General features: G+C 71.2%; 51 protein-coding genes and 1 pseudogene. 33 read left to right on the top strand and 19 right to left on the bottom strand.

Features of this window, described 5'->3' with window-relative positions:
- Positions 1-311: 311 nt before the first annotated feature.
- The 3 genes from ACIO9K_RS08425 to ACIO9K_RS08415 are packed head-to-tail and all read left to right on the top strand — an operon-like array spanning position 312 to position 3,112.
- On the top strand, positions 312-521 hold the full coding sequence (locus tag ACIO9K_RS08425) for a ferredoxin (protein WP_363586205.1): 210 nt from the start codon (positions 312-314) through the stop codon (positions 519-521).
- Entirely contained in the window at positions 511-1,884 is a 1,374-nt protein-coding gene (locus tag ACIO9K_RS08420) for an NAD(P)/FAD-dependent oxidoreductase (RefSeq protein ID WP_400327951.1), read from the top strand. The genes ACIO9K_RS08425 and ACIO9K_RS08420 overlap by 11 nt, the downstream gene beginning before the upstream one ends.
- A gap of 31 nt (positions 1,885-1,915) precedes the next feature.
- Positions 1,916-3,112, top strand: coding sequence for a cytochrome P450 (locus ACIO9K_RS08415; protein WP_400327949.1), 1,197 nt, complete (start codon positions 1,916-1,918; stop codon positions 3,110-3,112).
- 195 nt (positions 3,113-3,307) lie between these two features.
- Here ACIO9K_RS08415 and ACIO9K_RS08410 read toward each other — a convergent pair whose 3' ends face one another.
- Positions 3,308-3,790, bottom strand: coding sequence for a universal stress protein (locus ACIO9K_RS08410; protein WP_400327947.1), 483 nt, complete (start codon positions 3,788-3,790; stop codon positions 3,308-3,310).
- 417 nt (positions 3,791-4,207) lie between these two features.
- On the opposite strand from ACIO9K_RS08410, the gene ACIO9K_RS08405 reads away from it, so the two are divergent.
- Positions 4,208-4,702, top strand: a complete 495-nt coding sequence (locus ACIO9K_RS08405; protein ID WP_400327945.1) for a discoidin domain-containing protein — start codon at positions 4,208-4,210, stop codon at positions 4,700-4,702.
- A gap of 7 nt (positions 4,703-4,709) precedes the next feature.
- Positions 4,710-4,913: a hypothetical protein gene (locus ACIO9K_RS08400; RefSeq protein WP_400327943.1), complete on the top strand. Its 204-nt coding sequence runs from the start codon at positions 4,710-4,712 to the stop codon at positions 4,911-4,913.
- 165 nt (positions 4,914-5,078) lie between these two features.
- On the opposite strand, the gene ACIO9K_RS08395 is transcribed toward ACIO9K_RS08400, so the two are convergent.
- On the bottom strand, positions 5,079-5,444 hold the full coding sequence (locus ACIO9K_RS08395; protein WP_400327941.1) for a hypothetical protein: 366 nt from the start codon (positions 5,442-5,444) through the stop codon (positions 5,079-5,081).
- On the opposite strand from ACIO9K_RS08395, the gene ACIO9K_RS08390 reads away from it, so the two are divergent.
- Positions 5,434-5,634 carry a hypothetical protein gene (locus ACIO9K_RS08390; protein WP_400327939.1) on the top strand — a complete coding sequence of 67 codons (201 nt, stop codon included), beginning with the start codon at positions 5,434-5,436 and terminating at the stop codon, positions 5,632-5,634. The genes ACIO9K_RS08395 and ACIO9K_RS08390 overlap by 11 nt on opposite strands.
- 7 nt (positions 5,635-5,641) lie before the next feature.
- Here the strand turns inward: ACIO9K_RS08390 and ACIO9K_RS08385 are convergent, their stop codons facing one another.
- Both ACIO9K_RS08385 and ACIO9K_RS08380 read right to left on the bottom strand, forming a co-directional pair.
- Positions 5,642-5,845: a hypothetical protein gene (locus tag ACIO9K_RS08385; protein ID WP_400327938.1), complete on the bottom strand. Its 204-nt coding sequence runs from the start codon at positions 5,843-5,845 to the stop codon at positions 5,642-5,644.
- Between the two features lie 418 nt (positions 5,846-6,263).
- Positions 6,264-7,247, bottom strand: coding sequence for a LysR family transcriptional regulator (locus tag ACIO9K_RS08380; protein WP_400327936.1), 984 nt, complete (start codon positions 7,245-7,247; stop codon positions 6,264-6,266).
- Positions 7,248-7,351: 104 nt separating this feature from the next.
- On the opposite strand from ACIO9K_RS08380, the gene ACIO9K_RS08375 reads away from it, so the two are divergent.
- Positions 7,352-8,245, top strand: a complete 894-nt coding sequence (locus ACIO9K_RS08375) for an NAD(P)H-binding protein (RefSeq protein ID WP_400327934.1) — start codon at positions 7,352-7,354, stop codon at positions 8,243-8,245.
- Between the two features lie 80 nt (positions 8,246-8,325).
- Positions 8,326-8,691, top strand: a complete 366-nt coding sequence (locus ACIO9K_RS08370) for a darcynin family protein (protein WP_400327932.1) — start codon at positions 8,326-8,328, stop codon at positions 8,689-8,691.
- Positions 8,692-9,152: 461 nt separating this feature from the next.
- On the opposite strand, the gene ACIO9K_RS08365 is transcribed toward ACIO9K_RS08370, so the two are convergent.
- The gene (locus ACIO9K_RS08365) at positions 9,153-9,329 is read right to left on the bottom strand and encodes a hypothetical protein (RefSeq protein ID WP_400327930.1); all 177 of its coding nucleotides are present in this window, start codon (positions 9,327-9,329) and stop codon (positions 9,153-9,155) included.
- Between the two features lie 464 nt (positions 9,330-9,793).
- Complete coding sequence (locus tag ACIO9K_RS08360) at positions 9,794-10,351, bottom strand: hypothetical protein (RefSeq protein ID WP_363586218.1); 558 nt, start codon at positions 10,349-10,351, stop codon at positions 9,794-9,796.
- A gap of 102 nt (positions 10,352-10,453) precedes the next feature.
- Here ACIO9K_RS08360 and ACIO9K_RS08355 point away from each other — a divergent pair, with 102 nt between their 5' ends.
- Positions 10,454-10,762 (top strand): hypothetical protein, encoded by a 309-nt coding sequence (locus tag ACIO9K_RS08355; RefSeq protein WP_400327928.1) that lies wholly within the window; start codon positions 10,454-10,456, stop codon positions 10,760-10,762.
- A gap of 136 nt (positions 10,763-10,898) precedes the next feature.
- Here ACIO9K_RS08355 and ACIO9K_RS08350 read toward each other — a convergent pair whose 3' ends face one another.
- From ACIO9K_RS08350 to ACIO9K_RS08330, 5 genes are all read right to left on the bottom strand, one after another.
- Positions 10,899-11,936 (bottom strand): sugar ABC transporter substrate-binding protein, encoded by a 1,038-nt coding sequence (locus tag ACIO9K_RS08350; protein WP_363619829.1) that lies wholly within the window; start codon positions 11,934-11,936, stop codon positions 10,899-10,901.
- A gap of 80 nt (positions 11,937-12,016) precedes the next feature.
- On the bottom strand, positions 12,017-12,730 hold the full coding sequence (locus ACIO9K_RS08345; RefSeq protein ID WP_400327926.1) for a FadR/GntR family transcriptional regulator: 714 nt from the start codon (positions 12,728-12,730) through the stop codon (positions 12,017-12,019).
- Positions 12,731-12,865: 135 nt separating this feature from the next.
- Entirely contained in the window at positions 12,866-13,897 is a 1,032-nt protein-coding gene (locus tag ACIO9K_RS08340) for an ABC transporter permease (RefSeq protein WP_400327924.1), read from the bottom strand.
- Positions 13,881-15,437, bottom strand: a complete 1,557-nt coding sequence (locus ACIO9K_RS08335; RefSeq protein ID WP_400327922.1) for a sugar ABC transporter ATP-binding protein — start codon at positions 15,435-15,437, stop codon at positions 13,881-13,883. Before ACIO9K_RS08335 ends, ACIO9K_RS08340 begins: the two co-directional genes overlap by 17 nt.
- An 83-nt stretch (positions 15,438-15,520) precedes the next feature.
- Positions 15,521-16,567 carry a sugar ABC transporter substrate-binding protein gene (locus ACIO9K_RS08330; protein WP_400327920.1) on the bottom strand — a complete coding sequence of 349 codons (1,047 nt, stop codon included), beginning with the start codon at positions 16,565-16,567 and terminating at the stop codon, positions 15,521-15,523.
- 519 nt (positions 16,568-17,086) lie between these two features.
- Between ACIO9K_RS08330 and ACIO9K_RS08325 the strand changes: the two genes are divergently transcribed.
- The 11 genes and pseudogenes from ACIO9K_RS08325 to ACIO9K_RS08275 form a co-directional block, all read left to right on the top strand.
- Positions 17,087-17,938, top strand: coding sequence for a fumarylacetoacetate hydrolase family protein (locus ACIO9K_RS08325; RefSeq protein ID WP_400327918.1), 852 nt, complete (start codon positions 17,087-17,089; stop codon positions 17,936-17,938).
- Between the two features lie 11 nt (positions 17,939-17,949).
- Positions 17,950-19,290 carry an L-fuconate dehydratase gene (locus ACIO9K_RS08320; protein WP_400327916.1) on the top strand — a complete coding sequence of 447 codons (1,341 nt, stop codon included), beginning with the start codon at positions 17,950-17,952 and terminating at the stop codon, positions 19,288-19,290.
- Positions 19,287-20,048: an SDR family oxidoreductase gene (locus ACIO9K_RS08315; RefSeq protein ID WP_363619843.1), complete on the top strand. Its 762-nt coding sequence runs from the start codon at positions 19,287-19,289 to the stop codon at positions 20,046-20,048. Before ACIO9K_RS08320 ends, ACIO9K_RS08315 begins: the two co-directional genes overlap by 4 nt.
- The gene (locus ACIO9K_RS08310; RefSeq protein WP_400327914.1) at positions 20,045-21,043 is read left to right on the top strand and encodes an aldo/keto reductase; all 999 of its coding nucleotides are present in this window, start codon (positions 20,045-20,047) and stop codon (positions 21,041-21,043) included. Before ACIO9K_RS08315 ends, ACIO9K_RS08310 begins: the two co-directional genes overlap by 4 nt.
- Positions 21,043-21,783 carry a (Fe-S)-binding protein gene (locus ACIO9K_RS08305; RefSeq protein WP_400327912.1) on the top strand — a complete coding sequence of 247 codons (741 nt, stop codon included), beginning with the start codon at positions 21,043-21,045 and terminating at the stop codon, positions 21,781-21,783. The genes ACIO9K_RS08310 and ACIO9K_RS08305 overlap by 1 nt, the downstream gene beginning before the upstream one ends.
- A complete protein-coding gene (locus ACIO9K_RS08300) occupies positions 21,780-23,231 on the top strand; it encodes a LutB/LldF family L-lactate oxidation iron-sulfur protein (protein ID WP_363619849.1) in 1,452 nt (483 codons plus the stop codon). Before ACIO9K_RS08305 ends, ACIO9K_RS08300 begins: the two co-directional genes overlap by 4 nt.
- A complete protein-coding gene (locus ACIO9K_RS08295) occupies positions 23,228-23,881 on the top strand; it encodes an LUD domain-containing protein (RefSeq protein ID WP_363619851.1) in 654 nt (217 codons plus the stop codon). The genes ACIO9K_RS08300 and ACIO9K_RS08295 overlap by 4 nt, the downstream gene beginning before the upstream one ends.
- Positions 23,878-24,189 (top strand): L-rhamnose mutarotase, encoded by a 312-nt coding sequence (locus tag ACIO9K_RS08290; protein WP_363581227.1) that lies wholly within the window; start codon positions 23,878-23,880, stop codon positions 24,187-24,189. The genes ACIO9K_RS08295 and ACIO9K_RS08290 overlap by 4 nt, the downstream gene beginning before the upstream one ends.
- Positions 24,186-25,079, top strand: coding sequence for an amidohydrolase family protein (locus tag ACIO9K_RS08285; protein WP_400327910.1), 894 nt, complete (start codon positions 24,186-24,188; stop codon positions 25,077-25,079). The genes ACIO9K_RS08290 and ACIO9K_RS08285 overlap by 4 nt, the downstream gene beginning before the upstream one ends.
- 78 nt (positions 25,080-25,157) lie before the next feature.
- On the top strand, positions 25,158-25,853 hold the full coding sequence (locus ACIO9K_RS08280) for a FadR/GntR family transcriptional regulator (protein ID WP_363581231.1): 696 nt from the start codon (positions 25,158-25,160) through the stop codon (positions 25,851-25,853).
- 180 nt (positions 25,854-26,033) lie between these two features.
- Positions 26,034-26,726: pseudogene (locus ACIO9K_RS08275) on the top strand (cation:dicarboxylate symporter family transporter); the annotation flags it as partial.
- A gap of 144 nt (positions 26,727-26,870) precedes the next feature.
- On the opposite strand, the gene ACIO9K_RS08270 reads toward ACIO9K_RS08275, so the two are convergent.
- The 3 genes from ACIO9K_RS08270 to ACIO9K_RS08260 form a co-directional block, all read right to left on the bottom strand.
- The gene (locus ACIO9K_RS08270; protein ID WP_363619855.1) at positions 26,871-26,999 is read right to left on the bottom strand and encodes a hypothetical protein; all 129 of its coding nucleotides are present in this window, start codon (positions 26,997-26,999) and stop codon (positions 26,871-26,873) included.
- A gap of 383 nt (positions 27,000-27,382) precedes the next feature.
- Positions 27,383-27,859 carry a DUF1877 family protein gene (locus ACIO9K_RS08265; protein ID WP_363619856.1) on the bottom strand — a complete coding sequence of 159 codons (477 nt, stop codon included), beginning with the start codon at positions 27,857-27,859 and terminating at the stop codon, positions 27,383-27,385.
- 163 nt (positions 27,860-28,022) lie between these two features.
- On the bottom strand, positions 28,023-34,742 hold the full coding sequence (locus ACIO9K_RS08260; protein ID WP_363619858.1) for an RHS repeat-associated core domain-containing protein: 6,720 nt from the start codon (positions 34,740-34,742) through the stop codon (positions 28,023-28,025).
- Between the two features lie 314 nt (positions 34,743-35,056).
- Here ACIO9K_RS08260 and ACIO9K_RS08255 point away from each other — a divergent pair, with 314 nt between their 5' ends.
- The gene (locus tag ACIO9K_RS08255) at positions 35,057-38,866 is read left to right on the top strand and encodes a ricin-type beta-trefoil lectin domain protein (RefSeq protein ID WP_363619860.1); all 3,810 of its coding nucleotides are present in this window, start codon (positions 35,057-35,059) and stop codon (positions 38,864-38,866) included.
- A gap of 168 nt (positions 38,867-39,034) precedes the next feature.
- On the opposite strand, the gene ACIO9K_RS08250 is transcribed toward ACIO9K_RS08255, so the two are convergent.
- The gene (locus tag ACIO9K_RS08250) at positions 39,035-39,445 is read right to left on the bottom strand and encodes a DUF2637 domain-containing protein (protein ID WP_363619862.1); all 411 of its coding nucleotides are present in this window, start codon (positions 39,443-39,445) and stop codon (positions 39,035-39,037) included.
- A gap of 1,291 nt (positions 39,446-40,736) precedes the next feature.
- On the opposite strand from ACIO9K_RS08250, the gene ACIO9K_RS08245 reads away from it, so the two are divergent.
- A complete protein-coding gene (locus ACIO9K_RS08245) occupies positions 40,737-42,035 on the top strand; it encodes a terminase gpP N-terminus-related DNA-binding protein (RefSeq protein WP_363619864.1) in 1,299 nt (432 codons plus the stop codon).
- Positions 42,036-42,390: 355 nt separating this feature from the next.
- Here the strand turns inward: ACIO9K_RS08245 and mdlC are convergent, their stop codons facing one another.
- On the bottom strand, positions 42,391-44,001 hold the full coding sequence (gene mdlC, locus ACIO9K_RS08240) for a benzoylformate decarboxylase (protein WP_363619866.1): 1,611 nt from the start codon (positions 43,999-44,001) through the stop codon (positions 42,391-42,393).
- 265 nt (positions 44,002-44,266) lie between these two features.
- On the opposite strand from mdlC, the gene ACIO9K_RS08235 reads away from it, so the two are divergent.
- The 7 genes from ACIO9K_RS08235 (at position 44,267) to ACIO9K_RS08205 (ending at position 49,165) form a co-directional block, all read left to right on the top strand.
- A complete protein-coding gene (locus tag ACIO9K_RS08235) occupies positions 44,267-45,427 on the top strand; it encodes an anion permease (RefSeq protein WP_400327906.1) in 1,161 nt (386 codons plus the stop codon).
- Complete coding sequence (locus ACIO9K_RS08230; RefSeq protein WP_400327904.1) at positions 45,424-45,669, top strand: hypothetical protein; 246 nt, start codon at positions 45,424-45,426, stop codon at positions 45,667-45,669. Before ACIO9K_RS08235 ends, ACIO9K_RS08230 begins: the two co-directional genes overlap by 4 nt.
- A 187-nt stretch (positions 45,670-45,856) precedes the next feature.
- Positions 45,857-46,507: an RNA polymerase sigma factor gene (locus ACIO9K_RS08225; RefSeq protein ID WP_400327902.1), complete on the top strand. Its 651-nt coding sequence runs from the start codon at positions 45,857-45,859 to the stop codon at positions 46,505-46,507.
- Positions 46,504-47,121, top strand: coding sequence for a methylated-DNA--[protein]-cysteine S-methyltransferase (locus tag ACIO9K_RS08220; RefSeq protein ID WP_400327900.1), 618 nt, complete (start codon positions 46,504-46,506; stop codon positions 47,119-47,121). Before ACIO9K_RS08225 ends, ACIO9K_RS08220 begins: the two co-directional genes overlap by 4 nt.
- Entirely contained in the window at positions 47,118-47,897 is a 780-nt protein-coding gene (locus tag ACIO9K_RS08215; RefSeq protein WP_400327898.1) for a 2OG-Fe(II) oxygenase, read from the top strand. Before ACIO9K_RS08220 ends, ACIO9K_RS08215 begins: the two co-directional genes overlap by 4 nt.
- Positions 47,898-48,012: 115 nt before the next feature.
- The gene (locus tag ACIO9K_RS08210) at positions 48,013-48,537 is read left to right on the top strand and encodes a hypothetical protein (RefSeq protein ID WP_400327896.1); all 525 of its coding nucleotides are present in this window, start codon (positions 48,013-48,015) and stop codon (positions 48,535-48,537) included.
- Positions 48,538-48,652: 115 nt separating this feature from the next.
- On the top strand, positions 48,653-49,165 hold the full coding sequence (locus ACIO9K_RS08205; protein ID WP_400327894.1) for a methylated-DNA--[protein]-cysteine S-methyltransferase: 513 nt from the start codon (positions 48,653-48,655) through the stop codon (positions 49,163-49,165).
- A 647-nt stretch (positions 49,166-49,812) separates the two neighbouring features.
- Here ACIO9K_RS08205 and ACIO9K_RS08200 read toward each other — a convergent pair.
- Positions 49,813-51,192, bottom strand: coding sequence for a hypothetical protein (locus ACIO9K_RS08200; RefSeq protein ID WP_400327892.1), 1,380 nt, complete (start codon positions 51,190-51,192; stop codon positions 49,813-49,815).
- Positions 51,193-52,280: 1,088 nt separating this feature from the next.
- Here ACIO9K_RS08200 and ACIO9K_RS08195 point away from each other — a divergent pair.
- Complete coding sequence (locus tag ACIO9K_RS08195; protein ID WP_400327890.1) at positions 52,281-52,781, top strand: DNA-3-methyladenine glycosylase I; 501 nt, start codon at positions 52,281-52,283, stop codon at positions 52,779-52,781.
- A 279-nt stretch (positions 52,782-53,060) separates the two neighbouring features.
- Complete coding sequence (locus ACIO9K_RS08190; protein WP_400327888.1) at positions 53,061-53,576, top strand: hypothetical protein; 516 nt, start codon at positions 53,061-53,063, stop codon at positions 53,574-53,576.
- A 78-nt stretch (positions 53,577-53,654) separates the two neighbouring features.
- Here the strand turns inward: ACIO9K_RS08190 and ACIO9K_RS08185 are convergent, their stop codons facing one another.
- Positions 53,655-54,029: a hypothetical protein gene (locus ACIO9K_RS08185; protein ID WP_400327886.1), complete on the bottom strand. Its 375-nt coding sequence runs from the start codon at positions 54,027-54,029 to the stop codon at positions 53,655-53,657.
- Positions 54,030-54,125: 96 nt separating this feature from the next.
- On the opposite strand from ACIO9K_RS08185, the gene ACIO9K_RS08180 reads away from it, so the two are divergent.
- On the top strand, positions 54,126-54,317 hold the full coding sequence (locus tag ACIO9K_RS08180; protein WP_363619885.1) for a hypothetical protein: 192 nt from the start codon (positions 54,126-54,128) through the stop codon (positions 54,315-54,317).
- A 196-nt stretch (positions 54,318-54,513) separates the two neighbouring features.
- On the opposite strand, the gene ACIO9K_RS08175 is transcribed toward ACIO9K_RS08180, so the two are convergent.
- Positions 54,514-54,861 (bottom strand): MerR family transcriptional regulator, encoded by a 348-nt coding sequence (locus ACIO9K_RS08175; RefSeq protein WP_400327884.1) that lies wholly within the window; start codon positions 54,859-54,861, stop codon positions 54,514-54,516.
- Between the two features lie 1,595 nt (positions 54,862-56,456).
- Here ACIO9K_RS08175 and ACIO9K_RS08170 point away from each other — a divergent pair.
- The gene (locus ACIO9K_RS08170) at positions 56,457-56,624 is read left to right on the top strand and encodes a hypothetical protein (protein ID WP_363580993.1); all 168 of its coding nucleotides are present in this window, start codon (positions 56,457-56,459) and stop codon (positions 56,622-56,624) included.
- Positions 56,625-56,767: the final 143 nt, after the last annotated feature.

The following is a 56,767-nucleotide window of genomic DNA, read 5'->3' as shown; positions in this document are numbered from 1 at the left end:
CCGGTCCTGCGCTCCCCGCGACAGGTACGCCGGGCTCGACCACGCCCCGCTCTCCCGGAACCCCGGATCACCGCACTCCCCAGGCGGCGCGCCGCGCCCAGGCCGCCCGCCGCCCGCCGCTCGATCGCGGTGCCGCACGCCGGCTGGTCGGAGTGCTGCCGGTGGACAGCTCGACGCGGACCGCGCACCTGCGGGTCCCCGAGCGGTTGCCGCGCCCGCGCCCGCGCCCGGTTCTCGGCCCGTGCTGCGCGCGTCCGGTTCTCGTCCCATGCTGGAAGAGAGGGGGTACGGCGGCAGAGGAAGTGGTGGGGATGCAGACCGTTGTGGACCTCACGCGTTGCCAGGGCTACGCACAGTGCGTGTTCCTCGCGCCGAAGGTGTTCCAGCTGCACGGCGAGGAGGGACTGCTGTACGCCCCGGCTGTCCCTGACGACCAGGTCGAGCGAGTGCGCCAGGCCGCGGCGGCGTGCCCGGTCCAGGCCATCCTCCTCGGTGAGGAGGTGAGCGCTGATGGCCGGTGACCAGAGCGAGGGCCGGATCGTTGTCGTCGGCGCGTCGCTGGCCGGGTTGCGGGCCGCGGAGGCGCTGCGGGAGGAAGGCTTCACCGGCTCACTGACCGTGGTCGGCGACGAGCCTCATCCGCCCTACGACCGGCCGCCGCTGTCCAAGCAGGTGCTGCTGGGCCATGCTGCGGCGGACTCCACCGGGCTGCCGATGCGCCGGGATCCGGACGCCGAGTGGCGGCTGGGCGTACGCGCCACCGGCCTGGACCCCCTGGGGAAGCGGGTGATGCTGGCCGATGGCGAGTCGCTGCCGTACGACCGGTTGCTGATCGCCACCGGGACCCGGGCGCGTCCCTGGCCCGATCCGCAGGAGGCCGCCCTGGACGGGGTGTTCACCCTGCGTACCCGCGAGGACGCCGGCGGTTTGGCCGAGCGGTTGGCCGCCGGGCCACGGCGGGTGCTGGTGATCGGCGGCGGCTTCACCGGTTCGGAGATCGCCTCGGCCTGCCGGGAACGCGGACTGGACGTCACCGTCGCCGAACGCGGTCCCGCACCTCTGGTGGGCGCGCTCGGCGGAACCCTGGCGAAACTCGCGGCCGCCATGCAGCGCAACCACGGTGTGGACCTGCGCACCGGCGTGACGGTCACCGCCCTGCGCGGGGACGACGGCGGGCGCTTCACCGGCGCGGAGCTGTCCGACGGCAGCCGCGTCGATGCGGAGGTGTGCGTCGTCGCGCTGGGGGCGGTCCGCAACGTCGAGTGGTTGGCGGATTCCGGACTGGCGGCGGGCCCGCGCGGAATCGCCTGCGACGCCGGGTGCCGCGCCTTCAACATGTACGGAATCGTCACTGACGACGTCTTCGTCGCCGGCGACGTCTCCCGCTTCCCCCACCCGCTGTTCGGTTACCAGATGCTCTCCCTCGAACACTGGGGGAACGCGGTCGAACAGGCCGGGGTGGCGGCCCACAACATGGTCAGTCCAGGGCCCCTGCGGCGCCCGCACCTCGCCCTGCCGACGTTCTGGTCGACCCAGTTCGGGCTCAACATCAAGTCGGTGGGCGTGCCCACTTTCTCCGACCACGTGGTCATCGCTCAGGGTTCTCTGGAGGCGCGCCGTCTGGCGATGGTCTACGGCTACCAGGGGCGGGTCACCGCGGCGGTCACCGTCGACATGGCCAAGTCGCTCGACTACTACCGGCACCTGATCGAGACGGCTGCGCCGTTCCCGCCCCCGCCCGGCGCGGCGGACCGCGCGCTCGCGGCGGACATCCCGATTCCGTCCGACGTGCCGGATCCGAAGGGGCTGTCCCACGGCCCCACCGTGGCGCTCACCGGATACCTGCCCGACCGTCGACTGACCGTGGTGCAGCCCCGCGGCTGACCCACGTCCCGCCCAACGACGAGGAGCCACCATGGACTCCGACACCTTGCTGGCACGGATCACCGACTACGCGAACCGCCCCAACCCCTACCCGCTGTACGCGGAACTCCGCGAGGCCGGTCCGGTCGTGCGGCAGGCAGACGGCAGCTACCTGATCGGCACCTACCACGAGGTCGCCGCCCTGCTCCACGATCCACGGATGAGCGTCGATCCCCGCACCTGTGGCGAGACGACGCACAAGCCGCCGTTCCTGCGGCTCGACGACCCGGAGCACCACAGACTGCGCACCTTGGCCATGCGGCCGTTCGGCCCCCCGCACAGCCCGTGCCGGGTCGATGCCATGCGCGGCGAGATCGTCCGGCTCACCGGGGAACTGATGGAGCCGTTCCAGGCGGGCGGCCGGATCGACATCGTCGACGACCTCGCCTATCCGCTGCCCGTCACGGTGATCTGCCGCCTGCTCGGCGTGCCGCGCGAGGACGAGCCGCTCTTCAGGGCGTGGTCCGACGCGATCGTCGCGTCCGCCGACGTCCGGCCCGAAGAGGACTCCTCCGAGCGGGACGAGGCGGGCGACCAGGCGGGCGAACAGGCGCGGGGCGAGATGGGCCGGTACCTGGCGGGCCTCGCCGAGAAGCGCCGTGGCAATCCGAGCGACGACATGCTCTCCGCCTTCGTCAACGAACCGGACCCGGCCCTGCGGCTCACCCAGGAAGAACTCGCGGAAACCGCCGTGCTGCTGCTCATCGCCGGACACGAGACCACGGTGAACCTGATCACCAACGGGGTGCTCACCCTGCTGCGTCAGCCCGAGCAGCTGGACCGGCTGCGTCGCGAACCGGACCTGCTGCCGCGAGCGGTGGAGGAACTGCTGCGCTACGAACCCCCGGTCCACATGCGCGAGCGCATCCCCCTCGCCGACATCGACGTCGGCGGCACCACCGTCCCCCAAGGCGCCACCGTCGTGCTCGCGCTGGCCTCGGGCAACCGCGACCCCAAGCGGTTCCACGCGCCGGACCGGTTCGACCCCACCCGCCCGGACAACCAACACCTCGGCTTCGGCAGCGGTATTCACCTGTGCTACGGCGCACCACTCGCCCGCATCGAAGCCGAGGCCGCGCTCGGTGCGCTGATCCCCCGCCTCGGCCCGGCACGCCTGGTCCAGGACCCGCCCCCCTACCGGCAGAACGCCATGCTCCGCGGACCCCGCCACCTGCCCGTCCACCTCTGAAGCCAGCGGGCCCGGACCAGCGGGTCTGGAGCCAGCGGGTCGGGGTGTGGAGGATGCCGTTGATCAGGACCCCTCAACCTGGACAACCTCGTCCAGATCGCCGCCGACCGCGGAGCGACGGTGCGCCTGCTCGGCGACTACCGCCAGCCTGCCGTCCTCACCTGACCCGGCTCAGAGGGCGGCTGAAGTCGACGGTCACGAACGTGCGGTGCCGTGCTCCGCCGGCACGACGACCACGGGAAGGCCGGCGTGGTGGACGACCTCGGTGCTCGTCGACCCGAGGGTGAGTCGGCCCCAGGCACCCGACCCTCGGGAGCCGACCACGAGTAGGCTGGCGTCCTTGCTCGCCTCAAGGAGGACCTGCGCAGGGCGGCCGCGTTCGCAGGCGATCTCCACCTCCACGGATGGCCCACCGAGCTGTTGCTGCAGTTCCTCGACCGAGTCCGCCACGGCCTGCGTGACGAGATCGCGCTGCTGGGGGATCGGGCCGGAGTCGACCGTCCGTTCGAAGCCGGAGTGCTGGGTCGGGGTGTACTCGTACGCGCAGACGGCCCGCAGGCCTGTACCGCGCAGCTGGGCCTCGCGCAGCGCGAAGGTCACAGCCTGCCGGGCTGGGGCCGAGCCGTCCGTGCCGACCACGATCGGGCCGGCCGGGTGGGGGGCAGGAGGATCGGTCACGGGGGACCTCCAAGGAGTCGGCGGGCTCGGAGACGCGTGGGGCCCTCTCCACGTGCCCGGTGGCGGGGCCTGCGCGAGCCGCTTCTCAAGCCTGCTCCTCTCCGCCGGTGGGCACCAGTGCACGGGTGAGCTGTACGCGGTCGGGTCCCACGGCCGCCCCGCCGCGGTGCACGAGGAACGCCACGGTGGTCACGGCGATCTCCGGCAGGGGCCGTGGTCGCTGACCAGGCACGGCAAGGGCCGCAACCCACAACGGCGGCGGTCCTTTCAACCACCCGCTGTTACCGGCGGAGAGTACCTACTTCTCGGTCATGTTCGTCGACGAGGACTGCTGGCTGTCGGACGACGAACTGCGCCGCGACCACCAACCTGGGCTTCACCACCGACCCGGACGGCACCCGACGCCTCCCGTCCGATATGACCGACGGGAACCTGGACACGTACTACTGGAGCGCACGCACCCCCGAGTTCAACGACTGGATCCAGATCGACCTCGGCAGCCAACGCGACATCACCAAGATCGACATCTATCTCGGCAAACCCGACGGCAGCTTCACCCTGCCCGACTGCAACCTGGAATCGTCAACAGACGGCACCAACTGGACCCATTACGCACCCGTCGTGGCATATCAATCGGAGTATCACGGCACCACAGCCCGAACCGCCCGCTACATGCGCCTGAGAATGCTGATCTCACGCAGCACCCGAATCGCCATCCGCTCCTTCCGGATCACCACCAAACCCCGCGGCGCCGCCATCACCCCCGACGGCGCCACCTTCCACACGGGCAAGGTAGAAATCGTTGGAGACCTCGTCGTCACCGGCAACGTCACCGTGCTGGACGGCGGGAAGCTCAAGGTGAACGACGTCACCAGTCAGGTGGTCACAAACGTCATACTCGGTCTCCGTTGACGCCGACATGATCACCACGGTCGGGAACGAATCCAACAAGAAGCAGTTCATCAACGCCTGGTTCGGCGGAAATGAGCTGTTCAACATCGGCCTTGACGCCTGGGAAGTAGCGGCCGTGCCCCTCAAGAAGGGATGGGTTTCTCAGAAGGCCTCTCCGAACGGAGCAGCGGACTTGATTGTCTGGAGGTTCTACCTGGGAGCCGAGCCGTAGGCGCAGCCCCACGAGGTCAGCGGCTGGCCCTCCGTTGGCAACCTTCCCTGCGTGCGACCGTTGAGGTCCGCCCGCTGCGACGAGCGGGCCGCCACGTGGGGAAGGTGTACCGACCTGGCGGCCTGTGGCCGAGCCGACCGCGGGGCTCGGCCACAGGCCGCGGGATCAGACGGAGATGACTTTGCCCTTCGCGAAATCCGTGCCTTGCTGCCCGTAAATGCTGATCCTGTACTGCGTGCTCGACACGTGCTCCCCCATGGCGAACAGCATCAGCTTGCTGCCGTCCGCATAGAAGAAAAGGGTGACACTCTGCTGTCCGTTACCCGAACTGGCGTGCAGGACCGGCTGATTGTTGAACTTGTGCGATCCGGTGGGCTTTCCCTGGCCGTCAAATGCCTGGTTCAGGGACTGCTTCAGGTTTGCGAGCCTGTTCCCCATGCCTGCCTCATTGAGGACGTTTTCCAGGTAGGACTGGGCTTGCGGCTGGCGCATGGGACTGGTCTGAGTCCCATCGCTCTTGATGACCACCATCTCGGAAATTGCGGCAGGTGACGCCATGCTCTTCCCCCTCGCGCTGTCGTACAGGAAGTTCGGGATCTCCCGACCTTTCCTCAGCGTATCCCGGCAGGAAGGTCCGGGTGAGACTCTTTGGGTAATCAGCTGCGGCATTCTGAGCTTGGCTCTGTCGGTGATCTTGGTGTTCGGCCGCCTGGGATCGTGATGGTGCGTCAGTCTTGCGGGTGCAGGAGGCCCGTGAGACTGGCGAGGAGTGTGAAGACCTCGACGGCCTTGTGGTCGAACGTGTCCATCCGACGGCTGTGGAAGGCGGGGTGGAGATGGTGCTCAAGCAGAGATTCGAGGTGCCGGAGCGACGCGGGGCTGAGGTCGCGCTGGTGGGCCTTCCACTCCTCGACGTAGTCCCCGACCTGCATCGGGCTGTACTTCCGGATCCGTTCCGCCGTGCGCCGGCTTTGCGGAGCGTTCTTCCGGGCCTGGTAGACCTCGGTGAGCCGGGCCTTGGCCTTGTCCTGCGTGGTGAACCCGGACTCCTCCGCCTGCCTTCCGGCCGCGTTGCGGTACCGGATCTTGTACTCGTGCGGGCACCGGGGCCACCGGGACTCGGTGCCCGCACTCCTTGAAGAAGGAACCCATGCCGCGGACGAGGCTGGTGGTTGCCATGATCGATCTCGCTCCCCGCGCGTCCTGCTGACGTTTTGCTGACCCCGGATGGTCGATCAAGCCCCTGAGCTGGGAAGAACCGCCGAAAGCGTGCTACGTGGTGGGGACGTGCTGATGGCCTCTCAGCTCGGATCCGCCCCTTGGAACGTCGCGGGCCGGGGCGGCGTCGTCCTATGCGAGGCCGATCGCGTCCGCCGCGGTGGGCTCAGAAGCTGCCGCCGGCGTGCGGAGGATCCGGCGGACGGTGTCGCGGAGCCAGTGGTGGGCCCCGTCGGCCGTGTGCCGGGGGTGCCAGGCCATGCCGATGGTCAGGGGCGGCAGGGCCAGGGGGATGTCGAGGAGGTGCAGTCCGAGGGCGCCGGCGTCGTGGGTGAGGGGCGAGGGGGCGGCGCCGGGGAGTGCGGCGGGTACGAGGCAGACGAGGTCGCTGCGGGTGGCGAGGGTCATCGCGGCCAGGTGGCTGGGGAAAACGACGCTGACCCGCCGGTGGAGGTCCTGCTCGGCCAGGGCGGCGTCGAGGGGGCCGGTGAACCGGCCGCGGCGGCTGACCGCGGCGTGGTGGGCGGCAGCGAGCCGGGCCGGGGTCAGCGGTCCTTCGGTGAGCGGATGGCCGGGCCGGACGGCCGCGACCATGCGGAGGCTGACCAGTTCTTCGACCTGGGTTTCGGGGTCCACGTGGTCGATGGATCCGACCTCCAGGTCGATCCGGCCGTCGCGCAGGGCGGGCCCGGCCTCCAGGTCTTCGGCCCGGATCCGGAACGAGACCCCCGGCGCCTCCCGCTGGGCCAGTCGCAGCAGCCCGGGCGCCAGCGCAGCGCCGACCAGGTCGGCGGCCTGGAGGGTGAAGGTGTTGCGGAGGCCGGCGGGGTCGACGCTCGTGCCGGGACTGAGCAGCGCGGCGAGGCTGCGCACCACTGTGGCGGCTTCCTCGCGCAGGGCCTGGGCGCGCGGGGTGGGAACCATGGTCTGTCCGGCCCGGACCAGGAGGGGGTCCTGGAGGATGCGGCGCAGCCGGGCCAGGGTGCGGCTCATGGCAGCGGGCGAGGTGTGCAGTCGTGCGGCGGCGCGGGTCACGCTGTGCTCGGCCAGCAAGGCATCCAGAGCGATGGCGAGATTGGCGTCGATGACCGGATCCGGGCTGCTCACCAGCATCATTCCATTTCAGTCAATGATTCCGTGCTGAAGTTCCCATTGTGGCAGCACGGCGGACCTCAGCAGGATGAGGGCGTACCGAAACCAGCACCAGCTACGAGGTTTTCATGATCGTCATTACTGGTTCCACCGGGAACATCGGCCGCCACCTGCTCGCCCGGCTCCTGGAGTCCGCCCCCGCCGCGGGCGAGGAACTGCGCGTGATCGTGCGCGATCCCGCCCGGCTTCCGGACGCGGCGCGCGGACGCGTCGAGGTCGTCACCGGCTCGCACGCGGACGCCGAGGTCCTCGACCGGGCCTTCGAGGGCGCGGACGCGGTCTTCTGGCTCGTCCCCCCGGACGCCTCCCTGACCCCGTACGACGCCTACAGCGGTTTCACCCGCCCCGCCACCGAGGCGCTCGTCGCCCACGGCGTCGGCCACGTCGTCGGCGTCTCCGCGCTCGGCCGCGGCACCCCGCTCGCCGACCGGGCCGGCCTCGTCACCGCCTCCCTCGCCATGGACGACCTCATCGCCGGCACCGGCGTCGCCTACCGGGCCCTGGCCAACCCGTCCTTCTTCGAGAACCTCCTGGAGGAAGCCGACTCGATCCGCGAGAAGGGCGTCTTCACCGACTCCGTCGACGCCGACCGCAAGGCCCCGTTCGTGGCCGTCGCCGACATCGCGGCGGCCGCAGCCGGCCTGTTGCTGGACCGCTCGTGGACCGGCACCGGCAGCGTCCCGGTCCTGGGGCCGCGGGACCTGTCCCCGAACGACCTGGCCCGCATCATGACCGAGCAGTTCGGCCGCCCCGTCCGCTACGAACGCCAGTCGTTCGACGAGCTGTACGCCACCCTCGTCGGCTACGGCCTCAACGAGGTGTTCGCCCAGGGCGTGGTCGACATGAAGCGGGCCAAGGACGAGGGCCTCGACGCCGGCGTCGCCCGCACCCCGAACACCGCCTCCCCCACCGGCTTCGAGCAGTGGTGCGCCCGGACCCTCAAGCCCGCGGTCCTCTCCTGAAGTCCAGCACCCGGCGCCGGGGCAGCACGGAGCCCGGCGAACCAGGACCACTACCCACCTGCCGCTTTGGAGGCACCCCGATGTCCGCTGAAAGGTCCGAACCGCCGGTCACGGCGTTCATGCTGGTCAAGACCACGCCCGAGTGGCTCGCGCTGACCGTCAAGGAACGCGTGGACGCCTTCACCACCCAGGTCCTGCCGGCCATCAAGGCCAAGACCACCGGCGTCCGGTCACGCTTCTACGACACGGAGTTCTACTCCGCTCGTGTCACCGACGTCTGGGTGTGGGAGGCCGACGACCACCACGCCTACCAGGTGCTCGTCGACGCACTGCGCGAAACCCCCTTCTGGGACCGCTACTTCGAGGTCGTCGACCTCCTCGTCGGCACCGAGAACGGCTACGCGCGAACCTACGGCCTCGAACCCGTCGCCACCATCGCCACCTGACACACCGCCGGCCCGCCCACCCACCCACCTGCGCACGAGCGTCGATGCCCCCTGACCGGTCGGCGGTTTCTAGGGGTCGTTGCAACACGTGGTCGGTTTGATCAGGCCGCGATGAGTTTATGCAGGCGCTCGTCTGGGGTTTCCCAGCCGAGCGTTTTGCGTCGGCGACCGCGAGTCCGGTGGCGTCCTTGAGTCGCATCGCGACCCGGACACCCTCGCCCTGGTGCGGGCCACCGCCGGCACGGGCGGAGAACAGGGTGCCGCGGCGTGCCGCGGAGAGCGCGAGCAAGGGCTCGAAGCCGTCCTCGGACGGGAACGGGCCCGGGGCGAGCCCGGTCCGGTCCACCAGCAGGCCTCCTGAAGTTCGCAGGAGGCCCGAAGAACCTGTTCGGTTTTCTTGGGCGAGGACCGAATGGAACTCGATCACCGCAGGTCGGGGGCGTGGCTTCGGCCCCGTTGCTTCAGGTGTTGAGCAGGCGGTTGAAGAACGAGCGGTAGCGCTGGAGCGCGACGCGCAGTTCTTCGGTCGGCACCTCGTCGCCGCGGTGCCACTGGCCTTCGAGGTCCTGCTTGTGCGCGGAGAAGGTGGTGGCGAGTGCCTGCATCGCCTCGGCGACCAGATTATCGGCCGCGGACACGGCATGGCGCGGGTCGTCGACGAATTCGCCCTGGATCTTCTGCCACCGGGAGCGGAACTCCTCCTGCTGCCCGCCCAGCAGGGGTTCGTTCTCGGCGGCTTCCGGGTCCTCGGTGCGCTCGGATGGCTCGGATGCCTGGGTGTAGCCCCCTTCCTGCTCCTCTTCCTGTCCGCGTTCCTGCCCGAAGTCCTGCTCGCGGTCGCGGCCTTCGAGCGTGAGCCCCTGCTCACCGCTCCGCTGTTCGGTGGTGGCTTCCCCGGGGAACGCCGGTGGCGAATCCGCCCCGGAGGTATCGCTCTGTTCGTCGGTGTCCTGTCGGGCGCCGGCCAGATCCTCCGTGGACAGGCCGCCCTCGCGCGGTTCGGATGTTGCTCCGCTGTGTATCTCTTCACTTCCCTCTCGGCAGTTCCGGTCGGCGGCCGTCGCCGGGTGCGTCCCGTCAGCTCAACTCGCCGGTGCGGGGCTCACGCGCGGCTGCCCTGCGGACGGTCACCGTTGTGGAGCAGTTCCTCGAACAGGGTGCGGTAGTGCACCATGGCGCCCCGCAGTTCTTCCGTGGTCGCCTGGTGGCGGCTGCTGCGGTCGTTGACCTCGTGAGCGGACCGGAAGTGCGTCAGCACGCTCCCGTGTTCGACGGAGAGGTCCTTGAGCTGCTGCTCGTACCCCTCGGTCGGGTATCCGCGCTCGCTCATGAGCGTGGTGACGAGCCGGTCCGCCTCGTGCACCGTGTCGTCGGGCCGGTCGACGAACTGTTCCTGCACCCGTGCCCAGTCCTTGGCGTACCGGTCACGGGCACCCGGTGACAGCGGTTTGATGTTCAGCGAGTCGTGGCGCGACTCGCGCTTGCGCAGCTCCCGGTCGGCGGCGAAACGGCCGTCCTTCGCCTCCGCGGTCCGGTCGTACTCCGGGCCGAACCGCTCCTGCAGATGGCGCCGGCGGATGACGAACGTCGCCACCAGCGCGCACACGACCAGAAGGACGACGACGATGGCGATGACTGCGATGAGGGTCCCTGTTGACATTTGGGTCCTCCGCTTGTAGCTCCAGACCTCCCTGAACGGCGCGTGCCCTGCTGCCCGGAGCCAAAACACGGACGAACCGAAGAAGTCGAATGCCACGCGGACGTGCCCGAGACGCAGCGTCGGCTTCTGACCGTCGACGCGCGGGCCCTGCCCCGGGCGGACGCGGCGCCGCTGCTGGGCGCCCTGGCCACCGGTACGGAGTTCGCCACCGGGGCGTGGCTGCGCGCCGTCGCGGACGAGAACGCGCGGGAGGTCCTGGAACGGATCGAGGAGGATGCGGCCGGCGGCCGGCTTCGTGGCGGCGGTGGTGGCGTTGCCGTCGACCCAGGTCTCGGCGAGTGCCGCGACGCTGTCGGAGGTCGCCGCGGCCGGGGTGCGCCCGGACCGGGGTCAGGGCGACTGGCGCCCTGACCACCGGTGCACTTCGCACGGTGCGGCCCTTCAGCGGGGGTGGGTGGGGGAGCGGTCAGTGGTGGTGCACAGACCGGAGTCCCGTCGTCCCGTTGTTGTGGTGGATGCGCCGGCCTGGTTCCGGGGCCCGTCTCGGTCAGCCCGCGGCGTGGTTGGCCCAGAGCGACGGGTCGTCGACGTTCTCCTTGGTGACCAGGGGAGCGGGGAGCTGGTCCTCCAGGCCGTTGGGCAGGGTGATGATGGTCGAGTGGTGGTCGGTGGGCCCGGGTTGGAATTTCCTGCCTTCGGCAGCGGCCTTGGCGTAGTACAGGGCGTACTTGGCGTAGAGGTCGGCGGGCTGGGAGACGGTCGCGTCGATGTCGCCCTTGCGGATCGCGTCGAACTCCTGCGGGATGCCGTCGTTGGAGACGATGGTGATGTGGCCGGGCTGGCCGGCGGGCTTGAGCAGGCCTTTCTGGCGTAGGAGGTCGAGGGTGGGCTGGAGGAAGACGCCGCCGGCCTGCAGGTAGATGCCGTTCAGGTCCCGGTTGGCGGCGAGGGTGGACTGGAGCTTGGCGGAGGCGACGTCGCCCTTCCAGTCGGTGGGCAGCGCGATCACCTGGATACCGGGGTAGTTGCGTTTCATGCAGGCGGCGAATCCCTCGGAGCGTTCGTATCCGTTGATGGAGGTCAGTGCGCCCTGGAGCTCGGCCACCTTGCCCTTGCCGCCGAGCTGCTTGCCGAGGAACTCGCAGGCCTTGGTGCCGTACGTCTTGTTGTCGGTGCGGACCACCATGTAGACGCTGCCGTGCTCCGGTTCGGTGTCCACGCTGATCGTGTGGATGTTGGCACGGAACAACTCGGAGAGTGTCGAATCGGTGGTCATGGTGTTCTGCGGGGCCATGACGATGGACTTGGGGTGTCGGGCGGCCAGCGACTGGACGTTGGCGGTGAACGTCGCGTCGTCGCCGTTCGAACGGGTCGGGGGCAGGACACTCAGCTGCTGGTCGTTGATCTCCTGCTGGAGGTACTTCGCGTACGCCTTCCAGAAGTCGGAGTCGGCGCGGGGGATGTCGATGCCGATCTGGGGGCGGGAGTTGCCGGGGTCATCAGTGCCACCGCAGGCGGTGAGGCAGCCGGCGAGCAACACGGCGATGCAGCCCGTGCAGGTGGTCCGGATGGTTCGGCTCTTCATGTGTCAGACCGTCCTGGGTCGTGGGGGTCTTGCGCGCTGAGGGGGAGGGGAACGGATGTGCGGGATTCGGCACGTCGCCGTCAGGCGATGGCGTCGAGGTCCGGGTGGTCGAGGTCCGGGTGGTCGGTGCCGGCGGCCAGCCAGTCCTCGACGGCGGCGACGTGCACGGTGCTGGCACTGGCGGCCAGGACGGCGTCGTGGTCGACCAGGGCCCGCCAGATGGCCTCGTGTTCGCGGTGGGCCTGCTCGCGGGCAGGGGCGTTGTGCGTACCGCGCACGATGCGCAGCCGCTGGGTGTGGGTGGAGAGGATGCCGAGCAGGGTGGACAGCACGGGGTTGCCGACGGCATCGGCGATGGTGCGGTGGAACTCGATGTCGAGCTCGATGAACTCCTCGATGCCGGCAGCCGCGGCGCTCTGGTCGAGGACGGCCCGCAGCGTTCGCAGGTGGTCGTCGGTGAGCAGGCCGGCGGCGAGGGCGGTGACCTGCGGTTCCAGCAGGCGCCGCACCTGGAGGAGTTGCCGGGCCGTGTGCCCGTGGGAGACGTCGGAGGCGAAGGCCATGGCTTCCAGCAGGAGGTGTGGCTCCAGGCCGGAGACGTAGGTGCCGTCGCCCTGCCGGGGGACGAGGATCCGCATCGCGGTGAGCGCCCGGACGGCCTCGCGCAGCGAGTTGCGGGACAGCCCGAGCTGGTCGGCGAGGTCGGCCTCGTTGGGGAGTCGCGCGCCGGGCAGCAGGGCGCCGGAGACGATCATTTCCTTGATCTTCTCGATGGCCTGGTCGGTCACCGCCACGGTGTTCGCCTCCTGCGTGCGGGCATGGGAGTGCTGGTCGGTCGAGGGGGCGGGGCAGGGGAGGCCGAAGCGGCGCGACCGGTTCCCGCGGAGCTGGTCGCGCCGCTTCGGTGGCTCTCGGGCCGGGGGACCCCGTCACTCCTGTTTCTCGCCCGAGGCGAAGCGGGAGATGATCAGCGCGACGATGATGATCGCGCCGTTGAGGAACTGGTTCCACAGCGGCGGCACGCCCGCGAGGGTCATGACGTTGACCACGAGCTGGAGGGTCAGCACGCCGGTCAGGGCGCCGAAGAGGGTGCCGCGGCCGCCGTTGAGGCTGACTCCGCCGATGACGGTGGCGGCGAAGACCTGGAAGATCCACCCGTTGCCCTGGTCGGCGGAGATGGAGCCGTAGTGGCCGGTGTAGAGGACGCCGGCGAAGGCGGCCAGCAGGCCGCCGAGGATCAGCACGATCCAGGTGATCCGGTCGACCCGGATGCCGGCGGCGCGGGCGGCCTCGGAGTTGCCGCCGATCGCGTACAGGGCGCGGCCGTGGCGGAGCCAGGCGAGGGCACAGCCGCCGGCCAGGAAGAGCAGGGCGCAGATCCAGATCGCCGCGGGGACGCCGAGCCAGCTGGTGCTGCCGAGGTAGGTGAAGGAGCCGGGCAGGTTGACGATCGACTGGCCCTGGGAGATCGCGACCTGGAGGCCGCGGAGCAGGGTGAGCGCGCCGAGGGTGACGATGAAGCCGTTGAGGCGCAGCTTGAGGATCAGGAACCCGTTGATCGCCCCGATCAGCGCGCCGACGGCCAGGCACAGCGGGATGGCCGTCCAGGAGGGCAGGAGCCCGAGGCCGTTGAAGCGCGCGCCGTGGTCGGGGAGGACCAGCCAGACGGCGATGACGGGGGCCACGCCGATCGTGGATTCCAGGGACAGGTCCATCCGGCCGACGATCAGGATCAGCGCCTCGGCCAGTACCAGCAGGCTCAGTTCGGTGGCCTGCTGGCCGACGCCCAGGAGGTTGTCGGCGGTGAGGAAGGCGGGTGAGACGACGAAGCCGATGACGCCGAGGACGAGCAGGACCGGTACGAGCGACAGGTCGCGGTAGCGGGCGAGGTCGAAGCGCCGGCCGGCCGGTGCGGTGCCGGCGGTGGCCGCGCGCGGGCTGACCTCAGTGGTGGGAGACATTGCGTTCCTTCGTGTCGGTCGGGCCGGACATGCCCTCCATGGCTGCGACCAGCTGTTCGTCGCTCCAGCCGTGCTCGAACTCGGCGACGACGCGGCCGTGGAACATGGCCAGGACGCGGTCGCAGACCCGCAGGTCGTCGAGTTCGTCGGACACGATCAGAGCGCTCCTCCCGGCGTCGGCGACCTCGCGGACGGTGCCGAGCAGGGACTCCTTGGACTTGACGTCGACGCCGTTGGTGGGCCGGATGGCCACCAGGACGTGCGGCTCGGTGGCCAGGGCCCGCGCGATGACCACCTTCTGCTGGTTGCCGCCGGACAGCGCGGACACCGGGGCCGAGGGGCCGGGTGTCTTGATGTCGAGGTCGCCGATCATCCGTTCGGCGAAGGCCCGGGTACGGGAGGGCAGCACCGTGCCGAAGGGCCCGAGCTGGTCGGTGACGGTCAGGGTGGCGTTCTCGGCGACACTGCGCTGCGGGATGAGGCCCTGGACGTGCCGGTCCTCGGGCACGAACCCGATGCCGGCCGCGAGAGCGGCGGGAACGCGCCCGGTGCGCACCGGGCGGCCCGCGACGGTGATCGTGCCGGCCTGCGGGCGGTGCAGACCGGCGATGGTCTCGCCGAGCCGGACGTTGCCGCTGGCGGCCGCGCCGGCCAGGCCCACGACCTCGCCGGCGTGCGCGGTCAGGGAGAAGTCCTGGTAGGCGCCGGCCAGGCTCAGGCCCGAGACGTCCAGCAGCGGGGCACCGTCGGGGCGCGTCCGGCCGGTCACCGACCAGGCGGGCCCGCTGTCCCGGGAGCTCTCGCCGGTCATCGCCTCCACCAGGGCCTGCTGGTCGAGTTCGGCGACTGGCGCGGTGATGATGTGCCGGGCGTCGCGGTAGACCGTGACGGTGGTGCAGAGGTCGTAGACCTCCTGCAGGTGATGGGAGATGAACAGGAAGGCGACGCCCTGTTCCTGCAGTGAGCGCAGCTTGTCGAAGAGCCGCTCGATGCCGCGGGCGTCGAGCTTGGCGGTGGGCTCGTCCAGGATGATGAAGCGGGCCCCGAAGGACAGCGCCCGGGCGATCTCGACGAACTGGCGCTGCTCGACACTCAGGTCCTCGGCGCGCGCGGTCGGGGCGACGTCCACGCCGTACTCGGCGAGCAGCTCGGTTGCGCGGCCGCGCAGTTGCTTCCAGCTGATCGGGCGCAGGGCGCCTTTGCTCTGCCTGTCCAGGAAGAGGTTCTCGGCGACGGTCAGCGCGGGGATGATGGTGGAGCGCTGGTAGACGCAGGCGACCCTGGACCGCCAGGCGTCGGTGTCACCGGGGGCCGGGGCCTGCTCGCCGTCGAAGCGCAGGGTGCCGGTGTCGGGGTTCTGCAGGCCGGTGAGGATCGACACGAGCGTGGACTTGCCCGCGCCGTTGCGGCCTACCAGGGCGTGCGACTCGCCGGGCGCGACCGAGATGCGGGCGTCGCTGAGGGCGACGGTGGCGCCGAAGCGCTTGCTGATCCCGTCGGCCTCGACGACGGGGCCCCGGACGGGGCTGGGGTCCGCCATGGCGGGGACGTCCTTTCCGCAGGATCCGTGCGTGGCGGCCCGGGAAGGGGGGTCCGGGCCGCCACGCACGAGGGGTCGGTGGGCTACTTGCCTACGCCGTTGCCCCAGAGGGACTTGTCGTCGACGTTCTCCTTGGTGACCAGGGGAGCGGGGAGCTGGTCCTCCAGGCCGTTGGGCAGGGAGATGATGGTCGACTGGTGGTCGGTGGCACCGGGTTGGAAGGTCTTGCCCTCGGCCGCGGCCTGCGCGTAGAACAGCGCGTACTTGGCGTAGAGGTCGGCGGGCTGGGAGACGGTCGCGTCGATGTCGCCCTTGCGGATCGCGTCGAACTCCTGCGGGATGCCGTCGTTGGAGACGATGGCGATGTGGCCGGGCTGGCCGGCGGGCTTGAGCAGGCCCTTCTGCTGGAGCAGGGCGATGGTGGGCTGCAGGAAGACACCGCCGGCCTGGAGGTAGACGCCGCCCAGGTCCGGGTTGGCGGTGAGGGTGGACTGGAGCTTGGCGGAGGCGACGTCGCCCTTCCAGTCGGTGGCCAGCTCGATCACCTGGATGTCGGGGAACTTCTCCTTCATGCAGGCGGCGAAGGCCTCGGAGCGGTCGCGGCCGTTGACGGAGCTCAGCGCGCCCTGGAGTTCGGCGACCTTGCCCTTGCCGCCGAGCTGCTGGCCGAGGAACTCACAGGCCTTGGTGCCGTACGCCTTGTTGTCGGCGCGCACCACCATGTAGACGTTCCCCTTGTCGGGGCGGGTGTCGATGCTGACCACGGGGATCTTCTTGGCGGTCAGCTGGTCGAGGGTGGAGGCGATCGCGCCGGTGTCCTGCGGGGCCATGACGACGGCCTTGGCGCCGGTGTTCTGGAAGACCTGGACGTTGGCGACCAGCTTGGTGACGTCGTTCTGCGAGTTGCTCACCGGCAGGGTGTTGAGGCCCTGGGCGGAGGCGTCCTGCTTGATGTACTGCGCGTAGGAGTTCCAGAAGTCGGAGTCCGCACGCGGCAGGTCGATCCCGAGCGCCGGCTTGCCGCCGGCGGCGGAGTCCGTCGTGCTGCCGCGGTTGCAGGCCGTGGCGGCCCCCGCCAGGACGACTACGGCGGCGGCCGTGGCCGCGATTCTGGAGGAGCGAGGCTTCATGGTGCTGATCTCCTTGGCTGGGATGTCCGGGCTCCCCTGCGAGGGTGGGGAGCCGGTGTGGCGGGAGGCGGAGAGGCCTGTCCCCCCCCCGGGAGGTGAAGCGGGGGTGGTTGAGCCGGACCTCCCCTCCCGGCCGTCATCCAGGAGGGAGGCCATGGATGCGGCGGGTCGTGGCAGGCGCGCTGGATCGTGCTCCCCGCAGTCATCGGATGGCTTGCGATCACGAGGACCATACGAGCTTGGCACGTGACTGACAATAGGGAAACCTCGGGCGAATCTCAACCGTAACGTCCGGGCCCCCATGTCGGATGATAACGAGCTGTCATCTCCTGTCTGAGCTGGAGATTTGATGAACAGTTAGGAGATGTTCGGCTCCTGACCCCGGCGGGCGCCGACAGACATCGGAGGACTTCTTGCGGTGCGTGGCCGACGCTCGTATGGTCAGGGCGTCGAGGATTCATCCGATGTGTCGGCCCGGTGAAGAACCCCGGCCCGCAGACCTATGACAGGAGCCATGGCATGAAGCTCATGCGGATCGGACCGGCGGGAGAAGAGGCTCCGGCAGCCCTCGGCGACGACGGCCGGGTCTTCGCGCTCTCGGGCCTGACCGGTGACATCGACGGGGCGTTCCTCGCCTCGGACGGGATCGACCGCGTTCGCGCCGCCCTGGCCGCCGGAGAGCTCCCTGCGATCGACCCGGTCGGCCTGCGGATCGGCGCCCCCGTCGCCCGGCCGGGCAAGGTCGTCTGCATCGGCCTCAACTACCGCGACCACGCCGAGGAGACCGGCGCTGCCGTCCCCGCCCGGCCGGTGGTCTTCATGAAGGACCCGTCCGCCGTGGTCGGTCCCTGTGACCAGGTGCTGATCCCGCGCGGCTCGGCCAAGACCGACTGGGAGGTCGAACTCGCGGTCGTGATCGGCCGCGAGGCCCGCTACCTGGACTCGCCCCGACAGGCCCTCGCCCATGTCGCGGGCTACGCGATCAGCAACGACGTGTCCGAGCGGGAGTTCCAGCTCGAGTACTCCGGGCAGTGGGACCTCGGCAAGTCCTGTGAGACCTTCAACCCGCTCGGCCCCTGGCTGGTCACCCCGGACGAGGCCGGCGACGTGCAGGCCCTCGGCCTTCGTCTGGCCGTCAACGGCGAGCAGCGGCAGAGCGGCAGCACCGAGAACATGATCTTCGACGTCCCGTACCTGGTCTGGTACCTCAGCCAGTACATGGTGCTGCGGCCCGGAGACGTCATCAACACCGGCACCCCGGCCGGCGTGGCCCTGGGGCTGCCCGGCACCCCCTACCTGCGCGCGGGCGACACCGTCGAACTGGCCATCGACGGCCTCGGCACCCAGCGCCAGACCTTCTCCAACGCCTGAAAGGCACCACGTTGTCCGCAACCACAGCGCGGATCACCGCCGTCGACACCTACGACATCCGCTTCCCCACCTCGCGGGAGCTGGACGGGTCCGACGCCATGAATCCCGACCCCGACTACTCCGCCGCCTACGTCGTCCTGCGCGCCTCCGCGGGCGGCCACGAGGGCCACGGGTTCACCTTCACCATCGGTCGCGGCAACGACGTCCAGGTCGCCGCCATCGACGCGCTGCGCCCGCACGTCGTCGGACGGTCCGTCGCCCAGCTGTGCGCCGACCCCGGTTCCCTGTACCGCGACCTGATCGGTGACAGCCAGCTGCGCTGGCTCGGACCCGAGAAGGGCGTGATGCACATGGCGATCGGAGCCGTCGTCAACGCCGTCTGGGACCTCGCCGCCAAGCGTGAGGGCAAGCCGCTGTGGCAGTTGCTGGCCGACGCCGACCCCGCATGGCTGGTGTCCCAGGTCGACTTCCGCTACATCGCCGACGCGCTGACGCCTGATGAGGCCCTCGAACTGCTGCGCAAGGGCAGACAGGGCGCACCCGGGCGGGCCGCCGAACTCCTGCGCCGCGGCTACCCCGCCTACACCACCTCGCCCGGCTGGCTCGGCTACAGCGACGAGAAGCTCACCCGCCTCGCCAAGGAGGCGGTGGCCGACGGCTTCACCCAGATCAAGCTGAAGGTCGGCGCCGACCTGGAGGACGACATCCGCCGCTGCCGCGCCGCCCGCGAGGCCGTCGGTCCGGACATCCGGATGGCGATCGACGCCAACCAGCGCTGGAACGTCGCCGAGGCGATCGAGTGGACGAACGAGCTCGCCGAGTTCGACCCCTACTGGATCGAGGAGCCGACCAGCCCGGACGACGTGCTCGGCCACGCCACCGTCCGGCGCGGTGTCCACCCCGTCAAGGTCGCCACCGGCGAGCACGTGCAGAACCGCATCGTCTTCAAACAGCTGCTCCAGGCCGGCGCCATCGACGTCCTCCAACTGGACTCGGCCCGGGTGGCCGGCGTGAACGAGAACCTCGCCATCCTGCTGCTCGCCGCCAGGTTCGGCGTCCCCGTGTGCCCGCACGCCGGCGGCGTGGGCCTGTGCGAACTCGTCCAGCACCTGTCGATGTTCGACTACGTCGCGCTCTCCGGCACCACCGAGGACCGCGTCATCGAGTACGTCGACCACCTCCACCAGCACTTCCTCGACCCCGTGGTCATCGACGGCGGCCGCTACCGGGCACCCACCGTGCCCGGGTTCTCCGCCACCATGCACCAGGCCGCCATCGACACCTACACCTACCCCGACGGCACGTTCTGGGCAGCCGACCTGGCCGGCGGCGACAAGGAGGAGCGCTCATGACGACCGACCTCGACGGGCTCACCGCCCTGGTCACCGGCGGTGCCTCCGGCATCGGACTGGCCACCGCCCGGTTGCTCGGCGCACGCGGAGCGGACGTCGCCGTCCTCGACCTCGACCCGAGCGGCGTCCGCGCCCCGCTGCGCGGCTTCACCGCCGACGTCGCCGATGACCGCTCCGTACGCGAGGCCGTCCAGGCGGCGGCCGAGGCGCTCGGCGGGATCGACATCCTGGTCAACAACGCCGGCATCGGCGCCGCCGGAACCGTGGAGGACAACTCGGACGAGCAGTGGCACCACGTCCTGGACGTCAACGTGCTCGGCATCGTCCGCACCACCCGCGCCGCCCTGCCCCACCTGCGCCGCTCCGCCTCCGCCTCGGTGGTCAACACCTGCTCCATCGCCGCCACGGCCGGACTGCCCCAGCGCGCGCTGTACTCGGCGAGCAAGGGCGCCGTCCACTCGCTCACCCTGGCCATGGCAGCCGACCACGTCCGCGAAGGCATCCGGGTCAACTGCGTCAACCCGGGCACCGTCGACACCCCGTGGGTCGGCCGGCTGCTCGACGCGGCCGACGACCCGGCCGCCGAGCGCTCCGCACTGAACGCCCGCCAGCCCACCGGCCGGCTGGTCACCGCCGAGGAGGTCGCCGCGGCCATCGCCTACCTCGCCTCCCCGGCCGCCGCCAGCGTCACGGGCACCGCGCTCGCCGTCGACGGCGGCATGGCCGGCCTGCGCCTGCGACCGGAGCCACGCCCGTGAAGCCGCGCCACCACCCCCTCGGCCGCAGCAGGGCCCAGGTGACCGAACTCGCCTTCGGCGCCGCCGGCATCGGCAACCTGTTCGCCCCGGTCACCGACGAGCAGGCCGAACAGGCCGTCACCGCCGCCTGGGAGTGCGGCGTACGGTACTTCGACACCGCCCCGCACTACGGCCTGGGCCTGTCCGAGCGGCGGCTCGGCGCCGCCCTGCGCGCGTTCCCCCGGAACCAGTACACGATCTCCACAAAGGTCGGACGCCTGCTGGAACCGGCCCCCTCCGGCGACGGCGACGACCTGGCCGACGGCTTCGCCGTGCCCGCCACCCACCACCGCGTCTGGGACTTCAGCGCCCGGGGCGTGCGCCGCTCCATCGAGGACAGCCTGGACCGGCTCGGCCTCGACCGGATCGACATCGCGTACCTGCACGACCCCGACGACCACGCCGAACAGGCACTCGCCGAGGCCTACCCGGAACTCGAACGCCTGCGCGCCGAAGGCGTCCTGGGAGCGATCGGCGTCGGCATGAACCAGGCCGGACTGCCCGCCCGGTTCATCCGCGAGACCGACCTCGACGCCGTCCTGCTCGCCGGCCGCTACAGCCTCCTCGACCAGCAGGGCCTTGCGGAACTGCTGCCCCTGGCCCACCGGCGCGGCGTCGGCGTCGTGATCGGCGGCGTCTTCAACTCCGGCCTGCTCGCCGACCCGCGGCCCGGCGCCACCTTCGACTACACCGCGGCCCCCGCAGACCTGCTCACCAGGGCCACCGACCTCAAGGCCGTCTGCGAGCGGCACGGCGTCCCGCTGCGCGCCGCCGCCCTGAAGTTCCCGTTCGGGCATCCGGCGGTGGCGAGCGTGCTGGTCGGCACCCGCAGCGCCGGCGAGGCCCGGGACGCCGCCGCCATGCTCGACCACCCCGTTCCGGCGGCGCTCTGGGCCGAGCTCAAGCACCGCGGACTGCTGCCCGCGGACGTCCCGACCCCCGGGGAGGTGGGCTGATGCGCATCGCCCTGTTCATCACCTGCTTCAACGACACCCTCTTCCCCGACACCGGCCGCGCGGTGGTGACGGTGCTGGAGCGGCTCGGCCACCGTGTCGAGTTCCCCCAGGAACAGACCTGCTGCGGCCAGATGCACTTCAACACCGGCTACCGCCCCGACGCCGTCCCGCTGGTGACCCGCTTCGCCCGGGCCTTCGCCGACTACGACGCCGTGGTCACGCCGTCCGCCTCCTGCGCCGGGATGGTCCGTGACAACCACCCGCTGCTCGCCGAACGGCACGGCACCGCCTCGCTCCTCCGGCAGGTCACCGAACTGGTGCCCCGGGTGCACGAGTTCACCGAGTTCCTGACCGACGTGCTCGGCGTCACGGACGTCGGTGCCCGCTTCCCGCACCGGGTCGCCTACCACCCCACCTGCCACTCCCTGCGCGGCCTGCGTCTCGGCGACCGCCCGGACCGGCTGCTGCGCGCCGTCGAGGACATCGACCTGGTCGACCTGCCCGCAGCCGACTCCTGCTGCGGCTTCGGCGGCACCTTCGCCGTGAAGAACGCCGACACCTCCGCCGCGATGCTCGCCGACAAGAACGCCGCCGTCCTGGACAGCGGAGCCGAGGTCCTGTGCGCCGCCGACAACTCCTGCCTGATGCACATCGGCGGCGGACTGTCCCGCCGGGGCGCGACCGTGCGGACCCTGCACCTGGCCGAGATCCTCGCCGCCACCGAAGGAACCGCACGATGAGCAAGCCCGGCGGCCGTGGCGTCGTCTGGCTCGGTTCCCCGTCCTTTCCCGACGCCGCCCGCGAGGCGCTCGGCAACACCCGGCTGCGCGCCAATCTGAAACGCGCCACCACCACCATCCGCGACAAGCGGCTGGCCGTCGCCTCCGAGTTGGACGACTGGGAGCACCTGAGGGACGCCGCCGCCGCGATCAAGAGCCGCACCTCACGCCACCTCGACCGCTACCTCGTCCAGCTGGAGGCCGCCGTCACCGCCGCGGGCGGCACCGTGCACTGGGCCTCGGACGCCGCCGAGGCCAACCGCATCGTCACCGAACTCGTGCGGGCCACCGGCGAACGCGAGGTCGTGAAGATCAAGTCCATGGCGACCCAGGAGATCGGCCTCAACGAGGCCCTCGCCGAAGCCGGCATCACCGCCTACGAGACGGACCTCGCCGAACTCATCGTCCAGCTCGGCGACGACCGCCCGTCCCACATCCTCGTCCCCGCGATCCACCGCAACCGGACCGAGATCCGCGACCTCTTCCTCGCCGAAATGGCCCACTGGGGGAAGCCCGCACCGGAGAACCTCGGCGACGACCCGCGCGAACTCGCCGAAGCCGCCCGCCTGCACCTGAGGGAGAAGTTCCTCACCGCCAAGGTGGCCGTCTCGGGCGCCAACTTCGCCGTCGCCGACACCGGCACGGTCGTCGTCGTGGAGTCCGAGGGCAACGGCCGGATGTGCCTCACCCTGCCCGAAACCCTCATCACCGTCATGGGCATCGAGAAGACCGTCCCGACCTGGCAGGACCTGGAGGTCTTCCTCCAGTTGCTGCCCCGCTCCTCCACCGGTGAGCGGATGAACCCCTACACCTCCACCTGGACCGGCACCACCGACGGCGACGGCCCCAGGGAGTTCCACCTGGTGCTGCTCGACAACGGCCGCACCGACACCCTCGCCGACGAGGTCGGGCGGCAGGTACTCGGCTGCATCCGCTGCTCGGCCTGCCTCAACGTCTGCCCCGTCTTCGAGCGCACCGGCGGCCACGCCTACGGCTCGGTCTACCCAGGACCGATCGGCGCCGTCCTCACCCCGCAACTGGTCGGCGTGGAGAACGCGGCGTCCCTGCCGTTCGCCTCCACCCTGTGCGGCGCCTGCTACGACGCCTGCCCGGTGAAGATCAACATCCCGGAGGTGCTGGCCCACCTGCGGGCCAAGGCCGTCGAGAGCAGGCCGCGGGGAGCCGAGGCGCTGGTCATGAAGGCCGCTGCCACCGTCCTCGATTCCCCGCGCCTGCTCTCCGTGGCCCAGAAGGCCGTCGCGCTCGGCGGCAGGGCCCTCGCCAGGGAGGGGCGGATCGGCCGGCTGCCGGGCCCGCTGCACGGCTGGTCCGACACCCGCGACACCCCCGCACCTCCGGCGGAGTCCTTCCGCACCTGGTGGCGCAAGAACAGGGAAGGTGAACGATGAGCAGCCGTGAGGCGGTTCTCGGCCGCATCCGGGCGGCGCTCGCCGACGTCCCCGCCGAAGAACGGCCCGACGACGTCCCCGTACCCCGGACCTACCGCCGCACCCACACCGAGCCGGGCGAGGACACCGTCGCCCTGTTCGCCGAGCGGGTCGCCGACCACCGCGCGGACGTCACCCGCACCGACCAGGCGGGCCTGCCGGCCGCCATCGCCGCCGCGCTCACCGCAGCCGGGGCGAGCAACCTGGCACTGCCCAGCGGCTTTCCCGTCGAGCTGCTGCCGCCCGGCGACTGGCAGTGGCACCCGGAACCGCTGGACGTCCAGGCCCTGAACGCCCTGGACGGCGCCTGCACCCTCGCCGCCGCCGGCATCGCCGTCACCGGGACCATCGTCCTCGACACCGGCCCGGGCCAGGGCCGCCGCGCCCTCACCCTCGTCCCCGACTACCATCTGTGCGTCATCCGCGCCGGACAGATCGCCGCCGACGTCCCCGACGCCCTCGCCCGCCTCGACCCCGCGCTGCCGCTGACCTTCATCTCGGGCCCTTCTGCCACCAGCGACATCGAACTCGACCGCGTCGAGGGCGTGCACGGCCCCCGCACCCTGCACGTCGTCATCGTCGACCACCCCACCCACCCGGAGCAGCCATGAGAGTCGCCCTGCACACCCGCCTCCGCCCGGACCGGATCGCCGAGTACGAGGCCGCCCACCGGGACGTGCCCGCCGAACTCGTCGCAGCCATCCGGGCTGCCGGCGCCACCTCGTGGACGATCTGGCGCAGCGGTTGCGAGCTGTTCCACCTGCTGGAGTGCGAGGACTACGCCCGGCTCCTCGCCGAACTGGAGCACCTCCCGGCCAACACCGCCTGGCAGGAGAGGATGGGCGAACTGCTCGACATCAGCCACGACTACTCGAACGCCGGCGCCGGGGCCGGGCTCCCGGCCGTGTGGGAACTGTGACCGCACGTCAGATCGTCGACGCGCACCACCACGTCTGGGACCTCGGCACGCGGCCGCAGCCCTGGATCAGCGGCGAGGCCCTCGCTCCCCTGGCCCGCTCCTTCACCGCCGCCGACCTCGCCCCCGAAGCCGCGGCGGCCGGAGTGGTCGCCACGGTCGTCGTGCAGACCGTCTGCGTCCCCGAGGAGACCCCCGAACTGCTGGCGCTGGCCGACGGCAGCGACCTGATCGCCGGCGTCGTCGGCTGGACCGACCTCACCGCCCCCGGCGTTGCCGACGCGATCGCCGCCCTGCGCGAACTCCCCGGCGGGGAACGGCTGGTGGGCATCAGGCACCAGGTCCAGGAGGAGCCCGACCCCGAGTGGCTGCTGCGCCCCGACGTCCAGCGCGGCCTGCTCGCCGTCGCCGAGGCCGGTCTCGCCTACGACCTCGTCGTCAAGCCGCACCAGCTGCCCGCCGCCGCCCTCGCGGCCGCCCGGCACACCGGCCTGACGTTCGTCCTCGACCACCTCGGCAAGCCCCCGATCGCCGACGGCGCGCTCGACCCCTGGGCAGCGGACCTGCGCCGCCTGGCCGCGCTGCCCAACACCGTGGGAAAGCTTTCCGGCCTGGTGACCGAGGCCGCCCCCGGCCGGTGGCGGACGGCGGACCTCAGGCCCTACGCCGACACCGCCCTGGAGGCCTTCGGCCCGGAACGGCTCCTCTTCGGTTCCGACTGGCCGGTGTGCACCCTGGAGGCCGGCTACGCCGAGGTCGCCCGGATCACCCGGCACCTCGCGGACGGGCTCAGCACGGGGGAGGAGGACGCGGTGTTCCGGAACAACGCGGTCCGCGTGTACGGGCTCGGCACCCCGCGCCGGCCCGCGGAGGGACGTGCCGGATGGTCTTGACCGGTCGCGATCAAGGCCAGCTCCGGGTGGGTGCGGGGGAGACTATGCTGCAGGGATCAGGACCAGGGAGGCATCGGCGTGCCAGTCACCGACTCGGCGATCGAGAAGATCAAAGCCATGATCGTCAGTGGTGAGCTGCGCCCCGGTTCGCGACTCCCCAAGGAGGCCGACCTGGCCGAGCGGCTCGGTCTGTCGCGCAACTCCCTGCGTGAGGCGGTGAAAGCTCTCTCGCTCATCCGGGTGCTCGACGTACGCCAGGGAGACGGCACGTACGTGACGAGTCTGGAGCCCAACCTGCTGCTGGACGCGCTGGGCTTCGTCGTCGACTTCCACCAGGACGACTCGGTGCTGGAGTTCCTGGAGGTCCGCCGCATCCTGGAGCCCGCCGCCGCGGCCATGGCCGCCCGAGTGATGCCGGACGAGGACATCGCCGCGCTCGGAGAGGTCCTGGAGAGCCTGCGTGACGACGCCCCCCTGCAAGAGCTGATCGACAACGACCTGGAGTTCCACCACAGGATCGCGGCCGGTTCGGGCAACACCGTCCTGTGCTCGCTCGTCGACGGCCTGTCCGGCCCGACCGCCCGGGCGAGGATCTGGCGCGGGCTGACCGAGGAAGGCGCGGTCGAGCGGACCCGCCAGCAGCACCGCGCCATCCTCGACGCCATCGCCCACCGCCGCCCCGACGTCGCGCACGCCTGGGCGACGGTGCACGTGGCAGGCGTCGAGCAGTGGCTGCGGGACACCCTCGGCGCAGCCGGATCCTCGCTCGGCTGACCCGGGGCGGGTGCTTCAAGGGGCGAACGCGATCCTGTCCGTGCAGATGTCCAGCCGCCGCTTCCTGCCCCTCGGAACCACCGTCACCGCCGACGGATATCTGTTCGACGGGCTGCCGGGGGAGGAGGACTGTCATCGACTCGCGTCCGCCGGCCATCGGCCCCTGGGGTGGTACCCGCAGGGACGCTCGTCGGGCTGTTCTACGGCACCTCGCTCTTCTTCGTCGTCGTCGTCCTCGGCGGCGTCACGGCCCTGCTCGGGATCAACATCTTCCGGCTGCTGCGCCACCTGCGCGAGGAGTTCCTGGTCGTGCTGGGCACGTCCTCCTCCGAGAGCGCGCTGCCGCGGCTGATGGCCAAGCTCGAAGGGCTCGGCGTGCGCCGCGACATCGTCGGGCTGACCGTGCCGACGGGCTACTCCTTCAACCTCGACGGCAGCTCCATCTACCTCTCCCTGGCCGCCGTCTACATCGCGCAGGCCACCGACACCCCGCTCAGCCTCGGCCAGCAACTCGGCCTCCTCGCCGTCATGATCCTCACCTCGAAGGGATCCGGCGGAGTCACCGGCGCCGGGTTCATCGCCCTGGCCGCAACCCTCTCCACCGCCGGCACCGTGCCCGCGGCCGGCCTGATGCTGATCCTCGGCATCGACAAGTTCATGTCCGAGTGCCGCGCGCTGACCAACCTCGCCGGCAACGGCGTGGCCACCCTCGTCGTCGCGCGCTGGGAACACGCCCTGGACACCGCACGCGTCAACCGGATCCTGCGCACGGGAACACCCGAGCCCCAGGTGTGCATTTGCCGGAGCCCGGTTACACCTGGGCCGCGATGCCGCCGGCGATCCGCAGCAGGGCGATCTCCTCGGGCGTCTTGACGGAGATCTTGCCGTAGTCGACGTCATGGCTCATGGAATAACTCCGGGATCGTCAGAATTCTTGGAGCTCCGAGGTGTTCGGCGTCCCGGGGTCGAGTATTCCGGTCGCTCGGCGGCAGGGCCAACGAAACAAATTCGACGACATCATGAGCCGAATTCGACGGACTGGTGTGCCCGTTGCGCCGCAGGAACGCCGCCGGCGCGCTTGGCCGGGTTGCGGCGCAGCCGCCACGAGCGGACGGCGGCGTCGAGCGCGTTGCGCAGCGTGGCCACGACCGGTTCGAGGGCCCGACGACGTACGGCCGTTCGACGATGCGGTTGGAGATCCCCTACGGCCCATGGGGGGCGATGACCACCGCCTACGAGGGCGAGGTCCACGGCTTCGGTCACGTGTTCGCGGTCATCCACCTGCCCCGGCCCGGCCCCGCATGCTCCCGGCGCCCCCGCCGTCGTTCAGGTGGCGAGGCCGAGGCCGAGGCCTGGGCCAGGGTCCGGGCCTTCTGCTTGAGTCGTTCGTAGGGGGTGGCACAGGACCGCCGGGCGCCGTTGGGCCTGGCGGTCCTGCTGCCGTTGCGGCGAAGGGGGCATCGCGGGTCTCCGTCATGGTCGGAGACCTGTGCGTGACCGGCGTCCGCCAGTTCCATGGCTGGGGCGGGTCAGAGATAGACGTTCTTCAGCACGCCCTGGCCGGACTCGGCGGCTTGCCGGAAGAACGCGGTGAGCTCCGCCATCCGGTAGAGCATCTCGTCCAGCAGCCCGGGCGGCAGTTCGCCGTTGACGTTCTCGGCGAGCACCTCGCCGATCCGGGTGCGCAGGACGTCCTGGTCCAGCGCCGAGAGTGCGGCGGAGGCGGTGGCGGTGCGCTCCGGGGTGACGAAGACCAGCGTGGTCTCGTCCTCGGGGAACTCCTTCAGCAGGTCCCCGCCGGTGACGACCTCGGCGAGGTCGGCCCCGGGGCAGCGGCGCAGGGACTTGTCCAGGAAGAGCCACGACTCCTCCAGCTCGCAGAGCTCGCCGCTCTCCTCGCCCTCGCGGTACTGCTCGATGGAGAGCCGGCTGGGGAAGCGCGCCAGCACGTCGTCGGGGTCGAGGAGAGTGACGTCACGGTCGACCCGTCGCATCAGGAGGTTCATGCTTGTCCGTTCATTTCGTGCTGTTCATGCGGTTCATACGGTTCATACGGTTCGTGCGGTTCGTTCGGTGCGGGCGTCCTGCCGCATGCTACGAGGTGTGCCCGGGTGGTGTCGGCCCGGGGGCGGGCCACCGGCGTGCCGGTGGCCCGCCCCCGCCGCCCGCCTACTCGGTGGCGGCGCCGCCGGTGGCGACGGTGGCGAGGAAGCCGACGACGAGCATGGTGCTGTACTCCACCGTCTGCATGCTGGGGTGCGGGATGTTGAAGCTGAGGTCGGGCCAGCTGAGGCTGGGCGCGGGCGGGTCGAGGACCGTCCCCTGGGGCTCCGGGTTCGGGTTCGGGGCCGGGCCGGGGGACGGGTTGGGGACGGGGTGGGCGTTCGGCGCCGGTACCGGGTTGGGTACGGGCTTCGGCTGGAGCTCCAGCGGCCCCTTGGGGGTTTCGTAGATCTTGTAGGCGAGGACGCCCTGGCTCACGGTCGAGGACCTGGCCACGACGAACTCCGAGGGCCGGTAGGGGTTGAGGCCGGCGAAGGAGCCCAGGTCGAACCCGGCTTCGACGTCCCGGTGGTCACCGGCGGCCTCCAGTTTCATCTTGAGGTACTTGACGTAGTTGGCGACCTCCTTCCCGCCGTCCTTCTCCGCCGGGCCGCCCCCGTTCTTGGTGTCCCAGACGTAGACCTTGCTGTCCGTCCAGTAGATGAGGTCGGCCTTGCCGTTGACCTTCAGGTTGCCCGCGTTCTTTCCCTTGGCGGCACCGGGGATGTAGTTCTCGGAGTCGATCCCCTTCCCGATGTACGAGAGGTCGGTGGTGACCTTGCCGCCCCCGTGCGGCTGCGACATCCGCAGCTTCAGTGCGTAGCCCTCGGTGACGAAGTCATGGGCCGGGGTGTACTTGGTGGCGACCTCGTTCTTGAACGACCAGACCTCCGAGATCACCCGCTCGATGAGCTTGGGCAGGGCGTTGAACCAGTTCAGGCCGGTCGGGTCGGTCTTGTTGACCGGGTCGTTGTCGGAGTAGGCGTAGCCGTTCCACTGCTGCGGCACGTCGAGCTTGAGCAGTGGATCGGGGTTGAGGAACCGGCCGGTGGACGGCTGGTACTCGCGTGCCCCGAGGTTCACCAGCCCGGTGGCCGGATCCAGTTCGCCGCCGACGAAGGCCCGTGCGCCCAGCCAGCTGCCCGGCGCGGGCTGGGTGCCGCGCTGGTTGCCGAAGGGGTCGGTCGGCCGGCGGACGACCGCCTGGCCGGGGTCGGTGCCGATCTGGACGCCGGCGGTGCCGTGCGGGTCGGAGGCCTGGTAGACCAGGACGCCCCCGCCGGTGGTGGCGGTGAGCCGGGTGATCGTCAGACCGCCGGGCGAGGGGTAGTAGCGGACGTCGGACATGGCCTTGGTGCCGGTGTCGAGCGTGAGCTCGTCCATCCCCAGCAGCAGCGTGGTCGACCCCCGGTTGTAGCGGAGCAGCAGGTTGCCGTCCGCGTCGTAGAGGTAGGTCGCGCCGTTGGCCGAGCCCTTCTGGGCCGGGGTCACCGCGGCGAGTTTGCCCTCGCCGGTCCAGGCCAGGTTCGCGGTCCCGGCGGGGCCGGAGATCCCGGTGGTGTTGCCGGACTTGTCGTACTGGTAGGAGGTGGTGGACGTCCCGGTGCTCGGCGAGCCGCTGGTGGCGGAGAGCAGGGCGTGCGGACCGCCGGTGCCGGTGTTGGGCTGGCCCTGGGCGCCGAAGGTCTGCGTCGTGGTGAGGTCGTTGGCGGTGTTGCCGGTGACGTCGTGCTGCACCAGCTGGGTGCGGTTGCCGGTGGCGTCGTACCCGTAGGACTGCCAGTACGGGGCCGGGCCGCCGACGCTCGGCGAACCGCCGTTCACCGCCGGGCCGTTGGCGTTGGCGCAGCCGCCGATGCCGGGCACCGAGGTGGCTCCGCCGGAGCCGTAGCCGGTGCCGGAGGAGTCGCTCCACGCCCCGGTGGGCTTGGTGGTGACGGCGCCGGTGTCGGTCCACGCCTGGGTCAGTCGGCCCAGGTAGTCGTAGCTGAAGCACTGGCGGTCGCTCGCCGAGGCGTTCTGCAGGTCGGTGACCGAGGTGAGCTTGCCGGCCGGGTTGTAGGTGTAGGTGGTCTGGTCGAGCGAGGTGGTGCCGACCTGGCGGTCCAGGAACGAGGACACCACGTGGCCGGTGGCCACGTCGTAGACCTGGGTGGAGACGACCTGGGTGCCGTAGTCGCCCAGCGTGGTGCGCACGGTGTTGCCGAACGCGTCGTACTGGACGTCGTGGACCAGGGTGTCGTTGCCCGCGGTGTTCTGCAGGTTGCCTGCGGTGTCGTAGACGTTGGTGACGGTCTCGGCGGGCAGGCCGCCGAGCGCCGGCAGGGTGGTGGTCGCCAGCGTGCCCAGGACGTTGTTGTAGGTGTTGCCGGTGGTGTAGGTGCCGCCCAGCGCGCCCTCGGCGGAGGGGACGGTGACCGTCGTGCCCTGCGGGCGGTAGGCGGTGTCGTAGCCGGTCACCGCCTTGGTGTAGGCGGTGCCGCCGGCGCCGCCGACGTAGCGGGTCGAGCCGGTGGGCTTGCCCTTGGCCAGTGTGTCGTAGCTCCAGGAGGCCAGCTGGTTGGCGGGCGCCACCGGGCCGTTGTAGCTGCCGGTCTTGCGGCCCAGCAGGTCGTAGGTGTAGGAGAGGGTGTTGCCGACGGCGTCGGTGGTGTGGTCCACCCGCGAGTTGACGTCGTAGGAGGTGTGGGTGGTGCCGGTGTCCGGGTCCGTCGCGGTGGTCTGGCGACCCATCAGGTCATAGCCGTAGGACCAGGTGTTGCCCGCCGAGTCGGTCCGCGTCGCGGGCTGGCCGCCCGGCGTGTAGCCGTAGCCGGTGACGTCCGCGTCGGCGGCGTTGCCGGTCGGGGTCGGGCCGCGGTACTGCCACAGCGCGCTGACGTGCTTGCGCGCGTCGGTGAACGTGGAGGTGGCCGTGCCGCCCTGGGGCGGGACGACGTCGGTGCGGTCCACCCCCGGGTAGCTGGTGGTCGTCGACCACTGCGGCTGCGCGTAGGAGACGAACGCCGAGGTGGTGACCCGGCCCTGGCCGTCGTAGCTCAGCCAGGTCTGGGACGGGACCTGCGCGTCCTGCGGGACGAAGACGGTGCCGTTCGGGAAGGTGCTCTTCTCGTAGTACGGCGCGGACTTCTTGATCGCCCAGCCGTGCGAGTCGTAGACGGTGTCGGTGATCAGCCGGCCGGTGGCGGCGGTCGGCGAGGTGGCCTGGGTCTGACGCAGCCGGCCGATGCCGTCGTACAGCTCGGTCTTGTAGGAGTAGGTGTTGTCCTCGCGCAGTGCCTGGCTGGTCACGACCGAGGGCCCGGTGAGGCCGTTGACCGCGTAGGAGTACTTGTAGGTCGGGTTGCCCTTGACCGGCTGCTGCGGCAGCCAGACGGCGGTCTGCCGCCCGAGGCCGTCGTACTGCTGCGTGGTGACCCGGCCGTTGACGTCGGTGGAGGTCAACGGCAGCCCGCGGCCCGGGTCCTGGACCACGGTGGTGCTCCAGGCGGTGCCCATCGGGCCGGTCGAGGTGACCGTGGTCGGCAGCGCGCCGGTCGCCGGGGAGTAGGCGACCGTCGTGGTGGCCGCCGGAGCCGCCGGGTCGGGGCCGGAGAGCTGGTTGCCCCGGTCGTCGTAGCTGGAGCCGTCGTTCGCGCTGGAGGAGGCCGGTCGCCCGTAGACGTCGAAGCCGGAGTGGCCCGCGTTGACGAACACTGGCTTGCCGGCGGCGTCGTAGTGGTCCAGCTGCTGCGCGCCGGTGGGCTCCGCCAGCACGCCCGCCTGGCCGAACGGCAGGTTGTCGTAGAGGGTGCGGACGTCGGTGACCACGGTGGCCGCCGTCGCCGGGGTGCCGCAGGGGCCGGTGACCGCCCGCTTCTCGCTCGACAGGTTCAGCAGCATCGGGTTGGCGCTGCTGACGGCGTAGGAGGTGGTGGTGCAGATCTCGGGGGTGCCGGCGGCGCCGTCGCCCTGGTCGTCGACCTGGATCTCCCGGTTGCCCTGCGCGGGGTCGGAGGTGGAGATCTTCGTCTGGGTCCGCCAGCCGCCGCCGGAGAGCTTCTCCTTGGTGACGGCGGTGACCTGGGAGGCCGGGTAGCGGGCGATCAGGTCGGGCAGGCCGTCGGACTGCTTGTGGGTGGCGGTGGTCTGCTGGCCGTTGGTGGTGCTGCCGGTGAGCGAGACCACCGAGCCGCCGGCCTGGTCGTAGACCTGGGTGGAGAGCTTGCCGCCGGCCAGCCAGTCGGCGTCGGTGACCTGGTCGCCCAGCGGGCTGGTGACGGTCACGCTCCGCTTGGTGCCGTCGGACTTGACGTCGCCGTCCATGCCCCGCAGGTAGGTGACCGTCTGCTGGGTCCTGGGCGCCTCCCCGGTGTAGCCGCTGCCGGTCACGGTGTCGACCGACTGGTAGCCGCGGAAGGAGTCCCAGGTGCGGGTCTTGGGGTCGATGTGCTCGGAGTCGTTGCGGTGCCAGGCGGCGCCGCCGTGGTAGCTGTAGGCGATCGCGGAGATCACAGAACCGGTGACGGCGTCCTGCTCGCTGACCGAGGTGACCAGGTACTTGTTGAACCAGTCGTTGACCGGGGTGGTCGACGAGGAACCGGGCAGGTACCACTTGACCGGGCGGCAGGCCATGGTGTTGCCGTCCTCGGACGGCGGCATGGTGTTGTTGACCCGGGAGCACTCCGGCTGGCTGTACCGGACGTCGATCTGGCCGCCGGTCTCGCCGGTGATCTGCTGGATGCGCGGCCGGTTGAAGATCGGCGCGGCCGGCACCAGGCCGTCCACCCGGTTCGGCAGCTCCCGGGCCGTGAAGGTCACGGCGGGGGTCGTCACGTTCGCCTGGCCGTTGGAGCCGGTGCGCTGGACCGAGGCCAGCCACAGCGTGGGCTTGGTGCCGTCGCCCGGGTCGGGGAAGGAGTGGGTCAGCGCCCAGCTGTCCACGGTGCGGTAGGCCGAACCGGCCAGCACCTGCGTGGTGATGCCGGTCAGCCGCTTGGTGCTGTAGAAGGACGGGCCGTTGCCGGTGCAGGCCGACGATCCGTCACAGGCCTGGTCCAGCGGGACGTCCGGCCAGGAGGCGGCGTTGGCGGTGGTGCGCTGCGCCTCGGCGCAGGTGATGGTGCCCGAGGGCAGGCAGCGCTCGGCGGTCGAGAAGAGCACCTGGGCGGCGGGCTGCTTCGAGCCGTGCGCCGCGACCTGCTCCGGCAGGCGCTGGCCCCAGGCGATCTGGCGCGGGTAGCCGCCGCGCACGTACGCGGTCGCGGTGCCCTTGCCGTTGTTCTGGCCGCCGCCGCGGTTGTAGCTGTTGGTCTCGGTCGCGTAGGAGTAGCTGACCAGGTTCTGGTGGGTGTCCACCACGTAGTCGAGGTTCCAGCGCCACCCCATGGTGCACCAGGAGCCCTGGCCCGCGGCGGAGTTGCACGGGTCGCCGGCGTTCGGCGCGTAGACCGGCTCGCCCCAGGCGGAGTTGCTGGCCGGGTCGGTGCCGTCGCCGCCCGGCAGGTGGTTCTGGCCGAACCAGTACTGGGTGCCGTCACCCGTGGTGATCCGCCAGTACTCGCCGTTGTTGAGGCCGTTGGGCGCGCCCGTCAGCTGCTCGACCTTGGTGCCGTCGTCGCCCTGGAGGCGCCAGGCGCCGGTGGCGTCGTCGCGGACCAGGACGCCGGTGTGGCCGGCCAGCGAGACGCTGGCGTTCTGCCCGCCCCAGCAGAGGTCGCGCGAGTTCGCGATCCCGGCGTTGGCACAGGACTTGTAGGAGCGCTCGACGAAACCGGGCGCGTAGTTCCAGCCGTCACCGATCCAGGAGGCCTGCGCGTTGGTGGACGAGGTCAGCCCGTCCACCGTGGCGGAGTCGTAGGAGAGCGCGACCGTCGGGGGCTTGGCACCCAGCCCGGCCGGCAGCTGGATCGGGTACGTGTAGGTGAAGTTGCCCAGGTTGGATCCTCCGCTCCAGGCCATCGAGGGCGAGAGCGAGGTGGCGGCGTACGAGCCGCCGGCCCCGGCGGAGTCGGTGGTGGCGGCCAGCACCATCGGCGCGGCGCCGGCGGCGGAGGCCCGGACGACGCCCGGTCCCTCGCGCAGCGAGGCCTGGACGACGGCCCCGGCGTGCGCGGGTGCGGCGGCGGGGGCGGTCGCGGTGGGGCCCCGGGGGAGTGCGACGTCGGCGGTGAGCTTGCCGGCGGTCGTGTCCGTGGTGGTGGGGACCGGCGTCTGGGTGCGGCACTCGGGCAGGTCCGGAGTGGTCAGCGCGCAGGCCGGGAGGGCGACGAGCCGGGTGCGGTCGACGGACAGCCCCTGGCCGAGGGCCTTGAGGTCGACGTCGACGGTCACCTTGCGGTCGCCGGTGGAGCCGGTGGCGTCGGGGGCCGCGCCCTCGGTCAGCGAGATCAGCGGACCGTTCACCCCGGCCGCCGTGCCCTTGGCCGGGGCGACGACCTGCACCGTCACCGGGTGTGCGGTGCCGGGGTCGTCGGCGGTGGGCGACAGGGCCACCGGGAGGTCGCCGGCCCGGACCGGCGTGCGTCCGCCGGAGGCCGCCGCGGACCCGCCGGTGGCGCGCTGGGCCGCCCGGGCCTCGGGGGAGTCGGCCCCGATGGTGACCTCGGCGGTACCGGTCGGTGTCGCGGTGGCGGCGGGCCGCCATTCGTCGGGCACTGGGAACGCCGGTGCCTTGGGTGTTCCGGGGCCCTGGTCCTTCCCGGAAACGGAGTTCGTCTGCGCACCCAGGGGGGTGTGCGGGGGTATCCAGGTCTTGCCGTGCGGCCGGTGTGCCGCCCAGGCCTCGGTGGGGGGTGCGCTGAGCAGCGTGACCGCCACGACCAGCACCGACAGCAGCCCCAGCCAGGGGTGGTCCTGTCTCATCATCCAGCGCCCGAACCGTATTCGGGCACGCCAAACACCCACGTGACTCTCCAAGTGAGATCCGTATCGAATGATTGATCACGAATGAGATCGAGTGATCGTCCAGGACCCTAGGGGCGTGACGGAGGGTCAAGCTAAACGAGCCTCATCGAGCCCTCATATTTTGCCGAGCATTTACCTGGGCGCGGGCGACAAAGCGGACAACTGCACACAAGATCACATGCGGTTTGACCTGCGGCTTTTCACTCGCGATCGTTCATCCTCGATCGCCCGCACGAAACCGGCGCGGGCCCTTCGGAGGGACCTCCCGAACCAGCATGAGAACCACCCCAGCCCCGCCGGTCATCACGACCCGTCGGCGGGGCAGACGCCTGCTCGCCCTGACCACCAGCGCGCTCCTCGGCCTCGGCCTGGCCGCCGTCCCCGCCGCCGGTGCCGATGCCCCGGGCGGGGCGCCCGCGCCCGCCGCCCGACCCGTCGCCGGGCCCGCCCCGGACCCGCAGGTCCGGGCCCTGCTCGACGCCCGGGCCAAGGCCAAGGCGAGCGGACAGCCCGTCACCGTGGACGCGCTGACCACCGAGGCCACCGAGACCACCGTCGCCCCCGACGGCCGGCTCGCCACCACCAGCTACGCGGAGCCCGTCCGGGTCAAGCGCGACGCCGGCTGGGCCGCCGTCGACACCACGCTGCACGCCAACGCGGACGGCACGGTCAGCCCGGCCGTCACCCCGAACGCGCTCGCGCTCTCCGGGGGCGGCGGTGGCATGCTGGCCACCCTGACCACCGGGGACGGCAAGAAGCTGGCGGTCGGCAGCCCGTTCACGCTGCCCAGGCCGGAGCTGGCCGGCTCCACCGCGACCTACCGCGGCGTGCTCGGCCCGGACGTCGACCTCCAGGTCACCGCGCGGCCGGACGGCGGCTGGCGGGACGTCATCGTGGTGCGCACGGCCGCCGCCGCGGCCGACCCGGCACTGGCCAGACTGCACTTCCCGCTGAGCGCGGACGGCCTGAGCGCCCACCAGGACGAGGCGGGGAACCTGTCGTTCACCGACGCCGCCGGGGCGGTCCGGTTCCACGCCCCGACCGCCTTCCAGTGGGACTCCACCACCCAGCCGGCCCCGGCCGCTCCGCCGGCCGCCCAGTCCCGCGCCGCCGCTTCGACGGACGCCCCGGCGAGCCTGCGGACCGTCGCGGCGTCGCGCTCGCTGACCCGCGCCGCCGCCCCGGCCGAGGCACCCGCCGCGCCGCCGGCGCCGGCCGCCCCGTCCACCGCGGAGGCGCCGGGCGGGGCCGCCGTGGTCGCGCCGATCGCCACGGCCGTCACGGCGGACGGCATCGACCTGACGCCCGATCCGGCCACCTTCGGCCAGGGCACCGGCCCGTGGTACCTGGACCCGACGATCAGCGCCGACAGCCCCTCCCAGGCCTCCGTCCAGGTCCAGGAGAACTTCCCGAAGACCAAGAACTACAACGCGCTCGGCCAGCTCGGCACCGGGTACTGCGGCTACTCCGACTGCAACGGGTACGGCCGCTACCGCGCCTACTACCAGCTCGGCATCAACGCCGCGATCTGGACCCAGCCCGGCGGCGCCCCGGCCGCCCCCACGGTCTACAACTCGACGCTGTACACCAACGTCACCAGCCAGGCCGCCCCGGGCACCCAGACGCCGCTGGGCGTCTACTGGACCCCGCCGATCGACGGCAACACCACCTGGGAACAGCAGCCCTGCTGGGACAACCTGGGCAACTGCAACAAGGTGGCGGGCGCGACGGTCACCGGCACCGGCGGACTGAACTTCGACGTCACCACCTCGATGCAGCAACTGGCCGCCGGCCACGCCGGCAACTGGACCATCGCGCTGATCCCGGACGACGAGCGGAACAAGCTCTACCGCGTCCACCTCGGCAACAACCCGCACATCACCACTTGGTACGACATCGCGCCCAGCACCTGGGGCCCGGCGACCTCGCCGACCCCCGGCTTCGCGTCCAACCCCTCGCTGAACGCCGCCTGCCAGACCCCGAACACCGGGCGCCCCTGGGACAATCCGGGCTGGATCGGCGCCAACCAGAGCATCACCCTGTCGGCGAACAGCTGGTCGCCGTCCGGGCAGAACCTCCAGTCGAACTTCCACGTGTGGGACGACAACGACAAGGGCTGGCAGCTGGTCCAGGGCTCCGCGTGGGCGGGCGCCTGGAACACCCTGAGCGTCCCGGTCGGCTCGCTGACCGACGGCCACCAGTACGGCTGGCTGGCCAACTCCACCGACGGCGGCCTGACCTCGCCCGACACCAACTGGTGCTACTTCCGGGTCGACAAGACCCCGCCGACCGTCTCGCTCGGCTCGGCCGACTTCCCGCCGTCCGGCACACCGAACCCGAGCCCGAAGTTCTTCGCGAGCGACCCCGGCAACCCGGGCACCTTCACCCTGACCGGCACCGACCCGGCCCCCGCCGGCGGCAACTCCTCCGGTGTGGCGTGCATCCGCTGGACCACCGTCCCCACCAACGCCAACCAGACCGGCTGGGGCTGCGGGGGCGGCAGCGGCAACGGGGAGGGCGTCGTCGCCGGCGGCAACGGCACCTTCCGTTACAGCCCGGGGACCTGGGGCACCAACACCGTCTGGTTCCAGGCCCAGGACAACGCCGGCAACTACAGCCAGGTCGGCTCGTACACCTTCTACGCGCCCTGGAACAAGAACGCCACCCCGGTGTTCGGCAACGTCACCGGCAGCCGCCGCCCCGACGTGCTCACCCCGGACGCCAACGGCAACCTGCGGGTGATGGAGGCCAACACCGACCCCGGCAACGTCCCGGCCGCCCCGGCCGCGGCCGCGCCCGGCGCCCAGGACCCGGCCTTCCGGGGCACCAACTGGTCCAACTACCAAGTGACGCACCGCGGCAGCCTCCAGCGCGGCAGCTTCGTCGACGACGTCCTGGCGCACAACACCACCGGCGGCGGCGAGCTGGCCAAGCACCTGTACAAGGTGAAGAACGACGGCAACGGCCACTTCGACGGCATCCCGACGGACCTCGCCAAGCCCACCGCCTGCTACGGCACCGACAACGTGCTCGCGCCCGACTGCGGCACGCTGAACTACCCGGGCGACTGGGCGCAGGCGAGCCAGGTCCTGGCGCTGGGCACGCCGACCGGTGAGGTCACCAAGCCGGTCACCCTGCCGGACCCGCAGAACCCCGGGCAGACCGTCACGAAGTACACGATCTCCCAGACCGTGCTGCTGAGCGTCGAGAACGGCGCGCTCTGGCTGTACAGCCCCACCGCGGCGGGCACCCTCCAGAACGCCCGCAAGCTGTCCGCCGACAACGTGTGGAACGGCTACGACCTGATCAACCCCGGCCCGGCGGCCGGCACCGCGCAGGCCACCCTGTGGGCCCGCAACCAGGCCACCGGCCAGATCCGCTCGTACGCCGTCACCGGCGGCGCCACACCCGACTACGGCGCGCTGGCCGGCCCGGCCGGCGGCGCGGTGATCCTGGACGGCAGGGGCACCACGGCGGCCAACTACCCGAGGATCGGGTCCTCCGGCGACCTCGACGGGGACGGCCTGCCGGACCTGTGGACCGTCGACGGCAGCGGCCGGTTCGCGATCTGGAAGGGCGCCACGACCAACGGCACCGCCGGGACCAACCAGGTCACCGGTTTCCAGGACGCGGCGGTCATGGGCTACGCCAACGGCTCCGTCGCGGTGCAGAACGCCTGGTCGCCCGGCCCCTGCCTGGACGCCTACGGCGGCCCGGCGGCCGGCAACATCGTCGACGTCTGGAGCTGCTGGGGCGGTACCAACCAGCGCTTCACCTTCGCCTTCGACGGCACCCTCCAGGCGGGCGGCGTCTGCGTGACGCCGGCCCAGAACGCGACCGGCAACGGCACCAAGGTGGTGCTCGCCCCATGCGTGTCGCGTGACACGGACAAGGCGACCGCCGCGGCCCAGCAGTGGCGCTACGACCCGGCCAGCGGCCGGATCACCAGCCTGGCGGCCACCGACGCCCCCTCCGGGCGCTGCCTGGAGGAACCTGGCTGGAACGGCGCCAACGGCACCCAGATGGGCATCTGGGACTGCAACGGCGCCCCGAACCAGTCCTGGAAGCTGATCCCGCTGACCTGACGGCCGGGCGGACAGCACCCCCGACGCCGGCCTCCGCGAGCATCCGCGGAGGCCGGCGTCGGGCGTTTCGGCGGTCAGGGCGAACGCCGCCGGGTTCGCCCGGTCACTCCCGCCACCTGGGCGGCTTCCTGACGACCCGTGCCACACCTTGCTCGCATGGGACGGCGGTCACCGCCGCACCCGCCTCGAGGGGCCCGCCTTGTGAGAGGTGGGGCGTTGCGGTCGTTTTCCGGAGAGGAGCTGACGCACCAACTGGTGCAGCGAAACCACCCCGGTGATCGGTGGCAGGCCTGCGACGATCACATCGGGGATGGTCGGTGAGGCGTCGGCCACGCACAGGCCGGCTGCCGTGGCGGAGAAGGCGACCACCACGACCCACGAGTGCACGGGCCGACGTCCGTCCAGCGCGGCGTGCAGTACCGACAGGCAGCCCACCAGCCACGGCCCGTAGATGACCATCGGCCACAGGTGAGGAAGTCCGCTCGGCGCTCGATTGAGCGCCAGGTTGCGCAGCGGGTCGTAGGCGAGTAACCAGCCCAGCACGCACACCGCGATGACGGTCATGGTGCTGAGTGCCACGAACAGCGAGCCGAGGACCTGTGACCAGGTGGCCTCAGCGGGGGGCGTGCGCCGTCGGTGTCGGGAGATCGGGCGTCTGGGGTCGGCGCCGGACAGGCCTGGATCGCTGACGGGAGCGCGGGGGTGCGGGACGAAGGGACTCTCCGGGTCCCAGGTGCCCAAGGCTTCGATGGTCGGGTACGTGGGCAAGTCCTCTGGTTCGAACTGGGTGGCACCAGCGTGCGGGGGGAGGAAAGCGGCTCTCGGGTCATACACGGCGCCCTCCATGTCCTTGCCGTCTCCGCCGGGCGACGGTTGCCCGTCCGGCGCACATCTCGCTCGTCATGCGCCGGTCGGGACCGGCTCCGCGCCACAGCGTCTGACGAAGTCCTCCTCAAGCTGACGGAGCGTCCGCAGGAAGTCGGCCAGGTAGCTGGAGCAGTGCTGCAGAACGACCCGTTCGCCGTTGCATGACAAGTAGCCGATCCGTACGTCACCCGCCGGGTTCCGCCGATCCGGGACGAAGAACCACTCGCCGAGCCTGGTTGCCGGCTCCTTCGGCAGGCGGTGCGGCAGAGTCATTGGTTGGCACATTGAACTCATGCCCCATCAACGAAATGGCTGCCGGGATGCGTATCCGGCATCCGGGCGTCGTTCCATATTCAGCATTCCGGCGCTCTCCGAAAATACCCGGACCGGGTCAGGTCCGGCTGCGTTCCGGGGCCCGCCCGGGGCTGTCGCAAATTCCTGTGTTGGTGCAGACGGGCCCCTGGGGGATGTCCAGGCGGTCGAGCGGGCGGGTGAAGGGCCGGCGGGAGGTGTGCCGGTATCAGTGGTGAAGGCGGTGTCGTGGCCGGAGTGGACCCGGTTCTCGATGTTCGACCGGAGCTTTGCCGCGTTCGTGGCGGGCCTGGCCCGCGCCCTTGGCGCCGCCGCCACCTGCGGACTCACATGACTGGCCCTTTACTTTCGGCGCCGGAAAATGGATTTCCGGTGAATCCTGATTTCCGCCGGCCTCCCGGGTGGCGAATGGTCGATTCAGTGAGCCGCTGCCCGCCGGCCGATTACCGTGGAATATGGGCGTCGTCCCATATGAGTTTCCGGTGCGGCTCGTCAAACCTCCCCGGAGATGCGGGCCGTGACGTAATTCATCTCGATGGCGGCGCTCCCTGAAATTCCCCAGGGCGCACGCCCGGCGCTCGATCCCCCCTCTATTCGTTCGGAGTGGTCGTGTAGCATTTGCGGCCGTACGGGGATCGCTCAAATTCAGAGCCCCGCCTGCGGGTGAAGTCCAGGTTGTGAGGAGCAGTGGATGCTCACCAAGGAGGAATACGAGAATGTGCGGGACCTGCACCTGCAGGGATGGTCCATCTCGGCCATCGCCCGGCACCTGGGGCATGACCGCAAGACGGTAAGGCTCTACCTCCGCGGGGAGCGGACCGTGGGGATCCGCAGCTCGGCCCAGGACCAGCTCTCCGCTTTCCTCCCGTACTGCCGGCAGCGACTCGCGGACGATCCGCACCTGCCGGCATCCACGCTGTTCGACGAGGTCTCGGCGTTGGGCTATCCGGGTGGATATTCGACCTTCACCCGGGCCGTACGCAAGCACCGGGTCCGGCCGGCCTGCGAGTTCTGCGGCTCAGCCGGGTTCGGTGACGGCGGTGTTGCCCCGCGTTCGGCGGACGAGAAGGTCCGGTTCGAGTGGCTGGAGCTTCCCGGGCCACCGGCGGAGTGGGACGGCAGGAGCCCGGCCCGGCTGCTACTGGGCTCGGTCGCCCGGCCGGATCGTTGGCGCGCCGTGATCGTCGAAGGCGGAGAACTCCCGCAGCTCGTCGAGGGGATCGACCAGGTGCTGCGGCGGCTGGGCGGTACCACCGGATGCTGGCGGTTCCGCCGGTCGCCGACCGTGTGGTGCGTGGACACCGGTCGGGTGACGCCGGCCTTCGCGCGGGTGGCCAAGTACTACGGCGTGACGGTCAAGGTCTGCCGGTCCGACCGGGTCAGTGCCATGGACGCGGCCCATCGCGCCACCGTCCAGAACTGGTGGCTCACCGTTCCGGACGGTCGCTCCCTCTGGAGTGCCCAGGAGAGCCTCGACCGGTACGCGTCCGCCCTGGACGACCGCGGCCGCACGGTCGGCGACCCGGACCAGTCGGCTCCGGCGACGGCGCTGCTGGACCTGCCGGGCACCCCGTACCCGCTCCAGAGCTGCGTCGACCGCACTGTCATGCCGCAGGGCTTGGTGCCCTATCGCGGGAACTTCTACGCGGTCTCGGCCGATCTGACCGGTGCGGAAGTGCACGTCCGGCGACGCCTCGGGGAATCGTTCCTCTCGATCACCGCCGCGAGCGGAGCGGTCATCGCGTGCTACGCACTGGCGCCGCAGGGCGCTGGGCTGAGGCTGGTCGACCGCGACAGGGCCATCGTGTTGGAACGCCCGGTCCGCCCGCCCCGTGTCGAGGCCCCGCCCTGCCCGCGCGGCAAGGACCACCTCCCGCTCTCCCCGGCGGCCCAGGCCGAGGCCGAGGCCCTGTACAGGAACGGTTCGGCGCCAAGGCGCGTGTTCGATTGTGATCAATCTGCGGGAGTTGCCCCCCACCGCGGGGTCTGATCCGCCGGCCGGTCTTGCGTGACACGAGCACAACGTACCGATGAGGAGATCATCGACAGGAGCAACAGCGTGGACTCCCGCGCCACCGTCCCGGTCCGGTCGGTGCGCTCGAACACGTCGAGGAATGCGTCCAGTTGGTTCCTGGACGCAGCCCAGGGGGAGCGGCCTTGTCGTGCTCGCGGAGCGGGTCCGGGCTTCGGCGGAGGCCGCGTGCCGGGTCGACCGTGCGGGCGTCCCGCATCAGGGTCGCCGGCCCGGCCGGGAGACGGGTGGGGAGGCTCAGCCAACGAATCGGACCCGGCGCGCCGACCGCCGGCGCGAGACGGGCGCGGTGCTGGTAGTCGCGCCGCGCGGGCTACAGCGCGGCCCGCTGGGGCCGGGTGGGAACGACGATGACGGTGGGGGTGCCGGCGGTCAGGGCCGCGGTGAACTCCCGCTCCAGGTCCTCGGTGGTCTCCACGTCGACGGCGCGGCAGCCGAAGCCGCGGGCCACCGAGGCGATGTCCAGCCCGGGCAGGTCGAGCCCGGGCACCCCGGGGGTGTCCTCCAGCAGGGCGAACGACTTGAGGATCGAGTACTCGTGGTTGCGCATCACCACGTAGACGATCGGGAGGCGGTGCCGGGCCGCCGTGTAGAGGGCCTGCACGGAGTACTGGAAGGAGCCGTCGCCGATCAGGCCGACCACCGGGCGCAGCACTCCCCGGTCCCGGTCGCCCAGCGCGACGCCGACCGCGGCCGGGACGGCCCAGCCGATGCCCCCGCTGGCCGTGGCGAAGAACGAGCCCGCTCGGGTGGTGGGCAGCCATTCGAGCTGCTGCGCCATGGTCGAGGTCGACTCGTTGACGAAGACCGCGTCCGGCGGGCGGACCCTGCTCAGGGCGGCGTACACCTCGGGCGGGGTGAGCGGCCGGTCCGGGGCGGACGGCAGCACGCGGGGCCGCGGCATCGGCTCCGGAGCGGTCCGCGTCGAACCCTCCTCGACCAGGTCCAGCAGCAGCTCGATCGCCCGCCGGGGATCGCCGAGCAGACTGTCGCCGACCCTCGCGGCCGCGGCCGCCTCCGGGTCGCCGGTGATCTGGAGCAGCCCGGTGCCCGGGGGGAGGTAGTCGCCGGGCACGTACGGGTAGTAGCGGAACACCTCCGCGCCGATCACCACCACCAGGTCGTGCCCGGCCAGCCGGTCGCTGATGGTCTTCACCGACATGCCCAGCGGGCCGGCGAAGAGCGGGTGGTCCTCGGGGAAGGAGACGCGGTCCCCCAGCGGGGCGCCGTAGACGGCGGCGCGCAGTCTCTCCGCCAGGGCGACGGCCGCGTCCCAGCCGCCACCGCGGTCGACCTCGGGCCCGAAGACGAGTGCGGGCCGGCGGCTGGCGGTGATGCGCTCGGCGAAGGCGCGCAGCCGCCCGGGGGCGGGGGCCACCCGCTCGCTCACCGTCCGCACCCGGGTGAAGCCGGACAACGGCCGCTTCCAGTCGTCCATCGGGATCGACAGGTAGACCGGGCCGGCGGGCGGCTGGAGCGCCTGCGCGTAGGCGCGCATGAAGGCCTCGGGGACGTCCTCGGCGCAGGCCGGCTCGTAGGACCACTTCACCCAGGGTTTCGGCAGCTGGGTGGCCTCGCGGTTGCCGAGGTACGGCTCGCCGATCACCAGCTCCCGGTGCTGCTGGCCGGCGGTGACGATCAGGGGCGTGTTCCCGTGGTGGGCCGCCACCAGGTTGCCCAGCGCGTTGCCGGTGCCGGCCGAGGAGTGCAGGTTGACCAGCGCGGGGCGGCCGGTGACCTGCGCGAAGGCGTCGGCCATCGCGATGGCCGAGGCCTCCTGGAGCGCCAGGACGTAGGCGAAGTCCGCGGGGAAGTCCTGGAGGAACGGCTCCTCGGTGGAGCCCGGATTCCCGAAGACCGTGGTGAGTCCGAGCGTGCGCAGCAGGTCGTACGTCACGGTGCGGACGGTGGGGTGCTCAGCCATGGGTGCCAGCGCTTTCCCCCGGGGCGCCAGGGCCTCAGGGCTCGCAGGGACGGGTCTCGGTCCAGCTGGCCGGCAGCCTCCTGGGGCGTGACGGCGACGGGGGACGGCACATCGGTTCCGATCGTCACGCCGGCCGGCTCTTGCAGGAGAGCATCGGCACCGAGGGCCCCGCAACCGGACGAACGGCCGGACGAACGGGTGCGGGGCCCTGGGGCAGGGCGGGTCGGGCGCCGCCTCGGCCGGTGCGCGGGCTAGGTTCGGGTCCGTGACCGGCAACGACGCGGTCCTGGCGCTGATGGTCGCCACGGCGCTGGGCTTCGACTTCACCAACGGCTTCCACGACACCGGCAACGCGATGGCGACCTCGATCGTCACCGGCGCCCTGCCGCCGCGCGTCGCGGTCGCGGTGTCGGCGGTGCTGAACCTGGTGGGCGCGTTCCTGTCGACCGCCGTGGCGGCGACCATCGCCAACGGTCTGGTCGCCACGGGAGAGGTGACCTTGACGGTCGTCTGCGCCGGTCTGGTCGGCAGCGTCCTGTGGAACCTGGCCACCTGGTTCCTCGGGATCCCCTCCAGTTCCTCGCACGCGCTGATCGGCGGGGTGGTCGGGGCGACGGTGGCGGCCGCCGGGGCCTCGGCCGTCAAGTGGCAGGGGCTGGTCTCCAAGGTGATCGTGCCCGCGGCGCTGTCGCCGTTCATCGCCGGTGGGGTGGCCGCGGTGGGCACCCTCCTGGTCTACCGCCTCACCCGCGACGTGCCCGAAGGCCCGCGCGGGCGCGGCTTCCGGCTCGGCCAGATCGGCTCGGCCTCCATGGTCTCGCTCGCCCACGGCACCAACGACGCGCAGAAGACCATGGGCGCCATCACCCTCGCCCTGATCGCCAACGGCACCCTGCCCGCCGGGGCGAAGGCGCCGGCCTGGGTGATCCTCTCCTGCGCGCTGGCGATCGCCCTGGGCACCTACATCGGCGGCTGGCGGGTGATCCGGGCCCTGGGCAAGGGGCTGGTGGAGATCGAACCGCCGCAGGGGATGGCCGCCGAGTCGGCCTCGGCCGCCGTGATCCTCTGCTCCACCGACTTCGGCTACTCGCTCTCCACCACGCACGTGGCCACCGGGTCGATCCTGGGCTCGGGGATCGGTAGGAGCGGCGCCGTGGTGCGCTGGCAGCTCGCCCGCCGGATGGTGACGGCCTGGCTGCTCACCCTGCCGGCTTCCGCCCTGGCCGGCGCGCTGGCCTACTGGGCCGCGAACGGGATCGGCGGGACGGCCGGTGTGGTGGTGATCGTCGGCGCGCTGGTGGCGGCGTCGGTCGCCTTCTTCGCCGCCTCCCGCCATCCGGCCGTGACGCCGGAGAACGTCAACGCCGCGTGGACCGGTTCGGTGGCCCCGGAGCCCGCCAAGGCCAAGGACGAGGTGAGCCCGTGAACTCCTGGATCAACCTGGACGCGGTGTGGAAGATCGTCGTGGTGGGCCTGCTCACCGGCGCCGGACTGCCCGCGCTGTTCGCCCTCGGCCTGCGCCTGCTCAACCCGACCGGCGCGGCCGGCGAGCCGGCCGCCGTCCGGCCCGCCGCCGGGCCGGTCGGCTCCACCCTGGCGGGACTGATCTTCGCGGTGGTGCTCGCGGCGATCGGCTGGGGCATCTCCGTCATCGTCAGCCACCACTGACCGCCCGCCGTCCAGGCCGTCTCGGCGAGTGCCGATCCCGCCGGGAGGTGCGGACTCCGCCCGGGCCGTACGTCCGAGTCTGCCCGTGCGCTCGTCCCCGGAGGCAGCAGGCCGGCAGGCCGGGGTCCACGGACTCGGCGGGTGAAAATTCGGATCTCACGTTCTCGGCACCCGCACCGTCTTCCAGGTGAGACAGCAGGTGCAGAAGGCGGCCGGGCACGGCGACGACCCGAAGACCGAGCGGAGGCCGCCGGACTCGGAGGAGGGCAGTGCCGGCCGCGACCGGCCGGCTGTTTCGGGAGCTCGAACACATCGGTTCGGATTCAAGGTCTACGGCAGGGCGAGGATGAGGGAACCGTTCGAGAAGGCGGTCGAGCAACACGGCGCGACCGTGCTGCGGGTGTGCCGGGCGCTGCTGGGGACACACGACGCGGACGACGCCTGGTCGGAGACGTTCCTGGCGGCGATGCGGGCCTGGCCAGGGCTGCCGGAGGCGGCGAACGTGGAGGCGTGGCTGGTGACGATCGCCCGGCGCAAGGCGATCGACGTGCTGCGCGCCGCCGGACGCCGGCCGCTGCCGGCCGAGGAGTTGCCGGAGGCGCCCAGCACGTTGGGCGTTCCGGGCGCAGACGACGGGGAGCTGTGGGAGATGGTGGGGCGTCTTCCGGGCAAGCAGCGGCAGGCGGTCACGTTCCGCTATCTGGCCGGGATGTCGTACGACGAGATCGCGGCGGTCCTGGGCGGGAACACCGCGGCGGCGCGCCGGGCGGCGGCGGACGGTCTGAAGAATCTACGAAAACACTATCCGGGCGCGACCTCGAGAGGAGCATCTACATGAGCGGCACCCGATCCCACGATGACGTCCTGAGCGTGCTGTCGGCTCCCGTCGACGCCGGGACCCTGGCCCGGCTGCACCGCCGGTTGGAGGCCGAGGCCCAGGCCGCCGCCCTGGTCGACATCGCCTACACCGTCGTCGACTCCCCGGTCGGCCCTCTGCTGCTGGCCGCCACCGACCGGGGCCTGCTCCGTGTCGCCTACGCGGTCGAGGACCACGACCAGGTCCTTCAGACCCTGGCCGACAAGGTCAGCCCGCGCATCCTGCGAGCCCCCGGCCGGCTGGACACCGCTGCCCGGGAGATCGACGAGTACTTCGACCACCGCCGTCGCGCGTTCGACCTGCCGCTGGACCTGTCCCTCTCCAAGGGCTTCAGGCAGCTGGTCCAGCAGCACCTGCCGGAGATCGGCTACGGCCAGACCCGCAGCTACCGCCAGGTCGCCGAACTGGTCGGCAGCCCCAAGGCGGTGCGGGCGGTCGGCACGGCCTGCGCGACCAACCCGCTGCCGGTGGTCGTCCCCTGCCACCGGGTGCTGCGCACCGACGGCACCCTCGGCGGCTACATCGGCGGCCTGGAGGCCAAGACCGCACTACTGGCACTGGAGGCCGCGGCATGACCGCCAGCACCGTCACCACCGCGAAGACGGGGAAGACGGCTCCCGGCGCGGACGTCGCCACCGGAGCCGGGCCGTGGGCCGGCCGGGCCGAGACCGCCGACTGGGACGCGGTGGCCGCCGAACTCGACGCGTTCGGAGGCGCTCTGCTGCCGCAGCTGCTCACCCCGGACGAGGCCGGCCGGCTCCGGGACCTGTACGGGCGGCCCGAGTTGTTCCGCTCCACCGTCGACATGGCCCGCCACCGGTTCGGGTCCGGCGAGTACAAGTACTTCCACGCCCCCTACCCCGAGCCGGTCGAGCAGCTCAAGCAGGCCCTGTACCCGCGGCTGCTGCCCATCGCCCGCACCTGGTGGGAACGGCTCGGCCGCACCGCGCCGTGGCCGGACACCCTGGACGAGTGGCTGCAGATGTGCCACGCGGCCGGGCAGTCCAAGTCCACCGCGATCCTGCTGCGCTACGGCGCCGGGGACTGGAACGCGCTGCACCGTGACCTGTACGGCGACCTGGTGTTCCCGTTGCAGGTCGTGATCAACCTGGACCGGCCCGGCACCGACCACACCGGTGGGGAGTTCCTGCTGCTCGAGCAGCGCCCCCGCGCCCAGTCCCGCGGTACCGCCACCCTGCTCCCGCAGGGCCACGGCTACGTGTTCACCACCCGCGACCGACCCGTGCGCTCCGCGCGAGGCTGGTCCGCCGCCCCGGTCCGGCATGGCGTCTCGGCGGTCCGCTCCGGGCACCGGCACACCCTGGCCCTGGTCTTCCACGACGCCGCCTAGCGTCCCCGGCCGCCGCCGCCGGGCCGGTGTCGCGGCGGTCGGACACCGGCTGGGCGGAGTGTGCCGCCCGGACCCGTTGCAGGCAGTGGAAGAGCGTTGACGAGGAAGGCATCTCATGAATCCCCTGACCAGCCCCCTGCTGACCGACCCCCCACCGCCGGGCCCCGATCTGGCAGTCACCGACACCGAAGTCACCGCGCTGGTCGCGCTGGCCGAGGCGCGCGGCGCCCGGAGCATCGCCGTCGGCTCCGGCCGGACCCCGGCCGCGCTGGCGGGCGCCGACGCGATCACCCGGGCCTGGCAGGCCGCCGGTGGCGTCGTGGCCGCCACGACCACCTGGCCGGAGACCGCGGCCTCCTGGCTGTGCCAGGCCCGCCACTTCGCCGACGCACCGACCGACGTGTGGGTGATGACCGGCCCGGAGGTCGGCTGGGCCCAGGTGGCCCGGCGGCTGCTGTGGTCCACGTCCTGGCGGCCCGACCGCACCCTGGCCACCGCCGCCATCGGCCGCCCCGCCGTGCTGGCCCTGGTCGGCGCCCGGCAGCTGCGCGGCCTGACCGGAGCCGACGCGAACGGCGCCACCTGGACCGTCACCGACGACGGCGTCCTCACGGTCACCGGCCCCGGCGTATCACGATGACGGCACTGTCCGATCTGCCGGAGGTGCCGCGCGATGCGGCCGGAACGCGTCTCACGTTTCAGGGCACCCGCGCGTCTTCACCACGAACAGGCAAAGGCGCAGACAGGAGATCGACATGGACGTCCGACACGCCTACGTGGACAGCTCGGTGGGACGGCTCCTGGTCGTCGCCGACGACGACGCCCTGATCGGGCTCTACTTCCCGGGCTACCGGTACACGCCCCGGCCCTCGGCGTGGGGCCGGCGAGCCGACGCCTCGGCCGACCCGGTGCTCGCCCAGGCCCGCAGCGAACTCGACGAGTACTTCGCCGGAAAGCGGCAGGTGTTCGACGTCGCGGCGGCGACGAACGGCGACGAGTTCCAGGAACAGGTCTGGGCGCAACTGCGCAGGATCCCGTACGGCGCGCGGATCACCTACGGCGACATCGCGGTCGAGCTGGGCAGCAAGGGGTTCGCGCAGTCCGTGGGCCAGGCCGTGGGGCGCAACCCGGTGAGCATCGTCATCCCCTGCCACCGCGTGGTGGGCGCGGGCGGCAAACTCACCGGATTCGGCGGCGGACTGGAGCGCAAGCAGCTCCTGCTGGACCTGGAGGAGCCGGTCGAGACCCGGGTCGGACGACTGTTCTAGGGCGTGTTTCGAAAGTGCTGGTCGCAGCCATCAACGAGTGGCTGTGACCACGTGGTGGGCGGTGAGAGGCGGGTTCGGGGGGCGTGGCGCCCGTGCTGCTGCGGGAGCGAGAGGCTGTGGGCCGTGGAGAGGGGGGGAGTGGTTGCGCAGGGGAGGCTGAGCGATCGCCAGGCTGCTGCGGGTGCGCGAGAATAGCGTCCACGGCCGTCCAACTGCTCGGGGAACTGCCGGTAGTGCAGGCTTCGGGCCTGTCTGTCCGGCCCCAGGTCCCTTTCTCGCACGGCGAGCTGGCCAGTGGGCAGGCGTCCGAGGTGGCCGCGTCCTTCACCGGGTGGGCGCCGGAGGTGTCCGCTTCCGGGGGCCGGACCACGGGCTCGGCGCCGACAGCGGTGCCGACGGGGCGTGGAGGGGCTGTGCCCGGACGCTACGGCGCGCAACATCGAGCTGGTGCGCCATCAGTTGAGTCCGGCTGTGACCTGCGGGGTGATGCCCGTGGAGCAACTGCGGGCAGAGCGGCGTGAGGCTTTCCGCCATGGGATCGAACAGGCCGACGGCGCCCTGTGATGACGAAGAACCGGCGTGCCCCCGCCCTGCCGGAGGGGGCACGCCGTCGACTGGACGTCCTCGTTCTGGTGGGACGGTCTTGTCTACTGTTGTTCGGCCGGTTCGCCGTTGGCTGCCGTGGTGTCCGGCGGTGGCGTGTCGGTGTCCGCCCGGGGACGGTCGGGAAGCAGGTGCGTGGCAGGTAGCGGCGTGCGCTCGCCGGAGGCGTCGCTGGTGAAGGGGGTGACGCCCGATCCGCCGGGGAACTCGCCGGTCACGTAGTACTCCGTACGGAACCCGAGGGTCGACTGGGCGCTGAGGGTTTCGCCGTTGGCGCGGACGGGCGTGAGTTCGTGGTGCTCCATCCACAGGCAGCCGGTGCTGTGCGGCGGGATGATGAGCCCGCGTTCCCTGCTGTCCGAGGCCATGGTCGACACGTTGCGGCGGGTTTCGTAGCCCAGTTCGATGGAGGCGGAGACGGAGGCGGTGGTGGTGACACTGGCGCCCATGCCGAACGGTTTGGCGGACGCCTCCACACCGACCGACGCGCCCACGGTGATGCCCGTGGCCACGCTGAAGGACCAGCCCGCCTCCTGGGTGACCCCCGTGGTGATCGTCTGCGACTCCGGCTGGGCCACGGTTCCGCGCGTGTTGTCGCGAAAGAGGACGAGATCGAAGATCCGGCGGCGGCGGAGCCGGTAGAACGGCGAGTTCTGAATCCGCCAGGCCGTCGTGCGGCTGGGGTCGTCGACCAGGACGTAGGGCACGGTCACGATGCGGTCGACCACCCCGACCTGCGCCGGCGGCCTGGCGGGCGACGTCAGGACCGGGATGCCGGGGCCGGAAGCGTGGTGCACGACAGCGGGCAGGTCGAGGATCCAGGTCGTGGGAGTGGGGTCGGGCCGCCCGGCGACGCGCACCGCGGTGAACCCGCCCACAGGCAGGAACAGGCGCTCGTCACGATCCCCGTCCGGGTACGGCGGAGTCACCACCGACCACAACCGCGTCCCGGCATGCTCGAACAAATGCTCGCCGACTTCGCCCCGCCGCGCGTAGCGCCATCCGTTGTGCACCCCCTGCCTGATGCACACACCGGTCTCCAGCGGGGGCGCGGAAACAGAGGCACAGTCACTGAGGGCGACGTATCCCGATGGAGGTATCGGCCGCCAGACCGCGGAGGGCACGCTGCCCGGATACCCGGCAACACTCGGGAGATCACCGATCCGTTCCCACCGCACGCACGGTCGTATCAGGCTCCTGTCTGCGGAGACGTCCCGCAGCATCAGCGACCCCACGTCCGCGAGGTTCCTCCCGTTCGAGAATTGGAATCCTGCGGGCCGCCAACCGGGCTGCCCGACGGCACCGACGAGGATTCGAGCGTGGCTGTTCGCAGGCTCCACTGCGGGGGCGAGCCTGGTGGGCCAGGCCATCCGAACGCTCGTGGTGTAGTGCAGTTCCAGATCGCCGTAGCGTTGAACGATCACACAGACTCCTTCGCGGAGGGTGATTACCGTTCGGTCTCCTCCTGACAGTACGGGCCAGGCCCCCGCCCCCGAAGAGACAAACAGGCCAACAACACGACAGGCCGCAGCCTCACACCCGCAGGAAGGCGCAGCGGCCCGTTGTGGTGCGGTGCAGGCATCAGGCGGGCACCGCTCTGCCGCACCGCAAGCCGGTCAGGGGCGAGCACGCAGAGCCGACCCCGGCGCCGTCGCTCAAGAAGTCCCGCGCCCTTCGGCTGATCGGCCAGGGAGCAGTGGGCCCCGGACGGGCTTCGGCTGTGCGGTTATCTTGGAGGGCCAGAAGTCGTGAGGCGTGTCGACTGAACTGGCTTCGACATTTATGCAGGTCAGGGGCGGTTTTGCCATCTCCCGGGCCTGGAGGGAGGGGGAGTCCCGAACGGGACCTGAGCTGCCGAGGAACAGGGCCGGGTCTACGACTTCTTCCGCCGGTGGCAGCGCGACGGCACGTGGAAGCGGATCCTGGAACAGCTGCAGGTCCAGGCTGACGCGCGAGGTCTGATCACCTGGGATGTGAGTGTGGACTCGACCGTCTGTCGCGCCCACCAGCACGCCGCTGGCGCGCGAAAAGGGGGATCTGCAGTGCGAGCCGCCCGGCGGGCTCGACACTGAGCCGGACGTCCACAGGTTCAGACGGTCCCGGGGCGGCTTGACCACGAAGATCCGCCTTGCGACCGAGTAGGGGCAGAAGCCGCTGTCGCTGCTGATCACCGCAGGGCACTGGCACGACAGCCCGCAGTTCCAGCCGGTCCTCGCATCCGCGTCCCCCGCGCCGGTCCTGGACAGCCGCACATCACGCCCGGCAGGGGCCGCGCCGACAAAGTGCACGGCTCCCGTGCGAACCGTTCCTGCCTGCGCAGGCGCAGGATCAGGTGCACACCCAGCCCCTTTGAAGAACAGGGAGGAACCCTCCCCGATGGCCAGCGACACCGCCCCCGCCCCCGAACACTCCGTCGACCCCGGGGTGGTGATCGGCGAGGACGGGCTCGCCCGCCCCGCGTGGGCCGGCACCGATCCGCTGCTCCGCCAGTACATACGACACCGAGTGGGGCATGCCCGTGCGCGACGAGCGCGGCCTGTACGAACGCATCAGCCTGGAGGCCTTCCAGGCCGAGCTGTCGTGGGCGACGATCCTGTGTAAGTGCCCGGCGTTCCGCGCCGCGTTCGACGACTTCGACCCCGACCGGATCGCCGGCTACGGCGACACCGACGTCGAACGCCTCATGGCCGACGCCGGGATCGTCCGCAACCGCGCGAAGATCCTCGCGGCCGTGGCCAACGCCCGGGCGACCGTCCGGCTGCGCGAACACGGCGGCCTGACCGACTTGGTGTGGGGGGTTCAAGCCACTCGACACCCCCAGGCCGCGCACGTTCGCCGAGATTCCCACCACCTCCCCCCGATCGCAGGCCCTGTCCAAAGCGCTGCGCGCACAAGGGCTCGCGTTCGTCGGCCCGACCACCATGCACACGCCCTGATGGAAGCCATCGGCGTCATCGACACCCACCTGCTGGACTCCCACCGCCGCGGTTCCTCCGGAATCTGGCCGGCATGACCCCCACCACAGCGCCCGCCCGCGGCGGCGGATCAGGCCTGGGGCGGATCCTCGGAGAGGGCGGGAAGCCGAGCAGCGCTTCGTTCAGTGCGAGCCGGCACAACCAAGCGCGGTACCAGCCGACTTGTCGGTATTCGACCTGCTCTGACGGGAGCCGCACGGCCGTCCACCCATCCCCCTGCGAGGCCGGGCCGAGGGAGGCGTAGTGTGCGCGGTGTGAAAGAACTGATCTTCCGGGGGAAAGACAGATTCCGCCCGAACTGGTCCGATCTCGGGCCGGTGCTCATCGTCGTCACGGTCGAACTCGTCGCCGGCCACCTGAAGTTCCACCTCGGCCTCGGCCCCATGGTCCTCCTCGTCGGCGGGACCGTGGTGCTGGCCGCCGCGAGCCGCCTCCTCTCCACGCGGTACTGGAGCAGGGTCGGCACCGACGGAGTCACCATCTGCTGGGGGTTCGGCCGTGGCCGCACCTACTCCTGGCAACAGATCTCCTGGATCGACGTGTCGGAGATCCAAGGCCGCGGCGCGCCCACACGCGTGGCCCGGATCCACACCACCGACGGTCGGCGCCACTGGATGTCCACCGTGATGGCCAGCGACCTCCACCCGTCGGAGGACTTCGACGCCGACTTCAGGCGGGTCGTCGACTGGTGGAAGCACAGCACCAGTCCGAGCCGGCGCGTCCTGCCGGAGAAGAAGTTCCGGGACCGGCTGACGCCCGTGAGAACCGCGGTGCTGTGCACCGTCGTCCTCGCCGCCGTCCTCTTCGCCTTCACCGTGGTGCTGGCCCAGTAGCCACCTGAACGCGTCGGCCCGGCTCTCCTGACGGGCGGTGGGCCGTGGCGCCGGGTTGTGGAGATCAGTCGGCCCTTGTCAGCGAGCCGGTGGGGTGAGGACTGCGCGGTCGAACGGGCCACCGTGTGAGGTGGCGTACGTGACGGCGTCGTTGACGGCATTGATGCCGAAGGACCGGACCCGTTCGGGGGCGAGGTCGAGGGTGCCCGAGGCGAGGAGCCGGATGATGCCGACGTTCGCGGTACGCGGGTACTCCAGCCGTGCGGACACGGTGCGGTACTGCTCGGTGAGGTAGGGGCCCATACCACTCGCCCGGACCTCGTAGGCGGTGGTCCGCTCGGTGGTGTAGCCGCGCAGGACGCCACGCGGCTGGGCGTCTACCCATCCGGCGGCGACAGCTCCCTCAACGACGAGACCGGCGTCGTCGGCCTCGGCCTCGACTACCAGGACCACCTGTACGTCGTCGTCGACGAGTCCGACACCCTCGGCGCCAACGACTGGGGCCTCACCGCCTGCCGGCTCGCGCTGAGGCTGCGCGCGGACGCGATCGTGGTCGAGGCGAACTACGGCGCCAACATGGCCCGGCAGATCCTCAGCCAGGCGTGGGACCAACTCGCCCGCGAAGGGGAGACACACGGCCAGCTGATGCCGCTGATCGTCGAGGTCAACGCCAAGGTCCGGACGCCGGTGACCAGCCCGAACGGGAGCGGGCGCGGGTGGAGTCCAAAGGGCTGGCGTTAACGCACCACGCGTCGGTGCCGGTCCTGGATGAGGGCCGGCGCGGTCTCGTTCACCGTCTTCGCGTGAGGCGTGCCGGAGTTGTGCCGCCCATCTCCGGGGCGACCAGGCTGTGCAGGGTGAGGTCGTCCGCCCCGTACGGCCCTGTGCGTGGGCCGTACGGTTGGGCGGAGCTGTGGGCCGGGTTGCCGGACGCCGGTCAGGTGTCGGTTGCGGGTTCCTGGTCGTGCGGGGTGCGGCGGAGTTGTTCGTTGAGGCGCAGGGCTTCTTCGAGTTGGTCTTCGAGGATGATGATGCGGCAGGCGGCTTCGATGGGCGTGCCCTGGTTGACGAGGTCGCGGGCGCGCATGGCGATGCGCAGCTGGTAGCGGGAGTAGCGGCGGTGGCCGCCTTCGGAGCGCAGGGGGGTGATGAGGCGGTGTTCGCCGAGGGCGCGTAGGAAGCCGGGGGTGGTGGCGGTCATTTCGGCGGCGCGGCCCATGGTGTAGGCGGGGTAGTCGTCGTCGTCGAGTTTGTCGGGTGTGTCGGGGCTGGTCGTTGTAGTCACTGCACCTCTCTGGTTCTCGGGGAGAACGCGTCGAGGGGCCCCGGGGCCGTATCGGCTCCGGGGCCCCGAAGGGGAACAACACCATCTACCGGCCTGGGCCGGTCCTGTTGCTTCCGCGCTGCCCCTGGGGAGGGTCGTGCGGGGATCGCGTATGCGTGACCGGAAACCACCGTCCTTGCGTTGGGGTCTGCGGTGTCCGCCCGGGCGAGTGTTCACGGGCCGGGCGATCCTGATGGCGCTTGTGCCCTCCGTTCATCCTCTGTACTGAACTGTCACTTTCGTACTGCTGGTACTGCCGGTACTGCACCTGCTGAACTGCGTACTGCTGGTCGGTGGCCGTGAGGGCCCACCCGGTCCGGGAGCCCGGTCCCGCCGGCCGTCCCGCGTCTGCGGTGGCCTGGAACCCCACTGCCCGGACCCCTCGGCACGCGCGCCCGCAGTCTGGGCGCCTTTGCCGAGGCCGTGCCTGTCTCGCGACTGCCGGTACTGCACTCACTGAACTGCGTCCTACCGGTACCGCTGGTGGCGGCCCCTGATACCTGCGGGCCGCCCGGTCCGGAAGCCAGCTCCGTTGCCGTCCTGCACCTGCCTGGCTTCGGAACTCCACTGCCGGACCGACCTGCGAACTTCTGTCCAACAATCCCGGCCAGTTCGTGTCTGGCCGGTATCGCCGACTGCTGTCTACGAGAGAAACGTTAGACCCACCCACGAGCAATGTCTACTCCGGCGCACACAGATTTTGCGACGTCCGTGACTGAGGTAACCTTCCGCTGCGCGGCGGCGGCAACCCCCCGAGCCGCCGCCGCGCACCCGCAACTGGCCGAGCACTACAGCCGGGCCGCCGAGTCCCACCTCGACCTGATCACAGCCCGGCGGGCTATCGACCCCGACCTGATCGCCGGGCAAGCGGTGATCGTCCCCAAGAAGTTCTCCTACTCCGGGTCCGTGCACTCCTTCTCGGTCCTCGGGGGCGGTTTCTCCGGGGACTTCACCGACGAGAAGGGCGTCGAGTACGAGATCACCGGTGCCGGAGGCGGCCTGAGCGTCGGAGGCGGAGACGTCTGGGGCACCCTGTGGACCAACGGCCACCTGTCCGACTACGGGCTGGACCACCCGCTTCGAGGCGACCACCACCGCGGCCATGTTCAACATCAACCTGTGGGGCCTGGACGGCGAGTACATCGGTTCGTTTGTCGGTGGCGGAGCGGAGATGGGCGTCGGCGCCATGGGCGGACAGGGGAAGATCGACATCAAGCACTGACAACCACCACCTCTGGCCGCGTTGCCATCGTGCAGCGGCAGTGCAGGGTGATCGTCTACGCGGTCGGCAAGTAGCACGGGCGCGGTCCCCGGATTCCACCGACTTCTGGAGGCCGCCGGGCTGTCAATGCCTCTCGTTCACGCCGAGGAGCGGGCCATCGCCCGGCGGAGCGCGAGAGCGATCGGGCTCTCCGAGGGACGGTCGCCGTCAGTCCGCACAGACCAGCCGTCAGTCCGCACAGACCAGCTGCCAGCCAGCTGCCTCCGGTAGGCGTAATCAGGTGGCGGACGGCTCGTTGGTCCAGGTGCTTGACGCCCCGAAGAAGGAGAACCCCATGCCCGAGCCCGAAGAGTACGTCGACGAGCAGCCCGAACTGGTCGTCCACAGGGTCGCAGACCCGCAGGACGACGGCTCCGACCCCATTGCGGATACCGCCGACCAGGCACTCGGAACGCAGGCACGGACGCGCGCCGGCGGCTTGATGGACCAGGGCCAGATGTAGCAGAGGCCCGGGCGGGTGGGGGGGGGGGGGGGGCCCCCCCCCCCCCCCCCCGGGGGGCGGGGGGGGGGGGGGGGCCCCAAACACCCCGCGGTGGGGGCGAGGGGCCGGGGGGGAATGGGGCCCCCCCCGGGGGGTGCCGGCGG

The organism is Kitasatospora sp. NPDC087271, from assembly GCF_044744605.1.
Taxonomy (GTDB): Bacteria; Actinomycetota; Actinomycetes; order Streptomycetales; family Streptomycetaceae; genus Kitasatospora.
Note: the sequence above shows the minus strand (reverse complement) of the source record. Positions and strands in the feature narration are given on the sequence as shown.

Bases quoted from the DNA above. Each gene is read 5' to 3' on its own strand.
- ACIO9K_RS08385 (WP_400327938.1), bottom strand. From the start codon at position 5,845: ATGCAGGTCGGGGACTACGTCGAGGAGTGGAAGGCCCACCAGCGCGAC.
- ACIO9K_RS08220 (WP_400327900.1), top strand. From the start codon at position 46,504: ATGAGCGGCACCCGATCCCACGATGACGTCCTGAGCGTGCTGTCGGCT.
- ACIO9K_RS08315 (WP_363619843.1), top strand. From the start codon at position 19,287: ATGACGACCGACCTCGACGGGCTCACCGCCCTGGTCACCGGCGGTGCC.
- ACIO9K_RS08330 (WP_400327920.1), bottom strand. From the start codon at position 16,567: ATGAAGCCTCGCTCCTCCAGAATCGCGGCCACGGCCGCCGCCGTAGTC.
- ACIO9K_RS08400 (WP_400327943.1), top strand. From the start codon at position 4,710: ATGATCACCACGGTCGGGAACGAATCCAACAAGAAGCAGTTCATCAAC.
- ACIO9K_RS08325 (WP_400327918.1), top strand. From the start codon at position 17,087: ATGAAGCTCATGCGGATCGGACCGGCGGGAGAAGAGGCTCCGGCAGCC.
- ACIO9K_RS08260 (WP_363619858.1), bottom strand. From the start codon at position 34,742: ATGATGAGACAGGACCACCCCTGGCTGGGGCTGCTGTCGGTGCTGGTC.
- ACIO9K_RS08170 (WP_363580993.1), top strand. From the start codon at position 56,457: ATGCCCGAGCCCGAAGAGTACGTCGACGAGCAGCCCGAACTGGTCGTC.
- ACIO9K_RS08380 (WP_400327936.1), bottom strand. From the start codon at position 7,247: ATGATGCTGGTGAGCAGCCCGGATCCGGTCATCGACGCCAATCTCGCC.
- ACIO9K_RS08405 (WP_400327945.1), top strand. From the start codon at position 4,208: ATGACCGACGGGAACCTGGACACGTACTACTGGAGCGCACGCACCCCC.
- ACIO9K_RS08265 (WP_363619856.1), bottom strand. From the start codon at position 27,859: ATGAACCTCCTGATGCGACGGGTCGACCGTGACGTCACTCTCCTCGAC.
- ACIO9K_RS08425 (WP_363586205.1), top strand. From the start codon at position 312: ATGCAGACCGTTGTGGACCTCACGCGTTGCCAGGGCTACGCACAGTGC.
- ACIO9K_RS08300 (WP_363619849.1), top strand. From the start codon at position 21,780: ATGAGCAAGCCCGGCGGCCGTGGCGTCGTCTGGCTCGGTTCCCCGTCC.
- ACIO9K_RS08205 (WP_400327894.1), top strand. From the start codon at position 48,653: ATGGACGTCCGACACGCCTACGTGGACAGCTCGGTGGGACGGCTCCTG.
- ACIO9K_RS08245 (WP_363619864.1), top strand. From the start codon at position 40,737: ATGCTCACCAAGGAGGAATACGAGAATGTGCGGGACCTGCACCTGCAG.
- ACIO9K_RS08210 (WP_400327896.1), top strand. From the start codon at position 48,013: ATGAATCCCCTGACCAGCCCCCTGCTGACCGACCCCCCACCGCCGGGC.
- ACIO9K_RS08375 (WP_400327934.1), top strand. From the start codon at position 7,352: ATGATCGTCATTACTGGTTCCACCGGGAACATCGGCCGCCACCTGCTC.
- ACIO9K_RS08295 (WP_363619851.1), top strand. From the start codon at position 23,228: ATGAGCAGCCGTGAGGCGGTTCTCGGCCGCATCCGGGCGGCGCTCGCC.
- ACIO9K_RS08420 (WP_400327951.1), top strand. From the start codon at position 511: ATGGCCGGTGACCAGAGCGAGGGCCGGATCGTTGTCGTCGGCGCGTCG.
- ACIO9K_RS08305 (WP_400327912.1), top strand. From the start codon at position 21,043: ATGCGCATCGCCCTGTTCATCACCTGCTTCAACGACACCCTCTTCCCC.
- ACIO9K_RS08290 (WP_363581227.1), top strand. From the start codon at position 23,878: ATGAGAGTCGCCCTGCACACCCGCCTCCGCCCGGACCGGATCGCCGAG.
- ACIO9K_RS08360 (WP_363586218.1), bottom strand. From the start codon at position 10,351: ATGTCAACAGGGACCCTCATCGCAGTCATCGCCATCGTCGTCGTCCTT.
- ACIO9K_RS08335 (WP_400327922.1), bottom strand. From the start codon at position 15,437: ATGGCGGACCCCAGCCCCGTCCGGGGCCCCGTCGTCGAGGCCGACGGG.
- ACIO9K_RS08215 (WP_400327898.1), top strand. From the start codon at position 47,118: ATGACCGCCAGCACCGTCACCACCGCGAAGACGGGGAAGACGGCTCCC.
- ACIO9K_RS08350 (WP_363619829.1), bottom strand. From the start codon at position 11,936: ATGAAGAGCCGAACCATCCGGACCACCTGCACGGGCTGCATCGCCGTG.
- mdlC (WP_363619866.1), bottom strand. From the start codon at position 44,001: ATGGCTGAGCACCCCACCGTCCGCACCGTGACGTACGACCTGCTGCGC.
- ACIO9K_RS08195 (WP_400327890.1), top strand. From the start codon at position 52,281: ATGCCCGTGCGCGACGAGCGCGGCCTGTACGAACGCATCAGCCTGGAG.
- ACIO9K_RS08395 (WP_400327941.1), bottom strand. From the start codon at position 5,444: ATGGTGGTCATCAAGAGCGATGGGACTCAGACCAGTCCCATGCGCCAG.
- ACIO9K_RS08370 (WP_400327932.1), top strand. From the start codon at position 8,326: ATGTCCGCTGAAAGGTCCGAACCGCCGGTCACGGCGTTCATGCTGGTC.
- ACIO9K_RS08390 (WP_400327939.1), top strand. From the start codon at position 5,434: ATGACCACCATCTCGGAAATTGCGGCAGGTGACGCCATGCTCTTCCCC.
- ACIO9K_RS08340 (WP_400327924.1), bottom strand. From the start codon at position 13,897: ATGTCTCCCACCACTGAGGTCAGCCCGCGCGCGGCCACCGCCGGCACC.
- ACIO9K_RS08415 (WP_400327949.1), top strand. From the start codon at position 1,916: ATGGACTCCGACACCTTGCTGGCACGGATCACCGACTACGCGAACCGC.
- ACIO9K_RS08255 (WP_363619860.1), top strand. From the start codon at position 35,057: ATGAGAACCACCCCAGCCCCGCCGGTCATCACGACCCGTCGGCGGGGC.